Here is a 57,671-nt window from a genome sequence, read left to right as displayed (position 1 = left end):
GAAATGTTTCGGCCCATCGATCGAGCGCCTGCGCGCAGGCGATCGCGCGGGCGGGGTAATCGATCTGGTCGCCGGGTGCATTGAACAGTACCTGAATGGCGTCACCGATCACCTTCGCCACCGTCCCTTCATAGGCGAAGACGACCTCCGTCAGTCCACCGACATATTCGTTGAGCAGATCTCTCAGCACATTCGAATCGGCCGTCTCGACGAGTGACGTAAACCCTGTAATATCGGTGAAAATCACTGCAATGTCGCGCCAGTGGACCTGCATTCCATCGTCGCCATCTACAGCAGCAAGGCGCTTAGCGAGCTCAGGCGAGAAATATCTCGACAGCGACGCATGAGCCCGCTCCGCGTCCGCCTGTCGCCGGCGTGCTTCGCGCAAGACCTCGATGTGACGGATGGTCTTCTGGATCGTGGATTCCAGGTCGGCGAAATCGATGGGCTTGGTCAGGAAGTCGAACGCGCCGCGATTCATTGCGGTACGTATGTTGCTCATATCGCCGTAGGCCGACACGACAATCGCCACCTTCTTGTCCTCTCGCTCCTGCAGTTTCGCCAACAGGGAAAGGCCGTCCATGCGCGGCATGTTGATGTCCAAGACCACGAGATCGACATGCGGATGCTGCTCGATCGATTGCAGCGCTTCAAGACCGTCACGCGCGAACACGAAGCTTAACTGCCGTTCGCGAATCTGCCGGCGAAACCTCCGGAGGACGAGCACCTCCAGATCCGGCTCGTCATCGACTACAAGAACGGTGGAGGTCATGCGGGCTGTTCCAGTCTCGCCTGGATCGCCTGGCGGACCTGGCCGAAGTCGATCGGCTTGGTCAACAGGGCGTGTGCCCCCCGTTCAAGTGCCGTCTTGCGCGTTTCGGCATCCCCGTACGCCGTGATCATGATCACCGGAACGTCGGGCCGCCGAGCGCGAAGCTCCGGCAGCATCTCCAGCCCGCTCATTCCGGGCATATTGATGTCGGAGAGGATGAGGATCAGCGTTTGCTCGCCGGTATCGGAAATGCGGTTCAGGGCCTGCGCTGCCGATCCGGCAAAGTCCATCACAAAGCGCCGGGCGCGAAGCTCGCGTCGAAATTGCTGGCGAAACAGAACCTCCAGATCGGGTTCGTCATCCACCACAAGAACCGATACAGTCATAGTCAGCCCCCGATACTGTGAGAAAGACCGATGTTGCGCGGCAGCAGGATGGTGAACTCGGTGAATTCGCCGGGCTCAGTCTCGACATCGATCCTGCCGCCATGTTGCTTCACGATGATGTCGTGGCTCATGGAAAGTCCGAGGCCCGTTCCCTCGCCCGGCGGCTTGGTCGTGAAGAACGGATTGAACATCTTCTCCTTCACCTCGGGCGGAATACCGACGCCATTGTCGCGGATGCGGATTTCGACGTATTCGCCGCGATCATGCGTGACGGCGCTGAGCGCGGGTTCAAATCCGGGATCACCGCGCTCACAGCGCTTCGCCACGGCATAGAAGCCATTGGAGATGACGTTCAGCAGCACCCGCGTGATCTCCTGCGGGAACACGTCGGCGATCCCGGTGTTCGGATCGAACTCGCGCCTGAGGGTGACGTTGAACTGCGGTCTCTCGGTGCGCGCGCCATGATAGGCAAGATTGAGGCTCTCTTCGACGAGCGCATTGACGTCGGCAGGCCGGTGCTTGCCGCCGCCACCACGCGAATGCAGGAGCATGTTCTTGACGATGGAGTCGGCGCGCTTGCCGTGCTGCACGATCTTCTGAAGGTTGTCCGTTAGCAGCTCACTCAGTTCATGGACTTCGCCGCGGATGTCGTCCGGGAGCATGGCCGGAGTGAGGAGCTCGTTCAACTCGCCGGTCAGTTCGACCGAGAGCGTGGCAAAATTATTGACGAAGTTGAGCGGGTTCTTGATCTCGTGCGCAATGCCAGCAGTGAGCTGACCGAGCGATATGAGCTTTTCGGTCTGCACCAGGCGGTCCTGGGCCGCGCGTAGATCGTCGAGGGATCTAGCGAGCTCCTTCGTGCGGGCCTCTACTTCTTCGAATAACCGTGCGTTCTCGATCGCGATCACGGCCTGATCGGCGAACGTCTTGAGAAGGTTGATCTGGCTACCAGTGAAGGTTCCGGGTTCGACGCGCGAAACGCCGATCGTACCGATCGCCACGCCTTTTCGGAGCATGGGCACGACCACAATACTTCGATATCCCCTCGCGCGTGCCATACTCCTGATCGCCGGATGCACACCCGGTTCGGTCTCGATATCGGAGCGAAATGCAATCGTCGACGTGAGTGCGACCCGGCTGTGGATCCCGGAGGACGTGAGCGGCGCGGGAAATGAGATTCGGATCTCCTCATCACCGGCCACGCTTCCTGCCGTGCATGCCGCCAGATGAAGCATGTCGCCGACGACACGTGTCACGAGCGCCGTTTGGCCGGCAAGCAATCGCCTCGCGCTTTCGGAGATGACGTCGAATACCGGCTGCACGTCAGTTGGCGAACTGGCGATGACATTGAGGATTCCTGCCGTGACGGACTGCCGCTCCAACGCGATCGCGAGTTCGCCCTGCAGGCCGGCATTCTCGGCCACTCCGCTCTGCAGTCGTTGTTCGAGCTCATCGACCCTGTTCCTCAGGTCGGCATCCATTGTGCTGATCATCACTGCCGGATTCAGCGCCCACACCCCGATTGCGACTAGGCCAACCCGAGGCCGCCGTCGATGGCAACCACCTGGCCGGTCATCCATTCCGAGGCTGAGCCGGCAAGCCGGACAATCCATTCTGCGACATCGTCCGGAACGCCGCGCCGCGCGAGCGGGATGCGCGCACGCTCCTGTTCCTTGACCGCGGCGGCCTGTTCCTGGGTCAGTCCCATCATGCCGGTGAGGGCGCCGGATTCCGTTGGCCCAGCGGCGACAGCGTTCACCCGTATGCCGAATGGCGCAAGCTCCAGCGCCCAACAACGGGTCAGGTGCTCCAGCGCGGCCTTGCTCGCAGCATAATGAGACAGTCCGGCCGCGGGTCGGTGACCAAAGGTGCTCGACACGTTGATGATGGTGCCGCACCTCGTCTTCAGGTGCGGAAGGGCAGCGGAGGCAAGCAGGCTAGGACCGAGCACATTAACCGAGAAGATATCCATGATCCGATCGGCCGTGGTATCGGCCAATGGAAGGATTGCGCCCGCGCCGGCGTTGTTGACCAAGGCGTCTATTCTGCCCCAGAGATCCATCGCCTTGGCAATTGTGCGCCTGGCATCATCGATCGAGGCCGCATCCGCAACGATACCCGCGATGTTCGGATGCTCGGCGATCGTTTCGTCCAGAGGACCCGCCCGGCGGCCGGTCACGAGCACCTTGTCGCCCTGGTTGGCAAGGCGGATTGCCGCCGCTCGCCCGATCCCTGAAGTGCCGCCGGTCAGGACAATGACCTTTTCTTCGCTATGCATGTTGATCGCGTTCCTTTGCGGTTACTGGGCGGTCCAACCGCCATCAACCGAGATCGCGGTTCCGGTGATCTGGTCGGCGGCGGACGAACATAGGAAAGCGACAGTGCCGCCAAGCTGCGCCGGAGAAACAAATTCGAGGGACGGCTGCTTCTCCGCCAGGAGTGTCCTGGCCGCTTCCGTCCGGCTGACCCCTCTTTGCACAGCGATGTCGTCGATCTGCTTGTCGACGAGGGGCGTTCGCACCCAGCCCGGACAGACTGCATTGCATGTGACCCCGCTCCCGGCAGTCTCCAGGCCGACTACTTTGGTCAAGCCGACCAGTCCGTGCTTGGCCGCGACGTAGGCTGCCTTATGCGTCGAAGCGACGAGGCCGTGCGCGGAGGCAATGTTGACGATCCGCCCCCAGCACTGCTTCTTCATCTGCGGGACCGCCGCCGCAATGCCGTGGAACGCGGCCGACAGATTGATCGCCAGGATCGCGTTCCACCTGTTGGCTGGGAACTCTTCGACCGGCGCAGTGAATTGGATGCCGGCATTGTTGACGAGGATGTCGAGCCGGCCGAATTTCTCGACCGTCGCTGCGATCAATCCGCGCACGGCCTCCTCCTTCGACATATCGGCGCCATCGTAAACGGCGCGCACACCATGCTCGCGTTCGATGCCGCCTCGGATCGCCTCGATTTCGCTGGCATCGCCAAAGCCATTCAAAACGATGTCTGCCCGGAGCTTAGCCAACTCCCTAGCGATACCGAGCCCAATACCGCTGGTCGATCCGGTGACGACGGCTACCCTGCCCTTCAACATGGGACTTCCTCGATGGTTTGGGATTAGATTTGCCGCGAGATCAGTCACGGCGGTGGATATCGTGCGTGACAATGCCGAGCTCGGGAGCAGGCGGGTCGAGCCGCCGCGGATCGGCCAATGTACGGCGGATATCCTCCAGACCGCTCTGCCAATGCGCCCGCATCGCATTCATCCGAATTCGTAATCCTTTGAATGGCGCTCGTAGATCTTGGACTGGTAGATCAGATGGATGATGTTGCAGGAGCGATGGCGAGCCATGTCCGCGATGGCGCGGATTTCCGGATCCTGCTTCGCGCCATCCGGTAACATTTCGAGCATTCGCTGCAGCGCCTGACGCATCTTCTGCATCCGTAGCGCCTGGTCCGTGATGGCGCGTGTGCGGCTGGAATACTGAATGTCCTTCTGGCGGCTCGACACCTCCATCAAGTCATTCGGCACACGGCCCCGTGCCGACCAAAGATCGACCTGGAAGGTCAGCGTGTCGCGCGGCTCGCTCGACAGCACTCGGGATAGAGGCGTGTTCGAAACGACGCCGCCGTCCCAATAGTGCTCGCCGTCGACCTCGACCGCAGGGAAGCCCGGCGGCAGGGCACCGGATGCCATGAAATGCTGCGGTCCGAGCCGGCGTTCAGCCGTGTCGAAATAGGTCAGGTTGCCCGTACGGACGTTGACCGCGCCAACGCTGACGCGCACCTCCCCGGCGTTCAGCCGATCAAAGTCGACAAGCCGCTCCAACGTCTGCTGCAATGGTGAGGTATCGTAGAAACTCGTCGCCGCGTTGCCCGAGAAGGGCGACAGGAACGGTGGCGGGAAGCGTGGCTTGAAAAAGCCGGGTTGCCCCTGCAAGAGGGCCCTGAGCGCCGCCAGGGCATTGTGCGCTGAGCGGAGATCGAAGGCGAACGGCATCGCATTGGCAAGCCCTTCGCCGACCGGCCATTCCACCGCCGCCGCGCAGATGCTCTCCCAGAGCTTGCGTAGCCGTTCGATCCGCTCGGCCTCGGGCGAGCCGGCAATAATGGCGGCGTTCAGCGCGCCGATCGAAATGCCAGCCAACCAGTTCGGCCGTATGCCGGCTTCGTGCAGGCCTTCGTAAACGCCGGCTTGATATGCACCAAGCGCGCCGCCACCCTGCAGCACCAAGGCCACGACATCATATGGCAATGGCTTGGCCGCTTGCGGCGCCGGATCGATATCCCCGCGCATGACGTTCAGCATTTTCTGGAGCTCCGGATATAGGGCTGATCTCGGTCAGCCGGCATTTGCTTCGATCAAGACGTCCGAGACCGAGCCGCGGCCCTGGTCGGTGGCAAGATAGTCATGGACCACGCCGCCTAGCCCGAGCGTCAGGTCCACGACGAGGTGCTTGGCCGACAGCACCTGCAGCACCGGCAACTCGGCGACGGGTGCCAGGGCATGCGAGTACAGATCCAGGGCAGCGGGGCCGGTCCAAGCACCCTTCACGGTGATGTCCTTTAGGTGGAAACGCACCAGCTCGCAGATGCGCGGCGAACCATCGACATGCGGAATGATCTTGAGCAGGAAATTGGGGGCTGCGAGCTTGCGGGCTTCCGCCGCCGTATCGAGCGACCGGTGCTTGTAGCCCATGGTGCCGGTCGCAATGCGGATTGAGCCATAGTTCAAAGTGCCAACCAGCGTATCGATTTCGACCTCGAGCTTCGGTTGCGCCAATTTCTTGGGAAACCCCCATAGCTCGCGCCCGCCCGCAATCGGCGGATGGTCGTTCAGGAACATCTGATGGGTGAAGCCGCCCAGCTGGCCCCTGTAGGATACGGGAATGACCTGGCCGCTCTCGGTGTAGTCGCCGAAGCCGGTGGAATCCGGCATGCGAATGAACTCGTAGTTCACTACTGGTTCGGTGATCTCCAGCGGCTCCGGCACCACGCGGCGCAGCGCGTCGGGATCGGTGCGGTACTGGATGATGAAATATTCGCGGTCGACGAAGCGGTAAGGACCGGGAGGAAAGGCCGGACTGCTCAGCGGCATCGCGAACGACGATGCGCGCACGGTCTCGTGTTTCACGGTGGTGAGCTCCAAGCTTGTCAGTGGCGGGCGCGGTCGCCGCTTGTCAGCGCCCGCCCCTGATTCGGATTTGAGCCAACAATCGGTCAGTAGTCCCAGAAGGCCGGCACCCAACGAAACGCGTCTCCTGCGACCGCAACATGACCGACCGACGGGAACGGCATGTGCGTGGCCACCAGCAGTTCGCGGTTCGCCGCCAGTTCGCGCAAAAGTTCGATCCGGACGCGAGCGGCTTCCTCGGGATCGTGCTCGAAGCCGTTGTGCCAATCCGGGTGCTCGAACCCGACGGTGAAGACGAGGTCGCCAGCGAATGTCAGCCGGTCGCCGCCGCATGCCACGCGAACCACGCTGTGTCCGGGAGTGTGGCCACCGGTGCGGCGGACTACGACGCCCGGCGCAACTTCGTGCTCATCTTCGAACGTCCGCAGCTGGTTGTGGTACTCGTTCGCGAACCGCTTGGCGGTGGCCCGAAGCGCGTCCGGGAATCCCGGCGGCATGGAGACGCGGGAGAAATCGGGCGCCTCCCAGAATTTGACCTCCGCGGCCGCCACGTGGATCCGCAGGTCCGGACGCAGCCGGTCCTTCACGCCCTCGACCAGCAAGCCGCCGACATGGTCCATGTGCATGTGGGTCAGCACCACGTCGGTCACGGATGCCAGGTCGATGCCGGCGGCTTCCAGTCGCTTGACCAACTGTCCGGCCCGCGGCAGGTGCAGATCCGGGTCCAGTCCGAGACCCGCGTCGATCAAGATGGTCTGCGCGCCGCTGCGTACCACGACCACGTTCAGTGCCCAGTCGAACGCGTCCGGCGGCAGGAACATGTCGTCCAGCCAGGCGGCGCGGACGGCCGGGTCGGCGTTGTGCGCCAGCATCTTGGACGGCAGCGGCAGCACGCCGTCGCTGATCACCATAACATCGATGTCGCCGATTTTCAGCGCGTAGCGCGATGGTACCAATTCGTCGGGCTTCGATCTAACGGAGCGTGCGGCAGTGTCTAAGTTCATGGTTGCCTCCTGTTGAGTATTGCGAATCATCCGATCCATCTTCGAGAACTTCAGCGCTCGATCCTGAGCAGCTCGTGCTTTCGCGCAGAAAGCGCGGTCAATGCTCGTGAGGTGTTTAGAGATCAGTGACACGCTCCGGATCAGCGGAAGCAAGAGCAGCGGCACGCTCGGCCCGCGGCGGATAGATCCAGACGGTATTAATCTCCTTCTTGGTCTTCTTGGCTTCGTCGCCAACCATCTCGACCTTGCGCTCCCAGCCGCGCGTGAAGAGCGCACCGGCCTCTCCTAAGTCGAGACAAGTGACGTAAGCCTTCTGGCGGTACGGTTTGGTAGGGACGCCGAGCAGCTCGGCGGCCGCATTGTTGCCGGCGAAGGCGCCCATCCGCGTGGCGTGTTGGCAGGACATCAGCGCGTAGTTGCCAACCTCGTCACATGCCGCCCTCGCCGCATCGCCGGTCGCAAAGACCCCAGGCACCGACAGCACGCGCAAGTCGGGATCGACGAGCAGGCGCCCAAAGTTGTCGCGCTCAGCGGGAATCTGCGCGGTTAGCGGAGCGGCACGCATGCCGGCCGCCCAGATCACGGTCCCGCTATCAATATGCTCGCCGCTGGAAAGCGTGACGCCGGACTTGTCGAGCGAGGTAACGCCAACGCCGAGCCGGGTCTCGACCCCCAACTTGCGGAGCGCGGCTTCGATGATAGGACGAGGACCTTCGCCCATGTCGGGGGCGATCGCACTGTTTCGTTCGACGATGATGACACGCGGCTTGGCATCCTTGCCGAGGATCTCACGAAGCCGTGCGGGCATTTCTGTCGCGACTTCGATGCCAGTGAATCCGCCGCCGGCCACGACAACCGTGTCGCGCATCCGTGATACCGGCCACCCCACCAAATGATGCAAATGCCGGTCGAGGGCGATCGCGTCGTCGAGCTGGTCGACGCTGAAACCGTGTTCAGCGAGCCCGGGGATACTGGGACGGAACAGCCGGCTACCAGCTGCGACAATCAATCGGTCATAGGTGAGTCTCTGCTTCGCACCCTTGGCCGCAACGATGTCTACCACTTGAGACTTGGTATCGATCGACTCGGCGCTGCCTTTCACATAGGCAACGTCAACGGCCTTCAGCACATCCAGGAGCGAAGCTGTCAGGGTCTCCGGTTTCGGCTCATAGAGCCGCGGTCGAATCACCAGCGTCGGCTCCGGTGAAACCAACGCAATTTCGAACGCCTCGGGCGAAACGCCCTGGATGTCGCGCAGCCGGGCCGCAGAGAGAGCGGCATACATGCCGGCGAATCCGGCGCCAATGATGACTAGTCGCATTTGATTACTCCTTGGGTTTGACTCTCTTCGATGAAAGCACCGGGTTAGGCGCTCACGAATTTCAGCAAGTCTGCGTTGATGATATCGGGATGCGTCGTACACAGACCGTGCGGTAGCAGGTCGTAGATTTTCAAAGTGCTTCGTTTCAGAAGCTTCGCCGACAAGGTTGCAGAATCGCCAACGGGCACGATCTGATCGTCGCCGCCATGCAGGACGAGCGTGGGGACGTCGATGTTCTTCAGATCCTCGGTGAAGTCGGTTTCCGAGAAGGCTTTGACGCCATCGTATTGTGCCTTGGCGTTACCCATCATTGCTTGGCGCCACCAATTCCAGATCACCGCCGGGGACGCCTGTGCACCTGGGCGATTGTAGCCATAGAACGGGCCACTCGCGAATTCGAGATAGAACTGTGCCCTGTTCGCTGCGAGCTGCTTGCGCAATCCGTCAAGCACCTCAATGGGCACGCCCGCCGGATTGGCTTCCGTCTTCAACATCAAGGGAGGCACGGCCCCGATCAGGACCAGTTTGGCCACCCGGTTCCTGCCGTGGCGTGCGACGTAGCGCGCTGCTTCGCCGCCGCCCGTGGAATGACCAACGTGAATGGCATTGCGAAGATCGAGATGGTCAACGACAGTCGCAACGTCGGCTGCGTAGTGGTCCATGTCATGGCCATCGCTCACTTGACTCGAGCGGCCATGACCTCGCCGGTCATGCGCAATGACTCGATAGCCCTTGCCGACGAAGAACAGCATCTGCGCGTCCCAATCGTCGGAACTGAGCGGCCAACCGTGATGAAAGACGATCGGCTGGGCGGACTTCGACCCCCAATCCTTGTAGAATATCTGCACGCCGTCCCTGGTCGTCACAGAAGTCGCGGGATCGCTTCCTTGTGTGGCCGACATCGAATGGTCCCTTTCCTTGCCAATCGCCGAAGACGGGCGAACGGTCAGCGATGTCGCGCAAATGAGCGTGCTCGCCAGCAAGTTTCGACGCGACGTGGCGAGGCCGCTGAAGGTCTTTTTGGAAATCATCTGTTGGTCTCCGTGTCGTCAGATTTCTTGCGGCTATCTAGGGGAGCTCGCGGACCACTGCCCAAGAGCGATTGCGCCGATTGCAGCGCGATTGCTGCTAACGCATGCTGCGCCGCCAATTGGTCGGCGTTTCGCCGGTGAACCGTTTGAATGTCGCGGCGAACGCGGTCTGAGAGCCGTAGCCGAGGACCTCCGCGACCGCGACGACCGATGCGTCCGTGTCGCGCAGCATCTCCATGGCCTGCTCGAGCCGTCGCTGGCGGAGCCAGGCATGAGGCGAAAGGCCTGTGCTCTCCTTGAAGGCACGGCAAAAGTGGTAGCGCGAGAGGCCGGCCTCGGAAGCGAGTGCTCCGAGGGAAACGTCCGCATCGTTATCGGAGCGCAAGCGCTCGATGGCGCGGCGCAGGACATTTGGCGACAGGCCGCCCAGAGCTGGCCGGACCGTGATCGACGAGCCAGCATGTGCTGCCAAGAGGCGCGTTGCCAGAAGGTCCATCAATTGCTGCCTGAACAATGCTTCCAGCGTCGCGTGTCCTTCCAGAACATCCACTGCACTCATCAGCAACCGGGATGTAACGGGATCGGAGTACACTGTCCGCTCCAGAAGATCGCCGGGCGCGGCCACGTAGGCTTCGTCGGCAACACGCGAGAGTGTTGCCTGCGGAAGATAGAGCTGAAGGACATGCATCGGCCGGTGAATATCCCACCGAGAGGTCGAACCAGCCGGAATGAGCGTCACGACGCCGGGACGAGCCGTTCCGATCGCAACTGATCGTCCGGTGCGCCGCTCGAGCCGTTGTACGCCGGTCGGGTAGGTCATGATGACGTGATCGACCATCGGCTTGACGATGTCGTGTACGGGCTCGTGCTTCCAGTATGCAATCGTGCCGCTGGACGGCTCCAAAGCAACGCGAAAGGGCTTAGTCCTGAGCACGCGTGCCATCTCTTCATTGGCGGGGCGCCGCTCACCGACCGGCAGGTCACTCCTATGCGCCTGCGTCGCGCCGGGCACATTGTCCAGGGGGGCGCGCAAGATGGGCTTGCTCATGAACTTCCACTCGCATTGGGGAAGAGCGTTCGTTCCGCGCGTCTGCGGATGCATCGCTTCCCGTGTGCTGCGATCATGGCGGTGAGCGCTGTACGAGGGCATCGTGCAGCGGGTCTGGTCGCGCTGGTTCAGCGGATAGGTCGACCTATACCTCGGTATAGTTCGGGAGAGATTGTCCGCATCGCGGGCGCAATTCCTTGCAAACGCAGGCGCTCATGCGAACGTTGGCGCACTTACCGAATGAGCGCGACAACGCTGGAATCGGGACCGGCAGTCGCCGGCACCGGAAGCGTGAAGCGAAAATGCGCGCCGCCATTTGGACGATTCGCGCCCAAAATGCTGCCTCCGTGCGCCCTAACGATCGACTGGCAGATCGCGAGGCCGATGCCAATTCCTGCATCCTTGGTGCTGAAGAAGCTGTCGAAGATGCGCCCGAGGTCTCCGGTGGCGATACCCGGCCCATTGTCGAAGACGGAGAAGCCGACCGAGCCTTCTTCGGTGACCGACGTCTGGACGTCGATTCGACGTGTCGGTTGACCGGAGTGCACGATGGCCTGGACGCTGTTGACGAGCAGATTGATAATCACCTGCTGCAGCTGAATCCGGTCACCAATCACTTGGGGAAGCCCAGATGCAAACGTAGTCGACAAGGCAATTGATTTTGACTCAATGTCGTGGCGAATGAATAACAGCGCTTCTTTCGCGACGTCATTGATATCCATGAGCCGCTTCTCTGGTTCATGCTTCGCCGCCATGCCTCGTATGCGATGAATGATTTCGCTCGCGCGCCGCGCATTCGCCACGATTCGGGACGTGAGCTGGGTGACCTTTTCGATGTTTTGATCTGCGCGCGCCAGCCACCTCAAGCTTGCCTCACCATTGGTCACGATGGCCGTAAGCGGCTGATTGATCTCATGCGCGATCGAAGTTCCGAGCTCCCCAAGAGTTGCGATGCGGCCAGCATGCGCGAAATCAGCTTGCAGCTTCCGAAGTTGCCGTTCGGCGTTCAAGCGCTCACTGATGTCCTGGATGGTGATGAAGGTGTTGTCGAGTTGCTCGGGGGGCACAGGATATGTGACCGTGAACAGGACATCGATGAGCGAACCGTCGAATGCACGGATCCTGGTCTCCTCTATGAGATTGCGTCGACCTTCAAAGTGAGCCACCATGACCCGCTCGGCGAGCCCCGGGACGGCGGCAAACAGGTATCGAACCGGTTTGATTAGGTCGGCGGGATTGCGTGCCCGAAACAGTGAGACTGCATCGTGGTTGACGTCCGTCACACGAACGACGTCCTTGGCGTACTCGATAAGATCAGGGTGTGTCGCCAGATAGGAAGCAATATCGCGAACACCCTTCGCCTTCAGATCGTCGAAGACCTCGCCCGCGCGTCGGGAATCGACCTGCCAGAGAGCCGTCGGTAGATACTGAATGAGCTTGCGATATCGATCCTCGCTCGCGTGCAACTCCCAGGACGTGCGGTCATCATCGATCGCGCCGTTGATCGTAACAAGCACGGTGCCCGACGGCTTCGGGTCCGCAGAATGCCAGGCCCTGATGATGGGGTTGCGTATCGCGCCGCTCAGGACCATTCTGCGGGTCTCGAGGCGCGAGCGGTCTGTGGCAACGTCTCCGATTAGTCCGGCCAGGATTGAGCGGCTTTCAGCCGGCCAGAACGTACCGATCGGTTGACCGATCATCTGCTCGTGCCCTGCATGTGCCCCGAACATGCGAACCGCGCGATCATTGACAGCCAGAATTCGAGTGGCGGTAAGCAGTCCGTTGACCCAGTCCGGATGCTGATCAAGGTCGATAGCGGCTCCGCCACGCCTGTGCTTCGCGATTGCATCGAGCAGGGGCCGGGCCGGCGAGGCATCAAGCTCCCAAGCAGCGGCCAGAGATCCCTGCAACTCGGCATCCATGCGCAGGTACGCTGCTTCGGTTAGTGGTCCTGCATTTCGGCCACACTCAACGATGTCAAGGACCGCGCCGGTTGCGTCTCGTCGCACCACCTGCCGCACGGCCGCCGCAACCTCGACCCCGGTCAGGCTACGCCGAAAGACGATACCTTCCCATCGACCTTCGCGGAGCAGTATGTCGATGTGATCGACACCCGAGTGGCCGCGCGAGCCGATCTCTGCCACGTGTCGACCGACCATCGCCATGGAAGGCCAGCCGTACAGGACTTCCGATGCGGCATTCCAGTACTGGATGACACCGTGCAGGTTGCTGACGATGATGCTTTCGGACACAAGGTCGGCCAGTTCCGTGCCGGGAGCAGAGGCAACGAGATTCGGCTGGCCGCCTTGCGATATCTGTCGGGCGAGATTAGTCATCTGATGGTGGATCCCGTCGCTCGTTGCGTCGCGAGCGGCCTGCGCAGTTCATTGCGTTCTGCAGGAGATGAAAGAGCACCTCATCATTGACCGGCTTCGTCAGGCAGGCATAGGCACCGCCCCTCAGTGCGCGAGCCTCTGTCGCCGGGCTCGTGTCCGCGGTGATGAAAATGACCGGCATTGACGAGCCCAGCTCGCGCAATCGCTCCTGTAGTTCGAGCCCGCTCCGGCCGGGCATGCTCACATCCGTGATCAGGCAATCGAAGCGGCCTGGCACAAATTCAGCCATGAACGCCTCCGCCCGATCAAACGAGCGACACGCAACGTCCAGGACCAGGAGGAGATCGCAAAGAGCCTCTCGTACAGCTTGGTCGTCATCTACGATGGCAACTAGGGGCGTTTTGGACAAACAGATGACTTTCGCTGGCATGGCCCGCCGATCATCTGCCCATTGCTGATCGGGTTGTACCTATTCCTTGGTGTAGGATGGGCTACCTCCCGCGAAGTTCCGCAGGAAGTGCTTCCCAAATCCGGATCAAGTCTCCGACGGACGTTGCTTGCAGCTTTCTCGTCGCGTTGCCGCGATGCAACTTCACAGTGATCTCGCTGATGCCGAGATCAAAGGCGATCTGCTTGTTGAGGCGGCCCCTTGCTACCTCGCCCAGGACTTCACGTTCGCGCGGTGTCAGCGTTGCGAAGCGGGCGGCGTGTTGCGTTATGCGCTTGGCCGCGGCTCTTTGCGAGACATCCTTCTCGATCGCCGCCGCGACGGCGTCGAGGAGTGTCTGGTCTCTGACTGGCTTCGTCAGGAAATCGACGGCTCCCGCCTTCATTGCCTGGACGGTCATGGCTATATCGCCATGACCCGTGAGGAAAATGATCGGCCTCGTGTTGCCGTTCAATGCCAGACGCTGTTGCAGATCCAGCCCGCTTGCTCCGGGCATGCGAACATCGAGAATCAGGCAGCCGGGCCGCTCCGGAAGATCGGCACGCAACAATTCCTGCGTCGAGCCAAAGCAGCACGCGTCGATGCCGACCGATAGCAAAAGCTCCCGAAGCGCCGACCGGATCTCCTCGTCGTCGTCCACGATCAAGACAAGTGGGCGGTCTGCAGTGTTAGTATTGAGAGTCATAGGTAAGCGCGCTACGTGCGATGAAGGCTGCGAGCCCGTGGATACGGTTGCCCTAAGCATTTGCGTGGCCTCCTGATCGCTTCTGCCCCGCGGTCTTTCGCTGCTTTTTCGCAGATGCCCGTAAGGTCCATGTCATGACACGGCCGTCACGGTCACTTGGCTTCTACGGCGTGTTTCTAGGGCTCGCAGGGCCCCCGCGTCTTTCCCAAAGCCGTCATGTCTTGCCTCATTCCGTGCCAAACGAGGACCATGCGACTGCGAGTCGCGGAATCACGTGTGCTTGCGAATCGTTGCGACCTGCGCTCCGGATTTCACCCCAGTTCCTGGCGGCAGTTGATTGGGTCGACCGCATTGAAATTGCTTCCGAATCCGTTGCGACTTTCGCGACGATTTGCCCTCACGAAAAGTTGCGCGTCGCCGGGTGGCCGTGGACAGCCGCTTCCCTATTTCCGATAATGCACCGCAAAATTCGCAGGGCGATCAGCGCCTGCGGTCTAACCTTCCGGATCAACTCAAATGGCACAGGCCGGCGTCTACGGATCGAGGCTCGGACGACCCCTGCAGGCGAAGAACGCACCTTCGCTGATTGCACGTACGCTGCGCAGTTCCGAGCTAGCGGTGACCGAAACCCGAAACGACGACCCGGTGCCGAGCCTTTCCGGTTCGCTGCCCTCCGAGGACGCCTACCTCGTCAGCCTCAAATTTCGTGATTATCCGGACTGCGAGTGCTGGGAGCGGGGCCGATGCGTCATCAAGACGAATGTCCACGGCGGCGCGACCTATCTCTACGATCTGAAGCGCGATCCGCGCTACGTCATCGACAAGCCGTTTCACTCCCTCTTTTTCTATCTTCCGCGCTCGGCCCTTGACGACATTGCGAGGCAGGCCGGCGCACCGCGCATTGGCGAGCTTGCCTATGAGCCGGGTATAGGCCACGACGACGCAGTCGTCCGTAACCTCGGTGCGTCGCTCGTGGAAGCTTTGCGTCGAGCGGACGAGACCAACCAGCTTTTCGTCGACCACATGTTGCACGCACTTACTGCGCACGTCGCTCAAACCTACGGTGGCCTTCGGCGTAGCGCCAAGACGATACGCGGCGGCCTCGCTCCGTGGCAGTTAGACCGCGCTTGCGATATGCTCAATGCCGATCTCGCCGGAAAGACTCCTTTACGGAAGATCGCAGCCGAGTTTGATCTTTCGGTCGATCATTTCTCGCGGGCGTTCCGAATCTCCACTGGTCTGCCGCCGCATCGATGGCTACTTCGCCGGCGGGTGAAGACGGCCGAGCAGTTGATGACCATCCGCGATCTGCCGCTGTCCGAGGTTGCGAAATCGGCTGGGTTTGCCAATCAGAGCCACTTTACGAGGGTATTTTCAGCAATGGTCGGCGTCAGTCCGGGAGCGTGGCGCCGAGGAGTGCGAGGCGCGTCGGATAGTGAGGGGTAATCAGGGTTACGCATAAAGACGGTCTGCGACCTACACAACCGCAACGTATGCATGGCTAGGCCGACCCTCATGACGATAATCACGGCGAGCAGCACCAATTCCTAGCCGTCCTCGCACGACAACTAAAAGGCATTTTCGACGCCCAACTCATGGAGCGAGCTTCAATAGCGCGCGCGTCTCCGGCACGGTCGCTGGACGCCGCCCGTATCGACCGCAGAGTTCGACCACACGCTTGACAAGCGCAGCGTTCGACGGTGCAAGCTTCTCACGATCCAGTCGCACATTGTCCTCAAGTCCTGTGCGGCAGTGTCCACCGAGTTCAAGAGACCACGCATTGAGCGTGATCTGGTCCTTTCCAATGCCGGCGCCGGTCCAGGTCGCATCAGGCGCCAACCGGTTAAGGGTCTCAATATAGAACTCAAACGCTGCTCGATCGACGGGCATTGCGTTCTTCACGCCCATTACGAATTGGACGTGCAGCGGTCCTTTGATCTTGCCGATCTTTTGCATAGCGATGGCCTGGAAAATCATCGATAGGTCGAACGCCTCGATCTCCGGCTTTATCTCATGAGCCAGCATCTCGGAGGCCAACCAGTCGACGAGTTCGGGAGCATTCTCGTAAACGCGCGTGGAAAAATTGCACGACCCGGTCGACAGCGACGCCATGTCCGGCCGCAGTGACAGCATTCCGCCTCGCTCCCGGCCTGTGCCTGAGCGCCCTCCAGTCGAGAGCTGCACAATCATGCCGGGACAGTATTTCCGGAGGCCTTCCAGCAAACGCCCAAAACGTTCGGGATCCGATGTCGGCTTACCCGCATCGTCGCTCGAGTTGCTCCGGGCCTATTCCTCATCCTTCATCAATCGAATCGAACAACATGCGATAATTCTTCTCGGAGTCGCGTGCGAAATCGACCTCTGTCGCGGAATATCGAAAGCCCGTATTCGGTGCCGGGCATCGTGCCGTAGGCGCGTGGTGCCCCTCGTCTGCTTCCTTCCGACCATCTCCGGCCAATTTCTCAACTTGACCTACCAGATCGCGCCAGACCTCTCCTTGTCGCGCGGATACCATTTCTAGACGGGTCGCGGGTCGATGACGCCTGGACAATCAACCTATCCCATGTGCCAGGCACACCACCGCGGTCGCCGGCGCGGTGCTGTTTCGTATCGATCCGGCGCCGTTCCAGTACAAAGTCAACCAGCTCGAGGCATCGCTTGCGCAAACACGCCAGCAGGTCAAGCAGCTGAAGGCCAGTTACGAGCGGGCGACGGCGAATGTCGACGGGCTACGGCATCGACCCCGAAGGCAGACATCGCTTCTGCACTTGAAACTAGGCCGCCGGCGATATTCGTTTCCCGAACAATACGTGGGCTTATGGTGCGCGCTCCGAGGGCATTCGTCTTTGCTGCAGCTTCAAGGAGTTGCGGATGTGGACAACGAGGCTGGGGATATCCGTGCCGCAGGGATGCCTTGCCGTCTCTTGTCAGCGACCACTCTTAAGAGACGGCGGCACTCCCGGCATAATGGGCGCGGGGTTACGTTTCAGCGGGACATGATGACCGGCAAAGCCCATGGCCCGACCTATCGCGGATGAAGCCCAATTTCCGGCAAGGGACCGCTTCGGAAGTCCTCAAGCTTCGCGATCACCGCACCCAAGGTTTGAGTTAAGAAATCAATTCCCCGCCGCGGGTAAATGCTGCCGCCGTCCGCAGCGCGGCGCCGTGGAGAGCCTGCTCCCCACTACTTTCGATTATGCAGGCGTCCACGGATTTTTTCTCTACCGGTGATTGCGCAAGGCGACGCCAGCCAAGTATTCAGTCACGCGGTGGCGACAATCCACTCCGAAGAGCTGCAGCAGGCTCGGCGGGGATAGGGCGTCCCCGGCAGATGAGTTCTAGAAGCTGGTTTTGCGAACCGAGCTGACAAGCCAGGATTGCCGGCGGCGGCTTGCTCGCCCGCTCTTCGTTGAGGAGCTGCGAATGAAGCTTCCGGACCTGGATGTTTTCGTTCGTGCAGGGAAATGCACAAGCGATCCCCGCTAAGGACGTTCTTCAACCGGAGCGGCGAGTTCGCCGCCTAGCAACATGCGCTCCGCAGCCCGACCGGCCATGAACTCGATGCACTGAGTATATCGGCCCATGCCTTGGCGTCGAAAACCCGCCCGTCATCTCCGTTATTGGACTGGCCCTGTCGATCGCAACGCGCGTTTCAAGACGGTGCTTGTGTTCTTGCGTCGGCTGCCAACATCATAGCGGCTGCTGAAGCTTGCCGACTTGCAGATGGGATTGGGCTGAAATCTCGGTGCACCGCAAGTTCACCGCCTGCGGCAAGGTCGGCTGGGTTGATACCCGGATCGAGTGAGGCGAAGTGATCAATTCGCCAAGGACGTCTCTGGTAGGCCCTGCCGATTTCTCCTACTGGTACCTTCCGATGCGCGGAGGTTTACTTTGCTTCGCAATCTCTGACGATGCGGCCATCACGGGTCGATACCACGATCGGCGGGTGGTGTAGTCGTCGCCTCAATCGCCACAATCTGCTTCAGGATGGATTATGCTGCACTTCCCTTGCACTCTCGTAATGGTTGCTGTTGGATAAGTGGGCGTCACATTGGCGTGTCGCGAAAACATTTCATTGTCTATTTGAGGAGGAAAGTATGCTTCGGATCACTGCTCTTATTTTCTTCGCCCTTACCTGGTCCGCGAATGCCCAAACAAACCGCACCGAGTTGAAACGCGCCGACCTAAGCGGCACGAATATGGAGATTGTAGTCAGCGTCGTCGACGTACAGCCCGGAAATAATCTCATTCGCCACACGCATCATGGCGAGGAAGCCGTTTACGTTCTAGAGGGCGCAACGTTGGCGCTACCCGATGGAAAAGAGGTGCCATTTCCTACGGGAGCAGCAACAATCAACATTCGCGACGTGCCCCACGGTGGTTTCAAGGTGGCAGGCGACAAAACCCTGAAGATGTTGACGGTCCATATCGTCGATAAGGGTAAACCAATGATGGAGCCTGCAAAGTAAGAGGTCCCCTCAAACCGACATCAAGAAAAAGCGGTCGCAAACGCGCACCCGCTTTTTCTGCTTGAGAAAGCTACGCCGGGGCATTCTCGAATCCAGATGGTCGCCTCCGCGCCCATCCGCCCCTCGGCGACGCGCTCAACGCCGCATCGCTATCTCGAAGTAGCTCCAGCTCGGGGGGCACGTCGCCTTCCGCCACGGAAAGGACAGCGCATGGTCATTAAGCGTCGGCACTTCAAGCAAGAGCACTCTCTGGAGGAACGCCTTACCGAAGAGGCCAAGAGTCTTCGTGAAGAAGCAAGCGTACTCCCCGCAGGTATGGAAAAAGAGCAGCTACTTAAGAGAACCCGGCAAGCTGAGACCGGCGCGCATATGAGCGAGTGACTTCAATCTTCCGGGTTCTGGCCCCCCATATGAACCAATCAGCGAAGCCAAGCGCCGGACGAAAGATAGCGGCCGGGGCGTCTGTTTTGCTCGCCCTGCTACTGATGGGTTTTTTCTTTGTCGCGTTCTAAGGTAGGCCCGCAGCGAATGTCCTAACTAGGACGGCACCCAATCGCATGACCCCAGGCCGGCGAGAATCTGTTCGGCTAACCGAATAAACACGACTTCAGCTGAATGTTTATTTCGGTTCGCTAATAACGCTGGCACTCCGCGGATCACCCAGGTCAGCAAAGACCTTTTCGCGTAGTCTTTGCAAAAACGGCCCCAACGCGGTGAGGCGCGGCGCGGAGGGGCCGAGTTGCCACGATCACCTGCACGCCAAAACCAGCATCACTGGGCCGTTTATCCTAAGGATCGATAATAGGAACGATCGGCTTGGCAACGAGTCGGCTCAGGTCCCCCAGCCGATCCAGCCCCCCCCCCGGCTGCTGGAGGAAAACCCGCATTGTTCGGGTTGGCGGCCCTCGGGTTGGGGGCGTTTCAATTCGCTGGACGCATGAAACCCTTCAATTTCACAGGTGGTGTTGCAATGGAATTTATTGGACGCCCGATGAGAGGCCGATTCCTCGTTCGGCAAGGCGGCAACGGCTGGATGGTCTACGATAGCGAATGCAAAGGACCGGCCCAGATAGAAAAGGACGGCGCGTTCGCCGAGAAGCTGACAAAAGACCAGGCTGAGATTTTAGCGAAGCTATTCACGAGTCGCGAAAAGCGGCCCCTGACGTTAGAATGGCCTCAACGCCCGCGGAGAGCGCTAAGGCCGCGGTAATAGTCCCAGTCCATCGTTTAGATTTGACGTCGTGGACTGCTGCTCGTTCCCTGAACAGAACGGCCCCGGCGAGACGCTGAGGCCGAGTCGACGGCCCTAGCGAGGTGCAGCCGGGGCCACCGGTTTAAACTGATTGAGAATGTACCCCGGATCTTCGGGGGCAAGGAAGCGTTGGCAGGAACTAGCTTTGGGTGGCCGACGTTACTGCCGCGACGGTCAATTTTGTAAACCGCCCCGACAATAGCCTGATCTTCTTCGGACCAGCCAACGGCCGCGACCTTTTATTTTGGGATAGAAGCAATGCCGGACAATTTAACCAACCGCGTCCAGCCAGATCGCTCGAAGATCAACATGCACGAGCCATACGAGGTGAAGTATTGGACCCATGCACTTGGTGTGTCGAAGAATGACCTTCAGAAGGTCGTCGAAAAGGTCGGCAACTCCGCTGCTGCGGTCCGCAAGGAATTGGGTCTGCCCGACAAAGCTCAAGAATGACCAAACCGACCTGTCCGATTTGCTTGGGGTTGGGCTGGGTCTGCGAGAACCATCCGCACTTGCCTTGGACGGCGGAGGCACATGGCTGTCAGTGCGGCGCCGGCATGCCTTGCGAGTGCAATCGGGCGGATGGGATGGATGAGCCTGATGCGAGCAAGGTCATTGAGCAATCCGAATAAGATATTGCCGTCTGGCAATTCGTAGGGCTGCGCTGCATGGACGCTACCGACGAGCTAGGAAGGCGCCTAGCAAGAATGCAACGGCAAGGGACTGAAATGGAGCTGCCCGGGTCGCTTCACTCAAATGATGCAGCCACCGATCATGTTGTGGCAAATGTTGCAACGCGTCGTCTTCAGCCATCCGCCGGATCGCTTCTGAAGCTCGGTCTATTCGCTGCTCGGGCGTGGCAGTAGGTGCAACTGAGCTTTCGTCAGCCATGTAAGTCTCCTCGCGCCGGTCGCCTACCAAACGGACTTGTTGCATGAGCGCTAACGTCCGGCGAATATCGACTGTTCCTAGGTTGTGCCGTTCGGGCCGATAGCTGATCGGCGGCCTCTCGGGCATCTTCGTCAAGGCCGTTGGGGGCGCGGCTTGTCCGTCGTACAATCGGGCGTCGCTTGGATCGCGGGTCCATAGTGCAAGAGTGGCCAGGTCGGATAGAGCGCAGGCTGTCGGCCATATTGGCCGCCGATGTCGCCGGCTATTCACGGCTCATGCACGATGACGAAGAGGCCACGCACGCCAAGCTGAGCGAACTTCTCGCAAGAGAAGTGAGCCTGCTATTGCCAGTCACGGCGGCCGTATCGTGAAGAACACCGGAGACGGGTTCTTGGCAGAGTTTCCGAGCGCGGTCGAAGCAGCGCCATGGGGCATGCGGCGAAAAGCTGCCCTCAGGGAGGCCGTGTCACTGATGCGCTGTCCCTGCGGCGCAACGTCGATAGTCACCACCGGCCGAGAGTTGCACACACCGCGGGCACATCTAAAAACGACGCAATTCGACGATGAAGACGAAGGATGAAGACGAAGGAAGAACACTTAACTCAAAGGCAAACCTCGGGTGGAAGCCTGCCGGATAAGTCGGAGCGCCGAAGCAATGCAGTCACCTGCCCATTAGCGCTACGTAACAGTCGTATACGTAGAGTCGGCGGGGATTTGTGCTTCGTAATGCTTGGCTTTTTCTATCAGTGCGTCGCGGACTGGACCTTCCGGCAGAAGCGCGGCTTGATGGCGCGCCTGTCTCGCGCATTCTGCGATTTTACTTGCCAGTTCTTCCGTCTCGCGATCCATCGTCGCCGCTCCTCCGAACTAGAAGCCATGCTAGCGCGGTGGGCCAGCGCTTTCTTGGCACGCCGCCGAATGCTCGGAAATCCACTTCGTTGCGTCGTGCTCCGTAACAAAACCTTTGATGACTTCGGTTTCGCCATCGGCCCACAGAATATCGATTCTCCAGCCGGTGCCGGGGTTTTTGCAAGCCATGAAGGCTGGGCGCTGCTCTATCATTGCTTGACTATGCGCCGACTGGTGGCTGCTACAAGCCAGTGATCCTGCCACACTTCGCTTTTTTGGCCCCAATCTATTGAGCCTTAACTCCCGCGCCCGCGCCGTTCTTCCGAGATCGGGAGTCAAGAAGATCGGGCAACGGTGGTAGTTGCTGGCGCTATGCAAGAAATTCACTGACTTGAAAAATTTGAAGGCTCATTTCGCACGGCTTGATGAGGTGACGCTGAACGGATGCTCGACCGTCTCGCGACGAAGGCGCATAGCAAGCGGGTTCGCATCGAGCCGCTGCTGCAAAGCGTCGAGCAGATCCTCGCGTATAGCGCGACAATCTGGCTGGGAAGCGCGCGACAATCAGGATGGCGAGTCGGTGTCGCGGCGAGGTGATGATTGCCGCGATGATTGTCGCGCGCAAGAGTTTTGTTGGCGCTGATTGTCGCGGAGCGTCAATCAGCGATTGTTTTTGGTGTCGCGTGCGACGGTGGCCGTCCTGGGCCGCGTTTTCGCTCGAGCGCGGTGCGCCTGCGATAGCTCTCGACGTTCATTTCGATGATGGTGGCGTGGTGAACGAGGCGATCGATGGCGGCGAGCGTCATGGCGGGGTCCGGGAAGACCCTGTTCCATTCGCCGAAGGGCTGATTGGCGGTGATCAACATCGAGCGCCGCTCGTAGCGTGCGCTGATGAGCTCGAACAGCACGCTGGTCTCGGCCTGATCCTTGGTGACGTAGGCGAGGTCATCGAGGATCAGGAGGTCGAAGCGATCGAGGCGGTTGATGGCGGCCTCGAGGTTGAGCTCGCGCCGCGCCACCTGGAGCTTCTGCACGAGATCGGTGGTGCGGGTGAACAGGACCCGCCAACCGTTCTCGATCAGGGCCAAGCCGATCGCTGCCGCCAAGTGGCTCTTGCCACCGCCAGGCGGCCCAAACAGCAACAAATTGGCGCCCTTGCCGACCCAACCATCGCCAGCGGCAAGCGCGGTCACCTGCGCTTTGGAGATCATCGGCACGGCCTCGAAGTCGAAGCTATCGAAGGTCTTTCCGGCCGGCAGCCGCGCCTCGACGAGATGGCGCTCGATGCGACGGCGGCCGCGTTCGGCGATCTCGTGCTCGGCGATGATGGCGAGGAAGCGGGCCGCCGGCCAACCTTCCTTGTCGGACTGTTCGGCGAACTGTGGCCACAGCACCTTGATGGCGGGCAGGCGCAGCTCGTTGAGCAACAGATTGAGGCGCGCGGTGTCGACTGTGTTGGCCGTGTTCATGCGGCGTCTCCGATCTGGCTGGCGCCGATGAGGCACTCATAGCTGGCGAGCGGGGCAAGCTGCACCATGACTTGCGGCACGCAGGCAGGATCGGGCGCGAAGTGGGCGCGCAGCTGTCCGAGGTCGGGCAGTCGGCCGGCGTCCAGGTTGGCGGCGAGCTGACCGGCGAGTTCGGCCTCGCAGCCGCGCTCGTGCGCCAGCGCAAGCAGATCGACCATGAGCCGGCAGGCTTTCCTGTCCGACAGCCGTTCGCGCAGGCGATCGAAGGTTCGGCGATAGGCCTCGCGCGGGAACAGTCGATCACGGTAGACGAGATTGAGCAGCGCCATCGGCTTGCGCCGTAAGGAATGGATCACATGCCGATAATCGACGACCTGGTCGTGCTTGCCGTTGGGATGCGGCCGTCCACGCGACAGGGTGACGAGATGGGTGCCGCCGACGAACACGTCGAGACGATCGTCGTAAAGGCGCACCCGCAGCTGGTGGCCGATCAGGCGTGACGGCACGGTGTAGAACACCTTGCGCAAGGTGAAGCCGCCACTTGACGTCACGCGGACAATCACCTCCTCGTAGTCCGAGGTGCGGCGATCTGGCAACGCCTGCAGGGTGGTGCGCTCGTGGTCGATCCGCTTGGCGTTGCGGGCATTGCGGCGGCTGACGATCTCGTCGATGAAGCCGCGGTAGGCGGCGAGATCATCGAAGTCGGCAGTGCCGCGCAACAGCAGCGCATCGGCGATCGTCCGCTTGAGATGGCCGTGCGAGCTCTCGATCGCCCCGTTCTCGTGGGCGATGCCGCGATTGTTGCGGGAGGGCCGCATGCCGTAATGGGCACAAAGATCCTCGTACCGGTGCGTCAGATCATCCCTCGCGTTCCGATCGAGATTGCAGAAGGCGGCCGACAGACTGTCGGTCCGATGCTCCCGCGGTGCGCCGCCGAGCGACCACAGGGCATTCTGCAGCCCTTCGGCCAAGGCGACGAAGCTCTCGCCACCGAGCACGACATGGGCGTGCTCGAACCCGCAATAGGCCAACCGGAAGTGATAGAGGCGATGATCGAGCGGCATGCCAGCGATGCTCACCCCCAGCTCACCCATGTCGGTGAAGTCGGAGAGGCCGAGTTGGCCGGGCTCGTGGGTCTGGCGGAAGATCACCTCCTGCTCCTCGCCGTGGATCGCCCGCCAGGCGCGGATCCGGCGCTCCAGCGGGCGGCGGATTCTGGTCCCGAGTTCAGGGTGGCGTCGCAAGATCTCCTCGAAGATCGCGATCGGCCGCACGCCGGGGGCGGCCTTCAGCATCGGCACCACCTCGGCCTCAAACACGCTGGCCAAGGGATCCGGCCGGCGACTGCCGCGGGCTCCCTTCTTCCGCGATGGCAGGCGGGGATCCTTCTCAATCCGATAGGCGGTTGACGTGCTGAACGACGCCTTGGCGGCGGCCACGGGCGGGGTATCGGTCTGACGGTACTTCATGTAGAGCCTCATCTGGTGATCGGTAATGTGTCGGCCTGGCAAGCGAGTGATTCCTCTTGGCGGAAGAACCACTTGCATAACCAGCCGGCCGCGATCACCAGACGGCGCGGTCCCTTGTGGATCGCGCCGTCGCCGAGCTCGTAACTCCGGTCGGGCTACGCCCTCCCTGCGTCACGAGCTCGGCGACGCTCTCTCATCCTGATTGACGCTCTGCTTCCATCCTGATTGCCGCGCGGCACCTCGCGCTCCCATCGCGTGATCCGTCGCGCTGATCCGGGCGTGGAGGCGCAGCGCCTCGTCGGACTCTTCGTTTGTGTAGCGATACGCCAATCGAAGTGCACGTGGCGTGGCGCGGAGCGGCGGTGAGGCGATAGCCAAATCGCAATCCTGAGACAGAAGCGCTGACCTAAATTCACCCTCGATTGAAATAAAATTTGATGGGATAAGTCCAAAAGCTGACTTGATCTTTAAGCTTCCTTGAAATCGCAACGCTCCGCCAATTCGAATGGGTAAGAAGCGATGACCGATCAACAGCTGGCTCTTCATGCCGTCAGCGAAGCCCTGTGCATATTGGACGAGTATCTTCTGCCCCGCCCCCACGACAGTGAACGCATACTCGACAAGTTAGTTGAGGTTCTTGAGCGGCCCGACTTGGTCGTTGCTGTAAGTCGACTGCGGCAACGAAGTAGTCTCTAAGTGTTCCGATGAAGAGGCAATTTTCATTTATTCCTTTGGCCGCTCGCATCGCTACTTTTCTATTGATTGGAATGCCGACCGCGCAGGCAAAACAGCAATGCAGTGCGGTGATGCCCCCAAATCCGCGCGAGTATTGGTCTTGGCGCCTCATCGACGGACGAAAATGCTGGTACGAAGGCAAGCCCATGCTTTCAAAATCATTATTGGAGTGGCCCGTGCGGATTTCGACGCAGGCACGTCCCACCGAGGAGCTTGCAAGTGCACTCATAGAGAAGCCCAGCGATCCGATCGGTTCAGAAGAATGGACGCCATCTCGCCAGAATACCTTCGATGCCCTGTGGCGCACCAGGGTTGAACAGCGGTAGGGCTTTGACCTTCAAATTAAGAGAGGCTGACTTTCTCTTCATCGCTGAGGCTGTAGGACTCGGTGACTGGTATAGTCGACGTCGGCCATGCATCGATCGATCGAACCAATACTGTAGCTTCGTCGATCTCAAGTCTTTCGCTTCGATTGCCGTGAGAGCGCCATATTTTCCAATGAATGCACACGGAACGGCGCCCCGCAGAAAAGTAGCTAATCTCCAAACCGCCGATGAAACTGACCGCAGATCGTCCTTTACGCCAGTCCCGAGAAAGCCGCCCGCAGGATCATGGAGCACGCTCACGCATTCGAGCCGATCCAGGGCGGCCGGATCTAGATCGAGAAGATCAACTATCCAATGCTCTACCGGGATAAGGCGACACCGGCTGAGTATTGAGCTGACCTGAAGTATGCCGAGGAAACATGAAGTGGCTTGAGTACCGCGAGAACGGCACCTTCGTCAGAATGACGCAGGCTGGCAAAGGCCCGTTCGGCTGATCGGCAGAGAGCACGCCAGTCGTGCGACAACGTGGGCGCGCCGCGCGTTCTGACGGCAAGCTACCCCTTCAGGGGTATTAAACTTTTTAAGTCTTTGTGCAGACTTAGCTTAGCCAGGATTTTGCAGATCCTTCCTGGGGCTAGAACCGACGCCGTCCGCATGCATTTTAAGCGGGCGGCGTTCGTACAATCTGAGCCGGCGTAAGCAGCAAGAAGCCCCGACGGGGGCTAGCGGCGTCAGGGCTTCTTTCCGGATGTGATCCTCCCCGGACCGCATCCTCAGCGCGCGACTGGCTGAGCGCACCGTCAGTCTACCGGGAAATCTCAGCATTTTAGACCGCTCTGCCGGATTACCTCGACTTGACACGTGTCGAAGTTCGGTAATGTCTCACCTTGAATTTTATCCCGCTTTGTCGCGTTTTCAGACGCGCGCTCCATCTGCTCGGCCGTAAGGAGGCGCACGCGAGGCTAGAGCGTTGATTCTTTGCCGCAGATGATCAACCAGCCGCTCCGCACCGACAGTCATGCAGCCATCATGCCCCCAAGGCACTTGGACGACCTCGAGCTGAGAACACAGGTGCCGCCAGTTCCGTCCCTCGTGTTCGGCCGCGTAAAAGGCAACGGCGACCTCGAGCGATGCCGGAAGATATCGCGCCATCGCCATCGAATAAGCATCCCACAGAGCCGGCGAAATCTTGCCCTTGGCGGTCCATACCGGTTCGCTCGTCGAATGCTTGGCGTCTCGCTATGCGGAAGCGATACTGGCGCTGGATCATGCGCGCGCTTTGCCGCCTGGGCCGGCTCGCGTTGAAGCGATGAAACATGCCGGCGCCCTTCGCGTCGCGGCAGACCGGATCACTGGCCCGAAGCTGCCCCGTCGCGGGCGTCTACCAAGTTAATCGGGCGACAAGGAGTGAGGCGCATTGCTCATCAAGCGCTTTGACAGGATGTCGCAGCGCCGGAACGTTTGAGCGATTCGTCAAATCGGTTCGGGATGGGAAAGTTTCGGCATCACGCTACTAAGCGTCGCGATAATCGCGGCGATGTATTTCTACGCCCTCAGTCTCGGATAGCCTATCCGCTCTCATATTCCAGTTCGCGCGCACCTACCTTTCTTGACTTGCAAGGCCGTGCGGCGTGCTTGCCGCTAATGCGACAGTTCCTGGACAGCAATTAGATCAGCTTCCCCGGGCCCGGATCGCGGACCCGTACCGCGTTCCTAATCCCGGCTTTGGCCGTGAACCCGAGCGCTTGAGATACACGGACTCAGATGTCTGACAGTCTGACATATCGCAGTCCAACTAACGCGTGACCAGCGGCCCTGACTGGGCCGAGCGCACTAAGCGTTCAGCCGCGCGCGTGCCGGGTCTCCACATTTTTCTCAGGGCCTCGTGGTGCGGGAAGTAGAGGCGCGCTATATCGCTTCGCCTGAGGAGATAAGGTTCCCGCGGCGCGGGCGAGTACCTGCGCTAGGCTTGCTCGCGCGAGCGCTTCCTAGAACTCGCTTTCAAGACCCGATTTGCGGCCGACCGGTTATTCGACGATGCTCCCACACGCTTTTCGCGAATGCAGCGCACTTTGATGACGAGCACACCGCATTTCGAGGGCAATCAGATTGGTACTCGGTAATAGTCATTTACCGATCGACCGGCCGCCGGATCATTCCAATTCCATGCCGTCTCATCACGATATTTGGGCGCGCCCTGCAGTTGGCTTTCTGTCACGCCAGTGACGTACCCGCCAAGATTGGTGTCGTACTTCAACGATTGCCAAGGCAGTGGATAGTGATCATCGCCGATGCCAAGAAGGCCGCCGAAGCTCAGGACCGCGTAGGAGACCTTTCCGCTCTTTTTGTCGATCATCACCCGCTCGATACTGCCGATCTTCTGACTGTCTGCACCGTAAACTGTCGTGCCTTCAACCTTGTCGCTGCCGATCAAGTTGCCGGATTCCTTCGCTTCGAGTCCCATAACATCCTCCGTTTAAGATCTTAACGGCAAATGTCTTCGGGAGAGCAAGGTTCCTACGATACGCCCGGTGCCAGCTTTAAGGTTGGGAAAAGGATGCAACCTTCGCCGTGGAAAGGCATTGCACGGCAATGATGCCCTTGTCACGGAGCTTGAAATGGCAAATGCAATCACAGTGCGGACGGCGATCGATATCGCTTGGAGCGTTTTCTGCGCCACTCACTCCGGGATTGATACATCAGATAGGCGTCGTTGTCTGCTTGAGCGTCACCTCTATGGGAGTTGGGATCGCCGCGAAGGCGATGCCGACGCGTGCGCAAGAGCTCCTCGAGCGCATCACTATAGAGGGCACGCGCGCGGTGATCGGCACCGCAAGGCCGGAGCATTGCCAAACTCGGTTCGGATGCAATCATCTTACTGCTCCGAGCGGTGCTTCCTAGCTAAAGGACCATCGATGCACATCGCCCAACTTGCCCTCGCTGAAAGCGTGCCTCCTAAGCTTTATGGAGGCGCCCGGCTCAACGTCCGGATTGCCGAGACCTAAAGCTTCTCTTTCACGACGAAGTAGCGGCCATCGGGCGTCACGGGATGCTTTATGCCGGCCACTTCTCAAATGAAGGGTTTGCCCCCGGTCACCGCGACGGTCGTGCCCGAAGTGTAGCTGGATAGCGGGTCGGCGAGCATCACGTAGGCTGTGGCGAGTTCAGCCGGCTGGCCAGCCCGCTTCAGCGGCACTTGCTTGCCAAAGTTCTTTACGGCCTCCTCTGGCATCGTCGAGGGAATAAGCGGGGTCCAAATTGGACCCGGCGCAACGGCATTCACCCGGATGCCGTTCTCCGCCAGCATCTGGGCCAGGCCGCCCGTAAAGTTCTGGATCGCTCCCTTCGTCGTCGCGTAGGCGAGCAGTATCGGATTCGGCATGTCGGAATTTACCGATGCCGTGTTAATGATGGCGCCTCCAGGCTTCATATGCGGGACCGCGGCCTTGGCGAGGTAAAACATCGCATGGATGTTCACCTCGAAAGTCATGCGCCATTCTTCGTCGCTGATGTCGCCGATGTCGGCGAAGGTCGCCTGATGCGCGGCATTATTGACGAGAATGTCGACGCCGCCAAGTTCCTGCACGGCGCGGTCGACCACGGTGCGGCAATGGTCGGCCGAGCGAAGGTCGCCCTCGACGAGGACAGCCCTGCGCCCTTCCTTCTCAATCATCGCCGCGACTTCTTTCGCATCGTCGCTTTCGTCAAGGTAGGCGATCAGGACGTCGGCGCCCTCGCGGGCGAAGGCTATGGCGACCGCGCGCCCGATGCCGCTGTCGCCGCCAGTAATAATGGCGCACTTGCCTTGAAGCCGTCCCGAGCCCTTATAGCTTGTCTCGCCATGATCCGGGCGCGGGTCCATCTTCCCCGTCGAGCCTGGCATGGGTTGTCGCTGGCTGGGAAACGGCGGTTTGGGATATTCGGGCATGATTCTGTCCTTTACTTCGTCCGGACGGCCTTAGCACCAACGGATTTCAGCGCGTCCACGACGCGCTTCGGATCGTCGCCATGGAAGTCGACGGATACTTCGATCGGGCCCTCAAGCTTCTCGCCCGGCTTCGGCTTTACCTTCACGTCGGCGAGCGCGGGTCGATCGCCGGATGTATTGTCGGCGCCCCTCGGCTGCACCACGTCGGTTCTCTGGACTCCGCACTCCTGCACAACGTGCTCGACCGCGAGCTCTGCCGCGCGGCGAGTATCGAATTCGGCGACGAGGATGCCTTCCATGCGTGTCTCTTTCGGGCAGGCGATGGCAAACAACCAACTGCGTCCCCCGGTGTTCCTATGGGGGCCGGCGGCCTTCGATGAACTCGTTAGAGCGCTCGCTTCAAATATTCTGCTGTCCGGCTCCCGGAGGCAGCAACTTGATCCGGTCGTCCGGACGCCACGATGCGGCCTCCTTCGTTTCCAGCGCCGGGGCCGACTTCTACGATCCAGTCGCTCTCCGCTGCAACAGACATATCATGCTCGACCAGAACGACGGTGTTGCCAGCCTCGACGAGCCCTTGCAGCTGATTGCCGAGCTTTGTGACATCGGACGGATGCAGTCCCGTCGTCGGCTCATCGAGAACGTATAATGTACCGCCACGATGGGCGCGCTGGAGCTCGGTGGCGAGTTTGACGCGTTGCGCCTCTCCTCCTGAAAGTTCGGTGGCCGACTGGCCAAGTCTAATGTAACCGAGCCCGACCTCGCGCAGAGCGCCCAAAGAGCGCGAAAGAACGTCATCGTCTTTAAAGAACTCGAAAGCCGCGTCGACGGTCATCGCCAGCACATCGGCGATCGACTTGTCCCGTATCTTGATCTCGAGCGTTTTCAGGTTATAGCGAGCGCCCCGGCACGTCGGACACGGAGTATAGACGCTCGGAAGGAACAGCAGCTCTACGCATACATAGCCTTCGCCCTCGCAGGTTTCGCAACGGCCCTTGGCCACAAAATCTGCCCGCGTCGTAGCGCCTGGCACGCGCCTGCTTCGTCCCGGCGAACAGTTTACGCACGTGATCGAGCAAGCCGGTGTAAGTCGCCAAATTGGACCGCGGGGTCCGGCCGATCGGCTTCTGATCGACCACAACGAGACGTTTAACGCGATCCAACCCTTCCGTAATTTCCCCACTCAGCGTACGCACGGTCTCCTGCAGCTCAGCTTCGTCCAGATCGGATTTGCGTTGCTGACCTAGGTTCTCCGCGATCGCCTCGACGAGAAACTGGCTGATGAGAGTGGATTTGCCCGAGCCGGACACGCCGGTTACACATGTAAGGACGCCGAGAGGGAGGTCGGCATCGAGACGGCTCAGGTTATTCCGCGTCACGTTCCGCAGCTTCAGCCAGCTGCTCGGCCGGCGGATCTTGCGTGGTGCCCTCGCGGCATCTTCGAACAGATACCTTCGTGTTTGGGACGCCTCGACTTTGGCCAAACCGGCAAGGCGCCCGCTGTAGAGTATCCGACCGCCCTGGTCCCCGGCAGCGGGCCCAACGTCGACGATCCAGTCGGCCTCGTGCACCACATCGAGCTCGTGTTCAACGACAAAGAGCGAATTTCCCGATGCCTTCAGGCGCCCGAGTGCCCGCAAGAGCGCCTGAGTGTCTGCCGGGTGCAGGCCAGCGGAGGGCTCGTCCAGTACGTAGACGACCCCGAACAGGTTCGATCGGACCTGCGTCGCGAGCCGCAGACGCTGCAGTTCGCCCGGCGATAACGTCGGCGTGCTGCGCTCTAAGGTGAGATAACCGAGGCCTAGCTCAAGCAGAACTTCGAGACGCCCGACGAGATCCTCGACGATTCTCTGAACGACAAGCGCCTTTTCGGGATGATCGTCGGTACCGTCTTTCTTGCTTCCATCAATATACGGTTTGATAAGCTCGTCGAGCTTGGCCAACGGCAGGCGAGACATCTCGGCAATGTCCATTCCTGCGAATTTGACCGAAAGTGCTTCTGCTTTTAGCCGCTTCCCACCGCAGACCGGGCAATCATCGCTCGACAGAAACTGCGCTACACGCCGCTTCATCATGACGCTCTGCGTGGTGGCATATGTCTGAAGCACGTACCGGCGGGCGCCGGTGAAGGTGCCCATATAGCTGGGCTCCTCCTTGCGCTTCAGGGCTTTTCGCGTCTCGGCTGGCGTGTATCCCGCATACACCGGTACGGTTGGCTGCTCGTCCGTGAAGAGAATCCAGTCACGATCTTTCTTCGAAAGCTCGCGCCACGGCCTATCGACGTCATACCCCAAGGTGACGAGAATGTCCCGGAGATTCTGGCCCTGCCAAGCCGAAGGCCAGGCCGCAATGGCGCGCTCACGGATCGTCAAAGTGTCGTCGGGTACCAGACTTCGTTCGACGACCTGATGAATTCGCCCGATGCCGTGACAGTTCGGACAGGCGCCTTCCGGCGTGTTGGGCGAGAAGGACTCCGCGTAAAGCAAGGCCTGCCCGCGCAGATATGTGCCCGCCCGCGAATACAGTATGCGCAAGAGGTTGGAGAGCGTCGTGACGCTTCCCACCGACGACCTGGTTGTCGGCGATCCGCGCTGCTGCTGAAGAGCGACGGCTGGCGGCAATCCTTCGACTGCGTCGACGTCGGGCACCTGCATCTGATGGAATAGCCGACGTGCGTAAGGTGATACGGATTCGAGATAACGACGTTGAGCCTCCGCGTATAACGTCCCAAACGCTAAGGAGGACTTGCCGGATCCGGACACGCCTGTGAAGACCACGAGCTCATTGCGCGGGATGTCCAGCGAAACGTTCCGGAGGTTATGCTCCCGCGCTCCGCGGACGCGGACGAAACCGTCGGCAATCGCGGAAGTCAGTTCTTCACTTCTATCGGCTTTCTCGAACATCGAGAGGTAAAAGCCCGGCTGCATCTCGTGGTTCCCGAGGGCACCCGGTCGAGTCGCCCGGGGCGCGTTAACGAAGGAACCATGAAGGAACACCCTTGTCGCGTCTGATACGGCAAAGTCCTTGAGACGACCGAAGAATGGCCAAGAGAGATGTGCTACGGCTGGGGCCACCTGGCGCCAATACGATTCACATCTGCGTCGACCCAAGTATCCGTCAGGCTGGCTCGATCGCCCTCATAAGGTCCCGCGCGATCTTTTGCTTCATCTGTTCCATGGTGCACTGGTTCGCCTTCTTGTCGGACCTCCATCTAAGGATGGTCGTGCCGTGCCGAAAGCGGCCACCGGTGAAGTGATCGTAGGACACTTCGACAACGTATTTCGGCTTCACCGCCTGCCATTCGGACGACCGTCTCGTCGACCATCGGCTTGGTCCGCCTGGCGCGTTGCCAGTGAAGCTTTTGGTTGCCGCAATCATCTCGAGTCTTTCGGTCAGCGCCGGCTTGTCCTTTGCCTTGATGGCTGACGAAAAGCCGACGTGGTGGTGCAGGAGGCCGTCTGCATCGTAAAGCCCCAGCAGCAATGAGGCGACAGCTTTGCGGCCGGCCTGCAGCTTCTCGCCGTAGCGAAAGCCTCCAATGACGCAATCAGCGCTGCGATATCGCTTGATCTTCTGCATGCCCTCGCGCTTCCCGGTCTGGTACGGAAGATCGAGCCGCTTCGCGACCACGCCGTCACTTCCGCCGCCGGCCGACTGCAGCCACCGCTCGGCATCCCCGAACTTCGTGCTGGCCGGCGATAGCCGAAATAGCGGCGCGCTCGAAAAACTGCGGCCAGCAAGCTTTTCCAACTGAGGTCGCCGTCGGGACAACGGTTGGTCGGCCAACTTTTTGTCGCCCAGCTCCAGCAGATCGAAAGCGAGAAATAGGGCCGGCGTGTCCCGGGACAGCTTCTGAACACGGCTAGCGGCCGGATGGATGCGCTGCAGGAGGTCATTGAACGAAAATTGCCCGCCAATCTCGACGACGAGCTCGCCGTCAAGCACAAGCCTCTGCTCGCGCAAATCGCGGGCTGCGGCGACGATCTCCGGGAAGTATCGGGCGAGATCCTGGCCGGACTTCGAGCGCATGGACACCGCGTCCCGGTCCCGCGCCAGCAGGCAACGAAATCCGTCCCATTTGGGTTCATATTGCCACTCCTTTCCGACTGGAATGGCATCGACAGAACGTGCCTCCATCGCCTCCATACGGACACCACGCGGCGGCGCTTCGACCTCCTGCTCGATGATTGGTCGCGGGAATACTATCGTGCGCGCCACTTTGGCGGTCAGGAGCCGCGCCAGGACGTCACCCGTAACTTTCAAATGCGCTTCGACGAGCGCGCGGGGAAGCCATTGGTTAAGCGAGATGTCGACATACCGGTTCGACCTGACATCTCCAGAAACCGCAGCGGGCGGTCTCCCGTGTTGTCGATGTAGTGCCCATCGCGAACGCGGCGTGTGGGCAGCCAGTCGGTTAGTAGGAAAGTGTTTTCTTCCGAGAACGCACCATCGTCGAAGACGAGCAGAAACTCGCACCCTTCACGTCGCTGTTGAGTCCTTGGATCGAGTGCGGGATTCCCGCCGGAAAATAGAAACATCGTCCGCGAATGTTCGAGCCGGCCTCGTCGACCGCGGTGATCCGCGCCTTGCCTCGAAGCATGTACGACCATTCGGCTTGTTTGTGCCAATGCAGTTCGCAGACGCCCCCTGCCTCCAGTCTCATGTTGACTCCTGACACGTCCTTTGCGATCGGCAGTTCTCGGATCGTCGTCTCGCGGGTCCACCCGCTCTTTTCGATCTGACGTGACTGTCAGCGAACGACCATTTCAGATTGGGCATCGAGCCGTGATCGGTTTCCGGCGGGCGGATGGTGAAGGGCTCCTGAACTTCCCGCGCAGGCTTGCGAGAGCCCGGGATGTGGGCCCCTTTGCCGTCTCGTTTAGGCTCCGGCGGATCTTTAGCCATGACCATTCTTGATCGATCGTTGTCGGTCCTTCCAGAACGGCCTCGGGTCCCCTTCGTTGCTAGAGCACCGCGTACGGCCACAGCGTTCGCAGTAGGAACGGTTCCGCCGCCGGTCCATTGCCCAGATTGAAGGAGCAGGGAATGGCGGATCAGGTGCGGCGCGGAGCGATGAAGCGCAATCCAGCACAGACGTTTCGGAAGGCGTGAGACCGCCCGCACGGTGCGGCAAAGCCTGGAAAGAAGGGCAGCCGCCGGGCCAGGTGCTCGCATTTCTGCGTGATGTGGTGCGAGAGGCTCCGCTGCCCTCGGTGCTCGTCGCCTTCATGCTGGGCTGCCTGATCGCGCGTCGTTAGCCGGGAATATCGCGATCAATCGCAAGATCATCGAACAGGGGCGAAGAACCTCCGGCAAGCATCGCCGCCAGAAGTTCCGCCGCGAGGAAGCTGAAGGTAATGCCGTTGCCGCCATAGCCAAAGGCGGCGAAGATATTCTTGGAGCCGGGCACACTGCCGATCAACGGCAAGCCGTCATGGGTGGTATCGAAGGCGCCCGACCAGCCGAACGCCACATCTTCCGACGCATGCGGCCAAAGCGCCTTCAGATAATCATTGAGCGCCCTCACCTTGGCAGGCGTGGCGTCATCACGAGCGTCAGGCTCGATGAGCGTACGGTCATCTTCGCCACCAAGGATGATGCGGCCATCAGCGGTGGTCCGCGCATAGTGATAGTTCCGGCTCGCTTCCCAGATGAGCGCCTGTTCGGGCCACAGATGGCCTGGCTGCCGCCGGCTCGCGATGGCCCAGCTGGAAGCTGGTTGCTGCGCCGTGGGCCGCACAATATCCGGCATCACATAGCCGGTCGCGAGCACAACCTGGCGCGCCTCGATCGAAAGTCCGTTCTCAAGGCCGACGATGACTCTCTGGGCCGTGCTGTCGTAGGCAACCGCGTTGGCCTTGAGAAGGCAGGCGCCGCGTTGCAGGGAGATATCAAGCAGGCCATGTGTGAGCAGCACAGGATCGGCATCAGCCGCGTCCCTTGACAAAAGAGCGCCCGCCCGCGCGATGCCGAAGCGCTTCAGCAGCGCGGCGTGATCGAGATAGAGGGACGGCAGATCGGCGCGGCTCCTCAGCGCATATTCATCCTGAACAAGGTTCGGACTGTCATCGACGACGAGATAGAGCGAGAGACGCCGTCGCATCTGGCAGGCAATTCCATGCTGCCTAACCAGGGACGGCAGGCCTTGCGCGGCATGGTGGCTGGCCCGATAGCAGCGAACCGCCTTCTCGAAACCATAGAGCTGCGCGAGTTCGAACAGCGGCCGGTCGATTTCCCAGAGCAGCATGGCGGTGCTGGCCACCGTGCTGCCGAGACTGGGAAGCTCGCGATCGATGACGACCACCTGGCGGCCTTGCCTTGTCAGGCGCTCGGCCATCAGCGCACCGGTGATGCCGGCGCCGATGATCAACACCTCGCACCGAAAGCTGTCAACGATCGGCTCAATTGGCAGCGGCCGTAGGACGGCCCACGGTGTGCGCGGGCTACGCAGATCGCCCTGCTCGATGTCCTCGTCCTTGAAGATGGAACGCTCCCTGAGCCTTGACCGGATCTCGCTAGACCTTTACCGGGCGCAAAGCCGACACGGCCGGAGCATTGATCGGCCGTCCGTTGGGCGCAAAGATCGAACCGTGGCACGGACAATCCCAGCAGCTCTCGAAGCTGTTCCAGTGCAGATGACAGCCAATATGCGTGCAACTGGCCGAATGAAGATGCAGTTCGCCAGCCTTGTCCTTGTAGGCTGCGATCTTTTCGAGTCCCCGCCGCAGAATGGCGCCCTCACCCGGCTGAAGCTCTTCGAGCGAAGCGATTTCACCCGGCGCCACATATTCCGCGAGGTTTTGCAGGATCGTCATGTTCTCGCGCAGGAAATTCCGCGCCGCTGCGAGCGGCTTGCGATCCGGCGCATAGACGGACTTCCACGGATGATCTTCGCCCAGAATGAGGGCTGTGTTCAGCATCGCGCCCATCACACCATGGGTCAGGCCCTGGCCTGAATCGCCCATTGCAAGGTAAATGCGCTCGCTGCCGGGCTCGCGGCCGATGAAGCCGGCATAGTCGATCGTGTCGAGAACCTGACCCGACCAGCGATGGGTTATGCGGTCCAAAGCCGGGATCAATTCACGCGCCCAGTTCTCCAGCCGAGCAAAGCGCTGGTCGGCATCGTTGGCATCACCGCTTTTATGGTCTTCGCCGCCGACCAGCACGAAATCAACCTCCTCGGGGCCCGTTTGCAACCGCACATAATGGTAGGGATCTTCGGTGTCCCAATAGAGCGCGTCGGGCAGTTCGCCCCGCGCGATGGCAAAGGCGAGCACGTAAGTGCGGTAAGGAGCAACCTTGGTATGCAGTTGAAAGCGGTCGGCGATTGATGCGTTGGTCGCGATGACAGCATGCGCGGCCGTGATCTGCCCCTGTGAGGTTCGCAGCGTGACGCCGCCGTCATGTTCGGCGACTTCCTCGACCGGGCTGTTGGCAAAGAAACGGACGCTGCCGCTTGCGCAAGCGGCAGCAAGTCCGGCGAGATATTTGAGGGGATGGAATTTTGCCTGGCGCGGATAGCGCAAGACGTGCCGGCTCTCGCAGCCCTTGAGCGGCACGCCGACCAGCCGGTGCACCGGTGCGCCGACCTCGCGCACCGCTTCCAGCTCCTCATCGAATATGTCGGCCGGCATGCCATTGCCTTGAAAAAGATAGCCGTCAAGACGGAGAAAGTCGCAGGCAATTTTCTCGCTTGTCTGGATTTCCTCGATGCGATCCACGGCGGCGGCCTGACTTTCGTAGAACAGCTTGGCGGCCTCGGCGCGGCGCAGCTTCCTGAATTCGCTCATCAAATCATCGCAGAGCGGCGCAAGATGCGCCGAGGTGCGCGCCGTCATGCCGCTTGCGATACCCTTGCGGTCGATGACGATGACCGAGCGGCCGCGCTTCATCAATTCGTACGCCGTCGACAGTCCGGCGATGCCCGAACCAACCACGGCGACATCGCATTGCACATCGCCTTTGAGGGCACCCGCCTCCGGCAGGATTTCGGTCTCCATCCAGAGCGAGGTGCTGACCATGTTGAACTCCACCCAAAGAGGCAAAACGCGGCCTGTTTGCGCGAGTTCCTGCGGACGCACGAGACGCCCCACCCTCATAATCTTCCCGGCCGGCTGTGGCGTTCACGCCCAGGAACCAGCTCGGCGAGCATGCGTTCCCCCCACTTTAGGAGCGAGGAGCGGCGTCATGGGACTATTCACCAAAGACATCAAGACGATGGATGATCTGCTGCTGCATGGCTTGCAGGACATCTATTATGCCGAGGAGCAGATCACCAAGGCCCTGCCGAAGATGATCGACAAAGCCACCAACCGGGATCTGGCCACGGGCCTCAAGAACCATCTCGAGGAGACCAACAAGCAGATCGAGCGTCTCGAAAAGGTATTCGAGAAACTCGGCCAATCGCCAAGCGGCACGCAATGCCCAGCCATCGACGGGATCATCAAGGAAGCCGACGAGACGGCCGGCGAGATCGAGGACAAGACGGTGCTGGATGCGGCGCTCGTCGCCAACGCGCAGGCCGTCGAGCACTACGAGATATGCCGCTACGGCACCTTGATCGCCTGGGCGGAGGAGCTCGGCCACGACGATATCGTGCGCTTCCTTACCACGAACCTAAACGAAGAGAAGACCGCGAACGCCAAGCTCAATACGGTTGCGTTGCGCAAGGGCGTCAACAAGAAGGCCTCCACCTCCGCCTGATTCCCGGCAGGGCTCGGCGGATCGATTTCCGTCGGGCCCGCTGCTCCTTTCGAGGCCCGAGTCGTCCGCCATGACCAATCTGACAAAACTACCGAGTTGGGCCGACCATAACAACATCTTCGCCGTGGTCGAGACGCCGCGCGGCAGTTCGTGCAAGCTCGATTTCGATCCGAAGCTTGGCGTTTTTGCCTTGGCGAAGCCACTGATGGCCGGCCTGACCTATCCCTACGACTGGGGGTTCATTCCCTCGACCAAGGCCGAGGATGGCGATCCGCTGGATGTGCTGATCTTGCATGACGCGCAGACCTATCCGGGCGTCGTGCTGCGCTGCCGTCCCATCGGCATTCTCGAAGTCGAACAGAAGAAAAAGGGCGAGACGGAGCGCAACGATCGGGTGTTTGCGGTGCCTGATAGATCACCGCTCGAAACTAATCTCAAGGATATCCGCGATCTTCCCACCCATGCACGCGATGACCTCGAACAGTTCTTTCGAGCAACGAATGCGCTGGAGAACAAGGAGCTGAAGTTTCTCGGCTGGCATGGTCCCAGCCGTGCGGCCAAGACCATCAAACGGCTGGCCCGCTGAATCGGGCTCGAAATAGGAGGTGAACCCTTGGGACGAACCATCGTGTGGCTACCCTGATCCCTTGGTTGATGCAGCAACAATTTCCGGGAGTATTTGCGGTTCAAGCTGACGGGCTGTCGCCTCCGCCGACCATCCAATCCTCGATACCTTCTTCATCTTCCTCGGTGCTAAGCCGCCAACCGCGTCGGCCGGCTTGGTCGGATGGCTGGTGCTTGAGCCGAATTCTGGTGCGGCGCATCGATCGAGGTTCTCCAACCTATCAAGCGTGAAACATCTGACAGCGTTCCTATGAGGACACCGCATTCGGTATATCCTCTAACGGATGCCCGGAATGGTGCGTTGGAACTTGCCAGCGCCATCTAGATTGTCGATGCGGTGGATGGGAAAGCCGACAGCGCGGAAGTCATGCTTCTGGCAGTTCAACTAGCAGCGTCTTTTAGTGGAAAGTGAAGAACCCATGGCAAAAAAAGCCAAGAAGAAGCGTCGCTACTCGAAGAGCTCGGGCTCGGACGTCAAGAGCGAGATGCGACGGTACAAGAAGGGGACGGCCAAAAGTGGCCGTGGCGGAAAGGGCGGCAAGGTAAAAAGCAAGAAGCAGGCGATCGCGATCGGACTTTCCAAGGCCCGCAAAAAAGGCAAGAAAGTCCCCAAGAAAAAGAAGTAATGGAGCCGATGTACAGGTCGCTGCGTGGTGACGCGTATACCTCCGCCACGTTTACCGGCACTCGGCTTAAAACTTCAGGGTAGTGCGTAGGCCAACCACCACCTCGCCTTTGACGATAGCTTGGCCAAGAACGGGGCGGGAATCAGCGAAAAGCGCAAATGCGACGGCTACTGCGTCCAGTTCCGCCTCAACCGCAAGGAGGTCTACACCCGCAACAGGCTCGTTTGGTCACGGGATCGTTCCACCGCCCGAGCGGTCGAAGATGCCGCAAGACCGATTACTTGAGGCCGCTGCTATCTGGCGGGTCTCCTGTTGCGGCCGGTCGCCACTACGACGTCTTGATCGCCTGGATGGAAAGCTCAGCCACACGATATCGTTCGATCCCTCGCCGCCAAATTCGACGAGCAGACGGCGACTAAGCTCAACTAACGCCTCGCAAGGGCGTCAATTGCAAGACCGCAAACTGATGGAGATACACATGAGACGCACTATAATAGCAATCGCGTGCATTTTGCTGGCGACACCGGTCATGGCGCAATCCGTCAGCGAAAAGACCGGGGTCAATTCCGTGCTCGGGGTCAGCCCCTCGACGGTGGATTTTGTCAAGCAGGTCGCGATATCGGACATGTTTGAAATCGAGTCTAACAAGCTCGCACAGCAGAAGGGAAATGCAGCGGAGAAAACTTTCGCTTCCCAGATGGTAACGGACCACACCAAAACCAGCACCGAGCTGAAGGGACTTGTCACCAGTGGCAAGGTGAAAGCCGAATTGCCCAGCGCTCTCGATTCATCGCACCAAAGCAAGCTCGACAAGCTGAAGGGTGCCAACGGTAACGACTTCAGCTCGGAGTTCAATTCGATGCAGGTCAGCGCTCATAAGGATGCCGTCGACCTGTTCGAGCGCTATGCCAAGGGCGGCGATAACGCGGATCTGAAGAATTGGGCCGGCAAAACCCTGCCGGCGCTTAAGCATCATCTTGAGATGGCGCAGGATCTCGACAAGAAGCCCGCGCCTACGGTCGGCGAGGGCAAGAAATAGCGGAAGGACGGAGCCGTTGCGAGGCGGCTCCTTTCCCCTTTTGCTGCCGCTGGCGGTTGGCCGCCCGGTCTGGGATTCGGCAATGCACCCAGATTCCGTCGACCCGGCAGAAATCGCAGTCGACGTTTTCGAGTTCCAGGATAGCTTCAGCGGTCAATCGCGGTCATGACGCTTTGGTAGTAAGGCGCACATTCCTCGCCGCGCGCGCCCACGAGCTCCTTGGAATAGTCGTCCAGCGCTGTGGCGAGATGCGCGGTCGTGCGCGCCGTCATGGCGGTGTCGATCCAGCACGATCACGGAGCGCCCACGGCTTGCAAGCTCCACGCCACCGGCAGCCCAGCAATGCCAGAACCGACCACGACCACGTCCGCCCGGTCGGATCCCGACAGGCTAGCAACTTCGACCACCGGGACATTCATCCAGAGCGATTGCGTATATTCATCTCGCACGCAGAGTTCTTGGCCAATAACGGAGGCGCGCCTGAGCAACGGGCGCTTTGGCGGCCTAACAGGTATCCCCTCCTATCCGCTCGACCATCCCGGAGGCCTGCTCGCTCCCCGGCAACTACTGCAAGCTGGCATGCCACCGCGAGCGGAGCATCCTGGCGAGCTCGGCACTGCCATCACGCTTCAAAACACCTCAAGTTAAGGTTTAGCTATCATCAGCCAGAGTATAGCGGCCACCGCCATGAACACTGGAATGCCGAAGGCAAACCACAGCCAGCAGATTCGGTGAGACGAGAGATACAGCACCATCGACCACGATCCATCCTTCCCAGAAGGAGTAACCGACGTGCAGCACAAGCAGCGAGCCTGTTGACGGGCTGTGCAACGACAGCGGTGGTTGTGAAGATACAATCCGCGCCTCGTTGAGATCGTGCCAGGACACCTAATGTCGGCGATTCTACTCATCGAAAGGACCGAATGGCCGTGCGAGGAAAGCCAGCCACAATAGCGGACCTTAAAAGTCCTGTCGCTCCGATGACGGCAACCTTCATTCATGGTGCTCCGCGTTCGGAGCTAAGCCCTCTTCCGCGACCGTAAGCCTCGAACGAATTCCTCCATATAGGGAAGGACTTCAAACAGCAGGACCGCGAATAGAAACGCCGCCACATACGTCCATGGTAATGGCTCTCGCTTCAGGGCGAGTTCGTAACGTGCGGGCCCAGAACCCAGTCCCCAAAGGCTGAGGAATTGCGGCCAGTTTAAGATGATGACGATCACCATCGCCATGAGAGGCATCAGCTCGAGAAAACTATGGACCTGCTGTTCGATGGGCGTGATGCTCCGCTTATGGCTGGCGAATGTTGTATCCCAGAGGGCTGTCAGCTGGTGCGTAACAAAGCCGACGATCATAGCCGCAATAATAAGAGCGTTGATTTCAAAAAAAATCGCCGCCAGCAATGGTATCGCAAGTTCGATCAACATCAACAGATGAAGTAGGGTTTCCTTATAGCCGCTTGTCGTCTCAATCCGAGATGCGCGATGGCAAAGATAATCAGCAAACCCCGCCAATAACCAAAGGGGCAGCACAAAGTACAGCAATACAGTTTCGGCTGCTGCGGAATGAGACATCCGGTTAGCGCTTCTTCTCTGCTTACAGGCTATCTGGAGTGCGGAGGGGAGATGACTTGTCCTCGTTTCGCAACTCCTGCTCCGCCAACCGCCAGAATTCTTCCTTCCTGCCTTCGGGCTTGCCGCTCCGCTCCCATATCTCGTAGGCGCGCTTCTCGATTTCCTTTTCGGTCGGTTGGGTCACCACGTGCCTCCTTCAACTCTGTAGGGATCGTGGGCTGGGTTTCCGCTAATCACGGCCTATTCGCCGGTAGTCGTCAGCGACACGCTCGGCCGCCGCTATCACAGCAGTCATTTCCACTCGCTAGCGCCGATCCCTCCTTCCGGTGATAAACCCGCGAAGTCAGCGAGGTTCCTCCGTTGAAACCTTGCCCTATGAGCGGCAAAAAGTCGCCCTTGGCCGAACGAAATCGCGGTGGTGACCGCCGCCTATGCCAGTTCAGGAAGGAAATTTCAGCTGCCTCCTGAGATGCCGATCTTGGTCTCCCCCAAAAACGCGTTTCACAACCCAGCCAACGATCGGCCCTCATTTTACCGGATATCGAGCCACCTTCTTCCCATAACCTCAGCGTTCGCCTTTGCCATTGCGGTTGGTAAAGCGGGCGTTGCCGAGACCGGTGCCGATCGTCAGCACGCCCCAACGCTTCACGTCTTGCATGAAGGGGACCTCAGAAAGTCCCTGCACGACCCCATCGTTGTGCATGATGACGGCGGTGTCGTTCTCCCCGATCTGCGGGATCGCCTGGACGAGACTTGCGGGTACATTGAACTTGCTGCTCTCCCAGTTGCCGGGCAAGTTCTGCGCGCCCTTCTCGATCGAGCCGTCGCTCTTGATAACGCCTGGGCATGCGATGCCGATGAATGGCGCGAGCTTGAATCCCTCGTCTTCCGCCTTCGCGATCAGTTCTTTGAGCATCTTGACCAGGCGCCTCACAGCGTTCTCACGCGACGGCTCGTCGTCGGCATGACGCCATAGCTCGAACTGCCACACGCACGCCTTGGAGAGGTTCGGCGCCTTCTTGCGTCGCGTTTCCACGACGCCGCAGCGGATGTTCGTGCCTCCGATGTCCACGGCAAGGATGGAGTCGTGCGCTTCGAATATCCAGGATGGAGCGAGATATAGCGCGCCGATAAGGCCGGCGTCGTCCGGATGAGAATGGATCGGGAGCATCTCGACCCCTTATAGTTGTCCGCCTTCAGGAGGATTTCGGCCCGGGCGATGGCGAGTTCGCCGAGGCGGCTGTCCCGAAAACCGCCGCCCACTACGATGCGCTCGGTTTTTTCCCAGGCCTTGGCTTTTAGGAACCGCCGCGTTACGCGGGCGAGCTCCTGTGCAAAGTCCTCGATGGCGCTGTGGACGACAACGGAGGCTTCGGGATCGTCGCCGCCAAGGACGGCGTCGAGCTCCTTTTTGCTGATATCTTCGGAAAGCTCCTTCCCGAAGGGATCTTCGCCAAATTTGCGCAGCGGCTTTCGCCATTTTCGAGAGTTTCCCGGAAGGCGCCCGTGCTGGCACGGTCCCCCAGGAATTCGTCCTCATCTTTAAGTTCGAGGTTGAAACTGTCGATCTCGACCCACGGGAGGCGAGAGGCGCCGTGTGCGGCTATGCCGGTGGTCTTGATCGTTTCGTCGGCCATTCTAAACCTTGCACAAGCCGCGTGCAGCAACTGGACTGCTTTGCATTCAACCCGCGCCGATAACCGCAGTTCCTCTGGTCTCCTTGTGCACGATCTTGGGACGAACCGTGCTGCATTTCGCCCGGCCCTCAAATGCCCCAATAGGACCTCAAGTGCCCCAACAGGAGTCGCGTCAGCCCGTGTACTGCTGGGAAATCAATATCTGGGCGGGTGACGGTGCCGATATGAATGCCCGGAAGGTAGCTCGGCCATGACGAGATCAAACTTCCTCATTGCGAACTAATGAAGAAAAGATCGCCCCGAGGACGAAGCGGATGACGTACTCGGTCATTTCGCTTTCTTCCAGAGCTTCGAGAGCGGCCCGCCGGCCCCATAGACCGGATCCTTACGCGGCACCGAAACCTTCGGAATGGCTTTCAGCGCCCGCTGACGGTCTTCGACGCTCGTGCACTCGTCGTATGTACCGGTCGGCGGGTATGCCCCGATGACGAGGAACTCATCGCCCGCGGAAAGGCACTGATGGCCTGTGCCGGCGGGAAGAACCGCGATGTCCCCAGCCTTCAGGGTGAAGATCTTCCCTTTGTTGCCGCCGAACCGAACGCGGCCCTTGCCGCGCGCGATGCCGAGCACCTCATGGATCCTGGAGTGATAATGCACGTAATCGTAGATGCCATCCCGCCAGCTATCTCCCCATCCGTTCGCTTCAAATAGGTCCTCGATCACGGCTGCGGCGTCCAGGTCCTCGTCGAAAGCGACCGCGTTTCGATACAGTACGAGCGGCCATCGCGGGTGATTTGGAATGAGACCGTCGTCCTTAAAGCGAACCGCAACAGGCTTTCGCGCTCGCGCGAGATCCACAGCCTTCCGCTTGCCGGGGCGCTTCAGACCGGTTGCGCGCTCCATGTATCCCTTCAGGTCTTCAAGAGTCGGCATGATCATCCTCCTTTGAAATTCCGTTCGAGTAGCCGGTCCAAAGCCGGAGGACCCGTTCGAGAATCGCCCCGAGTGCGAAGCCGGCAACGACATCGCTCGCCCAATGCGCCAGGATCGCAATGCGAGTGAGCGACAGCCCGACCGCAATCGCGCGGATCGCCCGCCGGAGACCAGCCGGCAACCCGCTGGCCGCCGATGCCAGTGCGCCCATGTGCAGCGCGTGGCCTGAGGGAAACGCATCTTTTCGTTTGCCGGAAAGCGAGACGCCATGCATATGCCCAATCACCGTCCGACGATCCGGCCGAGTTTGGTCGAATACGAGTTTTAGATCATGGGGCAGCAGCGACGCAGCGACCGTCACTGGCAGAGCATGGTTTCCTGCGCGCCGCAGCGGCACCCCACAACCGCGCGAGGCAAGCCAGCCGACGGCTGTCAGGACCAGAAGAAGCTTCTCATCTGCGCCCCAGGTCAGGGCGCGGGCCACCTGCTCCGGGGCCGGCGCAGTGCTGCGGGCGATTGAATGTGTCACCGCGACATCCGCTCTGGTCGGTCTAACATTCACTGGAAAGCTTGACTGCGGCCAAGGCGCCTTGCTGACAAGCTAGCGATCTTGAACATGTCTCAACGATCGGAAAGGTAAGTACCTCCCCAACGCTCAACGTGCCGTCGAGGTCCTCCCCCGGCTTTCCAAACAAGGAAAGTCGGCGGTTCGGCGTCCGGGCAGGAATCCTCCGTCCGATAGGAACAAACGATCCTGGCTTCCGTTCGGGATGATCTCCCCTCTCATTGCAAGGCCTTTCGATGTACCACCATGTCAAGAAGCTGATGTTCACTGTCCGCGTCGACGAACCAGACCCTCGTTTTGGCAACATGCTTCTTGAACAGTTCGGTGGTGCCAACGGCGAACTCGCTGCCGCGATGCAATATTCGATACAGGGGCTCAACTGCGAGGATCCGGATCGCAAGGACCTGCTGATGGATATTGGCACCGAGGAACTGAGTCACCTCGAAGTCGTGGGGACACTCGCCCGGATGCATCTCAAGCCGGCGAAGTTCGATCGCCAGGCCGCCGAAGCCGATCCCCTGATTGCGATCGCTGGTGGCGGCGGCGTGAACCTGTTCAATTCCCAGGGCAATGCGTGGACGGCCGATTACCTGAAGATAACCGGCGAGCTCGACGTCGATCTGCGCAGCAACATCGCCGCCGAAGCGCGGGCCAAGATCGTCTATGAACGCCTAATCAATTTCTGCGACGACGCCGGTACCAAGGACGCGCTGCAGTTCCTGATGACGCGGGAAATCACACACATGAGAGCGTTCGCGCTGGCGCTCGAGAGCATGGCCAAGCCCGCTTTCAGCATCGGCCGCATCGCCCCAACACCGGGACTGGTCGACCAGTTCTTCAACGACTCCACCGGGGCCGGCGACCACGGCGAGATCGACGCCCGCGGTCCGTGGAACGAGGGCAATGGCTGGGTCTTCACGGAATCGCCAGCGATCCAGGCTGACCCCGGCGCGTCCGCCGCGATCGTCGCGGAAAGTTCGCCGCCAGATGACCAAGCCGGGCTTGGCGACTTGTTGATCGATGAGCTCCGCGACATCCTGCATGCCGAAAAGCAACTCATCAAGACGCTTCCGAAGATGGCCGAGGCAGCTCGCTTCGATCAGTTGCGAGAGCTGTTTGAGCAACATCTCGTCGAGACCGAAAACCAGGTGGAGCGCATCAATGAATGCTTCGAGTTGCTCGGCAAGACCGTCCGAGCGAAGCCTTGCAAGGGAATGATGGGGCTTATCGAGGAAGGCCAGGAAATCATGGCTGAGGGAGAGGAAAAGGAAGACGCGGCCGCGGACCTCGCCTTAATCGGAGCTGCACAGCGTGTGGAGCACTATGAAATCTCGGCTTACACCACGGCGAAGAATCTCGCCCAGCAGCTACGCCACAGTGCAGTCGTCGCGCTGTTGTCGAAGTCACTTGCGGAAGAGGAGAATTCTGATCAGTTGCTAAACCAAGTCGCTCGATCTCTGATGTCGGTAGCCAAAATGCCAGCCGCGATCGAACAGGCCGAATAACGCCGGCTGGCGGGGCCGCAAGTGCTCAGGGCCCGAAGGACCGCAAGACCAGCAGTTCCTGTCAGATACCGGAATGAGAGCGCTGCGCCAATACCTCGGTCATCTTTTGGGTATTCAGTATCCCAATATGATGGCACTTCGCCGGATTTTCGGCCAACATATGAATTGGATCCAGGATGAAAGAGGCCGCCAACTGAGGCGGCCTCTACGACATCCCCAGCCAAATCAACGCGAACTCTCAGGCCAGCAGCTAAAGCCACGTTGACGTAGGTCAAGCTAGGTGGACGGCTGGAGTCCGGGAGGGGAGCCACTCGCTCATGTGAGCGCCAGTCTCAGCCTGTCGGGCCTTCTTCAACAGCTCTTCTTTCTCGATACTTGGTGGAAGCCCGCTGGCTTCGTCGCGCAGGCTCTTGGCCTCTTCTGTCAACCGCACTTCTAGAGAATGCTCTTGTTTGAAACGACGCCGCTTTTGCATGCGTTGCTCCACTGCCATTAGCGATGCTCTGTTAATTTTGGACAGAAGGCGCGTTCCTCTCGGAAATTGTTCACCAATTATCGCTAGTTCGAGGCCTCCGAGTCGGGCTGCCCTGTGCCCTCGGCTTTGCTTCTAGCTTCGAACGCCTCTTGCTCCGACTGCGGGCGTCTCCGGAGTAGGCCTAGCCAGCCCTGCGCCACACGGAGACGATCATCGTCCGAGATCGCTTTGTCAGCTTGCCGCGCGCTGACTGGCGGCAGCGCCGGTTCATTCGCTGCTCGGTCCGGCAACATGTCGCGGCTCGAGCAAGCTCAGCACGGTGTCGATCTTCGCGAGCAGCTTCTCGATTTCGTCACGCTCTTCCGGAGCAGGATCGCCCAGCGCATTTAGCCGCTCGACAGTATCCAGATCGCTGATCGACAACGCCAGGCGTCGGCATCCCTGCGCCTCCGCGAGCCAAACTCGTCTTCCAACCGGCGGGTTGCAAAAAAGCGCTCAACCGCCCTTCAGCGCGTCCTTGACTTGCGTCGCAGGCCAGCTGTCGCCCACGGGCCTCGCGCGCACCTTTGCGCCACTACCGACCAGGACATGAGACGCAACTTCGTCGTCTGCATCGAGAACCATCAGGTCCGTCTCGGGCTCCCAGTTCAGCGTCAAGTCGAGATCGCCCGGAAAGATCTGCCATCTCGAGCCGTCATCGAGCTCGACGATGTGGCTTTGCAAGTGCGCGCGTATCTTCATGATTCAAACGGCATGCGGCTGCTGTGGGGGGCGTTCGACGGACGTGGAGCGTCGCAGCCGGCCATCCTCGCCATGGCCGCACTTGGCGCATCTCAGCCGAACGTCCTGATGGGAATAGGGGGCGTTCGGGCCCGCCGCCATAGGCCAAGCGCCGCAGTTGGGGCACTTCACCAAAAGGGTATCGGTTTCGATCATCGGCGGCTCCGTAGCTGCGCCCCATTCGAGGGTCAACGTACGGCGGTTGGCGTGGTTGCCTGGCTTCGTCCGCTGCCCGTCCGAAAAGGGCGCCGGCCCGGCAGAAAAGCGACTCGCCTTACATGACCGGACGGGCCGCTTCGTGATCATCGTAGTTTGATCAGTGTATGTGAATCAGCCAATAGCCGGCGCCGCCGATCACGATGACGGCGGGAACGGCCCACAACAGAAATACAGGCATCGTTCATCCTCCTTGTCCTTCCGACCGGCCCGAACCATGGCCGACGGATCATCACTGTTCGGTGCAGACCTTGGTGGTCTTCACGGCGGATTCGGCTTCCGTCTTGGTCTTATAGACGCCGTCGCCAACGACCGTCGTGGTGGTAGTTGTCGGCTTTGTGTCGACGACCGTGCATTTCTTGGTCGCGGCATCGCGCACGATGTAGAATTCGGCGGCGCTCGCAGCCTGCGCACCGAGCACAAAAGCGGCAAGGGCGCCGCAGACGATCAGCTTATTCATCTCACTCTCCTCCATTTCTGGCCCCACTCACGAACGGCAGCGTCAAGGCAAAGTTCCGATTGTTCCCGGGGTTGCCCTTTTTCAGCCGGCTCGCCTCTCGCGCTGCCGCAAAAATCACGGGCTTGGAAAATCACCTGGGCGGAACCGGCCAACGGGCGCGCCCTCTTGAGTTTGCTATTCGACCGTGTCCCAATGTGCCCCTGTCTTGCGGACTCCTCGCTATGCGGTTCGATTGAACATGGTCGTTAGATGCCTGACGCTGACGGTCCTTGTTGCGGGGCTTCTCGCCGGCACCCACGCTTTCGCGCAGGAAGACAAGAAGACCGACGAAGACAAGCCTGCCGATCCGGACACCGGCGAGAGCACCATCGAGGAGAAGACGCTTGGACTTCTGCCGAACCCGTTTCAAAAATACGGGATCAAATTCGCCGCGACCTACATCGGCGAGACGCTCGGAAATTTCTCCGGCGGGCTGAAGCAGGGAGCGATCTATGAAGGCCGGCTGAACCTTGCCGTCGATGTCGACCTGCAGAAGCTCGCCGGCATCGACAAGCTTACCTTCCACGCCAATATGTTCCAGATTCACGGTGCGGGACTGTCGCGCAACTATCTCGACAATCTCTTCGTCGTCAGCGGCATCGAGGCATTGCCGTCGACGCGACTTTACGAAGCCTACTTCGAGAAGCAGTGGGGTAACAAAAAGGTCTCCCTGAAGTTCGGGCAGCTCGCCGCCGATAGCGAGTTCTTCAACACGAAATATACAGATGTCTTCACCAACGCATCGATGGGGTGGCCGGCAATCACATCTCTCGACCTGCCCAGCGGCGGTCCGTCGCCGCCGTTGGCGGCAATGGGCACCCGGCTGCTGGTCAACATCACGGATCAGCTATCCATTCTTGGCGGCGTCTTCGACGGCAACCAGGCGGGTCCGGGCCCAGGCGATCCACAACAACGCAACCGATATGGCGTCAACTTCCGGATTAACGATCCGCCCCTTCTGCTGGGCCAAATCCAGTACTCCTGGAACAACACGAAGGGCGATCCCAATCTGACGGGCCAGATCAAGTTCGGCGGGTGGCGTCACCTCGGGCCATTCTCCGATCTTCAACTCGCCAGCAACGGCGTTTCGCTTGCGGCGCCGGCCAGCAGCGGCACTCCCCTGATGTTGACAGGCGATGTCGGCGGATGGGCAGTCTTCGAGCAGCAGATTTATCGCGTGCCCAAAAGCGATGATCGGGGAATCGGCGTTTTCGCTCGCATCTCCGGCGCTCCCGCGGACCGCAATCTGATTGATCTCTACGCTGACGCCGGACTCGAGTTCATCGGCCTCAGCGACAAACGACCAGACGACAAATTCGGCATCGCTGCTGGCTACGCCCACGTCTCGAGGCGGGCTCAGGCACTGGACGTCGACTATCGCGTACTCTTTGGTCCGACATGGCCGGTGCGCAGCTTCGAAGGACTGTTGACGGCGGTGTATCAATATCAGTTACGGGACGGCTGGACCCTGCAGCCAAATTTCCAATACATCATTCATCCCGGGGGCGGAGCAACGGACCCGGCGGGGCCGATCCCGGGCCGAGCGCTCAAGAACGCAACAGTCTTCGGCCTACGCACGACTTTGAAATTCTAGGAGGCAGATTCCGCCGTTAATCGACGAAAACAGCTAGACGATCATACGGCTCCAAAGGGCGTAACGCACGAGAGCGTGGATGCGATCGACGCGGTTCGCATCGTTGGCAATATTGGCGCCCACATGGAAAAGGACGCGAATCTAATCGTCGACATCGAGCCCGGCGAGGCTCAGATGTTGATTGACTTGATCGAGATGCTTTTTGATGAAAAGCATAAGCGAGAAATGCGGCTGGCGGAAATCAAAGCGCTCAGCGCTAACAAGGCGAATGAACTGGCCGCGGCAAAGGCGGCGGCTCCAAATGCGGCTAATCCGGAGGCCACCTAAGTCGCGTAAAGCTCCAATCCGATTTACTTCACGCCGGAATCGCGCTTGTTTCGCTTATAAAGCTCCTGGTCAACGGCGCTAGCTTGGAACAACGCGGGTGCAGCACCCATGCTCAGGCTGAAGCCGGGTGCGTGAGGGATGAGCGGAAACGCATGTGCGAGAGCGTCTGTGCAACCCGCTTGGGTGAACTCGCAGCTTATTGTCGCTGGCGGCGGATGTCCCCCAGTGACCAGACATGATGATTGCGACTTCTTGAAGTAGTGCGTTCGCTGCCCGTTCATTGTGGCGGCGCCGGTACCGCATGGCTTGTAGAACGTTCCAACCTGCGTCTGAAGCTGTCGCTCCGCGTAGTAGTCAACTTCATAGTCTCGGCTCGCGCCTGCCTTTGCTTGTGTCCCGACTACGATTCCGGCCATTGCGATACCGAGGAAAAAGAATCTCATGAACGATCTCCCAATACACGAGCCACTTGACGCATTCGGTTGTGTTCAACAACTCATTCTATCGCGTCGGGAGCGTTCTGTCGCTGTATTTCACGGGTCGGCCTCGCGCGGGATAAGTCAGTGATCCATTTGGATCACGACGGACGGGCCTTCGATGCCCATGATGTCTGGACTGCTGGATTCGTCCACTCTGAACAATTTTTGCTCTTTGGGCTTGGCTTGGCCACTTCGTTCAATCATCGCCATCGGCAATTTCTGGAGCACCTTCGGGGCGGTGAATGGGTCCCCGCTGTCGATCTGCCAGATCAGGCAAAGTTGAAGCTGACCTTACTTCGCCATCAGTGGATTGAGATTCGAGAAGCTCACGGAAAGGTCAGCTATCGCATTACTGCTGGCGGGCTTGCGGAGATGAGCAAGCCTACCAGGGTTCGCTAAACAAGCCCCCGCAATGCCGCGGGGGGCAGTGCGCGCGCTGATCGCGGCGCCGCCACGCACCGGCAAAACGGTGCTGATGCAGAACATCGCGCACTCCATCACCGCCAATCAACGCTGATTGGGAAACAGCGGCGTGAGGTTGTCGAAATTGACCTTGTGCTTCGACTTGTCCGGAGGCGAGCGGTTGCGCGACGGCCTGGTGGTCGCGATCGCCGGTCCGCCGAATGTCGGCAAATCAACCCTGATCAATCAGCTCGCCAAGCGCGAGGTCGCGATCGTCTCGCCGCATGCCGGCACGACCCGCGATGTGATCGAGGTGCAGCTCCGCCGATGACCCAACCGCCGAATGAGGACCTGTTCCTGTGCTCCCCAAACAGGCCGCCCGCATTTCAAAAAGCGGGGCCACTAGGAACGCGCCTCCGAATTTCGCTTTGAAATGTTAGGAAATGAATGGGCGCGCTCAATGCCTCGGTATTACTTCGATTTAAAGGATGGCAACGGAACAACCCCTGACGAGGAAGGCCTCGATCTTCGGGATCTGGACGCGGCACAGGACGAGGCTGCGCGATCTTTAGGCGGCATGGCCCGTGATGCCGTAGCGACCCTCAGCGGTAGCGGCGCTGAGCAAATGGAGATCGAGGTCCGGGACGACGCCGGCCCCGTTATGACGGTCCGCTTTTCCTTCGCGATCAGCCGCAACAAAGTGAGCTAACCTCAAACTGCAAAAACGGCCCCAGCGCCCGGGAAGAGCACTGAGGCCGAGGGGTCGTCCCACTCCTCATCAAAGCGAGACTAGAACCGCGCCTGTGGCCCTCTGTTCCAAAAAAAAGGCCCCAGCGAGGGGACTGGCTGGGGCCTAGACTGATTGCCGAACCGCTGTCCGCCAGGATGCAGCGGTCGTCATTTTAGGGCTGTAAAAATAGGAAATGAAAATCACCTGCCCCATGCCATCGAGGATCTTGGCAAAGTAGGGTTCCCGAAATAACCGAAGTGAATCTTGCGCCCGGCGGAGCGCACTTTCTGCATCAATTTGTTACAGCGAGATATCCTACCTTTCTCGCAGGGCGAACACGCATCTGATGGTTCAGTCAAGCGCGGGAACTTAGTTCCCTTTCCCGCGTTGCTTGAGCATCATCGGCCAAGGCCTTTTCTGTGGGCGCTGGTGACTGAGAGACACTCTCGTGCTCCCGCCTGCGAAGGGGAGGGAGTGTCTGATGCCGCATGTCAAGCTAATCGCGCGTTTGCTGTCCGTCGTTGAGCTGTCCGAGCAAGACAAGGTTCGGCTCCAGCAGATGCCTCACATCATCAAAACATTTAGAGACGGCGACCGCGTCGCACAGCAAGGCGACGTGCCCGTGCATTGTGCCGTCGTGATGACTGGAATGCTGTCGCGTCGAAGGGTTGTTTCCGAACGCAATCAAATATCGTCCATCTACGTACCGGGGGACGTACCTGATCTCCATACGCTGCATCTGCCCGTTTTGGATCACGATCTCTGCAGCGAGGGGACCTCGACTGTGGCCTTCATATCCCATTCGCATCTCCGGCGGATGTTGAAGGAATCTCCGGGGCTGACAAACGCATTTTGGCGAGAGACCCTTATCCATGCAGCGATCTACCGAGAATGGGTCGAAAACCTGGGCTCAAGGGCGGCGCTGCCAAGAGTCGCGCATCTGTTCTGCGAGCTTGCCACCCGTTTTGAGATGGTGGGTTTGCTCGACAACGACACTTTCCGTCTTCCTTTAACGCAGCAAGACCTTGCGGATGCCTGTGGCCTCTCAACCGTCCATGTCAATCGCACAGTTCAGGAACTGAGAAAGATGGGATTGCTCGATTGGCGCGGACAAATCGCCTACGTGCTTCGGCGCGAGGAGCTCGAAACGGTGGCCGAGTTCAGCGCCGATTATCTCCATGCGCTAAAAGTCCCAAGTCCGCGCGCGATCATATTGGCAGCCGAGTGAACCGGCCTAGGCAGCGCCGGCCCGAACCATATCCAGGCAGGGGAAGATCAAGAACCGGACGCACCCGGCAATGTCGCAGGAGTCGTGAGTGACCAAAGACGCATTTGATCAATGGTGGGAGTGGGCCACGAAGCCACGTAATTCAAACTTGGAGATCAACGTTAGCATCTGGCGCCCTGTCTCGATGCTCTCCCCCGAAGATCGGCTCGACCGCCACAAAGTTAATGAAGCTGTGGCGAGGCACAAAGAAGAGCCCGACGCCGATTGGGCGCCAGCTTATGTTCACTATTGAGCAAAATCGCTCCAGCGCCATTGATGAGTTATCACCGGCCAAGGCTCTGCCCGTAGGCGTCGGTGGCTGAGAGACCGAGAGCTCTCCCGCCTGCAAAGCCAAGGAGCACAGCCATGCCAATCCAACCTGTTCATCGGGTTCACGATGAAGCCGCCCAAATATCTAAGCAGACCGCATTCGTCCGCGAACTCATTGCAAAGGCGGCTGAACTATTAAAAACTACCTCCGCCTGACACCTTCCTCGGCCGCAAAACGCACGATCCTTTCCCGCAAGAGGAGAGCCAGCACGGGAACCCGCAATCCTAACCTGCGTTTTCCCGGCAGTGTTTTGGCGGAGAGCCCGATGGCGTCGCCAATACCGCCTACAGACAAAAAGTATCTGTGCCCGATTTGTCGCGAGCTAGCGTTGATCCTTTCGGCAGCAACGCTTGCCTTCGCGTCCCGGACGATATCCGATCTCAGCTGCCCTAATGGGCACAGCATCAGAATCACACCCGGGGGCAAGGTCGTGACTTCCTCAACATCTCGGCGTGAACGAAAGGGTGCTGGGAAAGTCTAGGGAGGGAAACAGGCGTGAAGGCATCAGGCCGAGTACCGCCTGTCCAGAAGAGCAGGCGGATTCGTTCGCCACTCGCGCCACTCCTGAACGCGATGGCGATGGTGAGAACCGAGAGAACGATCATGAAGGCTGGAACTCCATCACATCCTGGCTTTGATGAAGTCGGCGAGATGGTTAGCGGCTCGCGCCAATGAAGCGGATGCTTCCTTCAGTTCATCCTGAGCCTTCTTCAACCGCTCTTCCTGCTGGGTGAAATCTTTGTCCCCGCGCCCGTCGCCGGCGAAGATGCGTCGAAACTGATTGATGATCTGGTTCATCGCTTTGCCCGTATCTCTGAGGTCAGGGCTTCCAACGCGGTACGCGTGCTGTGAATGGCTTCGGCGAGGCGATCGGCAGCCAACACGCGCTTGTCATAGCTTTCGGTCAGCTGGTTTTCGAGCAGCTGGATTCGGATATCCTTTCCACTTCGCATTGCCCTACCGCTTAAGTCGCGCGACAATTTTCGCCGCCAGCTTTGGCGATGAACAGCTAGCCAAAGATGGCTCCCATCCATTGATCCAGTGGGGAGGGAAGCGCAGCAATCGTCCACGACTGTGGAAAGGCGCATGCCTTGCACCAAAGGACTGAATAGATGCATACAGCAGCAAACCAGAAGCCTGCTGGCACGATGAACAGTAGTGGGAACCACCATCCGCGACCGGTTAAAATAGCGACTTGAGACGAGAGGTAGGACTTCGCGAGATCGGCCTTGACCTGCTCTCGGGTTCTCTCGGGTCGTCTCATTGTTAATCGCGTTGTCCACGGTACTGAAGATGCGGTCAAGCGGCCCCTTCAAGAACCATCCAATGACGGTCTCCCACATCGGTCAGGCCTTCCCAACCGATCGAAGCCGAGCCGCGATAGTGATGGCTGAGATCCCATCAACACGTAAGCGAGGTACTGCGGGTTGTCCTCCAGCGCCTCCATCACTTGGGCCTTCAGATCAGGATCGCCAAGCGCCGCGGCAATTGGATCAAGCCACTGAAATACGGTCCCGATGCCGGTCAGGAACAAGCCCCATAGCACCGTGACCGAACGCCCCGTGAGCGCCCAGACCTTGCCCCAGAACGTGTTGGCTTCAGCGTAGAAGCTCTTGAGCGCCGGGATCGCATGGAGCACCGGGCTAGGAACATGAAATAGACTTGGAAGCACCAGATCGCCATCGCATCGTCGACACCGATATCCCACGCGGTGTTCACGCGCAGATAGCGATTCACCGCGACATCGGGGATCCGGCCGCCCTGCTCTGCCTCTCGGATCTGCTTGCCCCAACAGGAGCCCAGAACCGCAGCCTCGAAGGAACAGAAATATTCCTGCTCGATCAGCGCATCGCCGGCCTCGTCGCCGTAGATACTCCCTACGCTGGATCTCAACGGCTTCACGCGAGATCGCGCCCGTGTTGTCGACAGTCAGAACCTGCGCGAACCAGTCAGAGCTCTCGCGCGCCACGTCCAGCATCGACTTGGCGTGGTTGGATCGGGGCGAGATACGCATACGCTGCTGGGTTCGCAAGCGCCCGTTCGGAGAATGTCACACCGGCTGGAGGAGACCCGACGTCGAGTTATAGCTATCCGAGCCGACGACCTGCCAGGTCGCCCCGTTCTTGAACCGAATGAAAAGATCGCTTTGCGCCCCTGCGGGCCGCTCGAATGCCGACGCGGCCGCCCAGTGCAGGCAAACGTCATCCTTGCCGGCTCGACGATGCCAAATCCCGATCGCGCGCCGACGCCCGGCTTCAAAGCGCACTCCAGAGCGGCGTGGTAATCCCGCGGCTCCCACCTATTCGGTAGGAGGATTCCGCATCGGAAAACTTGCGGATCTACAAGAACGTATCATATTATGATACAAACCTCTTGCGAGGCGTATCACCGTATGATACACTCTGATCATGATCAAGAGCTTCAAGGACGAGCTGACCGAAGCAGCCTTCAACGGCAAAGCCAAGAAAGGCTTTCCGGCCGATCTGCTCAAGCTAGCTCGCCGTAAGCTCCAGTATCTGAACGCAGCTGTGAACCTACGCGACCTTTTGGCCCCTCCCGGCAATCACCTTGAAGCCCTGAAAGGCGACCGCAAGGGGCAATATTCCATCCGCGTGAACGATAAGTTCCGCATTTGCTTCACATGGACCGCTGAAGGTCCAAAGGAGGTCGAGTTCGTTGACTACCACTAGCCAGACCAAGGAGGGTCATATGGCAAAGAAACTGCCCCCAATGCACCCCGGTGAGGTGCTACGCGAGGAATTTCTCATCCCGCTCGACATTTCGGCCGGTGCGCTCGCCAAGGTTTGCGGCGTTCCCCGTACCAGGATTGAGCGTATTGCGAACGAGGAGACCTCGATTACCGCGGACACTGCTCTTCGCCTGTCCAAGGCGCTGAAAACCTCTGCTCAGCTTTGGCTGAACCTGCAGAATGCCTATGACGTGCAGATGGCCGAACAAGAACTTGGCAGCGACCTGGAAAAGATCAAACCGATCGACGCGAAAGCTGCCTGAAACGAGAGACGCCCGGACGGGAGCCGCCGGGCGCATCTATTCACTCAAGCTGATTTGCGGGCGAATATTGGCTACGACTGCAAAAGTCAATCCACTGGGGATCTCGCTCCACAAGGCCGGCTGTCTACCGGAAGTACGTCATGCCGCCAACGACGATCGACAGGACAAAAACCAAAGTGGCAGCTCCAATAATCCACGGCATGTCACGGCGTTCTCTGGGGGTCATGTTACTTCCTCATGTGTACGTCCTCGAGCGCCTTAGGCGGCTGTAGCCCTGGCGATGTCAGCCACTCGTTGATATGGGCTGCCGTTTCGGCCTGACGCGCTCGGCGGAGATATAGCTCGCGCTGAGTGCCCGGCGGGAGCTGCGCAGCAGCGACCCTGAAGCGAGCGGCCTCCTCGGCCAATCTCTCTTCGAATGTCTTGGTATGTTTCGTTCGATTGCGACGCTTGATGACCACAGCGCACTCCTTTCCGTTGCACAAGGCGGGAGCGCGTTGACGGCGATCTCATCACCGATAGATACCCAAAGCCGTGCGGTGATGAGGAATAAATACTAGGGGCAGCGGCGGGCTTCTATATCCCACGTTACTCGCGTAAATAATTGTTTTCATTCAAAAATACTCAAACGGTTCAAAATACTCATTCGTCTCCTAATGACACTTTCGCTATGCATTTGTCACGCTGCCTGATCTCGCCATCTCCGCAGAAGATAATCATGCCAAAGCATCGTCGGTAAGCGGCAAGCTGAGGCCGTCAGGCTGCGTGGTTCCATGGCATAAGCGCGTCGATTTGGCTGCTCGGCCAGCCGT

Annotated in this window: 49 protein-coding genes and 8 pseudogenes (1 of these 57 running past the window's edge); 21 read left to right on the top strand and 36 right to left on the bottom strand. The window is 59.9% G+C overall.

The window, feature by feature from the left end; translation table 11 throughout:
* The 14 genes and pseudogenes from Q2M23_RS30145 to Q2M23_RS30075 all read right to left on the bottom strand — a co-directional run.
* A protein-coding gene (locus tag Q2M23_RS30145; protein ID WP_076826849.1) for an adenylate/guanylate cyclase domain-containing protein crosses the window boundary here: on the bottom strand, positions 1 to 772 show its 5' portion. It extends 479 nt beyond the left edge of the window; only the first 772 of its 1,251 coding nucleotides appear in the window; the start codon lies at positions 770 to 772; its stop codon lies off the left edge, out of view.
* The gene (locus tag Q2M23_RS30140; RefSeq protein WP_076826847.1) at positions 769 to 1,158 is read right to left on the bottom strand and encodes a response regulator; all 390 of its coding nucleotides are present in this window, start codon (positions 1,156 to 1,158) and stop codon (positions 769 to 771) included. Before Q2M23_RS30140 ends, Q2M23_RS30145 begins: the two co-directional genes overlap by 4 nt.
* 2 nt (positions 1,159 to 1,160) lie before the next feature.
* Positions 1,161 to 2,576 (bottom strand): annotated as a pseudogene (locus tag Q2M23_RS30135) (ATP-binding protein); the annotation flags it as partial.
* Positions 2,577 to 2,686: 110 nt separating this feature from the next.
* Complete coding sequence (locus Q2M23_RS30130; protein WP_076826845.1) at positions 2,687 to 3,436, bottom strand: SDR family NAD(P)-dependent oxidoreductase; 750 nt, start codon at positions 3,434 to 3,436, stop codon at positions 2,687 to 2,689.
* 21 nt (positions 3,437 to 3,457) lie between these two features.
* Positions 3,458 to 4,240 (bottom strand): 3-hydroxybutyrate dehydrogenase, encoded by a 783-nt coding sequence (locus Q2M23_RS30125; protein ID WP_168855294.1) that lies wholly within the window; start codon positions 4,238 to 4,240, stop codon positions 3,458 to 3,460.
* A gap of 40 nt (positions 4,241 to 4,280) precedes the next feature.
* Positions 4,281 to 5,455: pseudogene (locus Q2M23_RS30115) on the bottom strand (DUF3734 domain-containing protein).
* 33 nt (positions 5,456 to 5,488) lie between these two features.
* A complete protein-coding gene (locus Q2M23_RS30110; protein ID WP_316397992.1) occupies positions 5,489 to 6,280 on the bottom strand; it encodes an acetoacetate decarboxylase in 792 nt (263 codons plus the stop codon).
* 86 nt (positions 6,281 to 6,366) lie between these two features.
* Entirely contained in the window at positions 6,367 to 7,323 is a 957-nt protein-coding gene (locus tag Q2M23_RS30105; protein WP_316398002.1) for an MBL fold metallo-hydrolase, read from the bottom strand.
* A gap of 76 nt (positions 7,324 to 7,399) precedes the next feature.
* Positions 7,400 to 8,605 carry an NAD(P)/FAD-dependent oxidoreductase gene (locus tag Q2M23_RS30100; protein ID WP_229188906.1) on the bottom strand — a complete coding sequence of 402 codons (1,206 nt, stop codon included), beginning with the start codon at positions 8,603 to 8,605 and terminating at the stop codon, positions 7,400 to 7,402.
* A 44-nt stretch (positions 8,606 to 8,649) separates the two neighbouring features.
* A complete protein-coding gene (locus Q2M23_RS30095) occupies positions 8,650 to 9,507 on the bottom strand; it encodes an alpha/beta fold hydrolase (RefSeq protein ID WP_229188914.1) in 858 nt (285 codons plus the stop codon).
* Between the two features lie 226 nt (positions 9,508 to 9,733).
* The gene (locus Q2M23_RS30090) at positions 9,734 to 10,684 is read right to left on the bottom strand and encodes an AraC family transcriptional regulator (protein WP_316397991.1); all 951 of its coding nucleotides are present in this window, start codon (positions 10,682 to 10,684) and stop codon (positions 9,734 to 9,736) included.
* 233 nt (positions 10,685 to 10,917) lie between these two features.
* A complete protein-coding gene (locus tag Q2M23_RS30085) occupies positions 10,918 to 13,020 on the bottom strand; it encodes an ATP-binding protein (RefSeq protein ID WP_168855290.1) in 2,103 nt (700 codons plus the stop codon).
* A complete protein-coding gene (locus Q2M23_RS30080; protein ID WP_141340811.1) occupies positions 13,013 to 13,450 on the bottom strand; it encodes a response regulator transcription factor in 438 nt (145 codons plus the stop codon). The genes Q2M23_RS30085 and Q2M23_RS30080 overlap by 8 nt, the downstream gene beginning before the upstream one ends.
* A 61-nt stretch (positions 13,451 to 13,511) precedes the next feature.
* Positions 13,512 to 14,153, bottom strand: a complete 642-nt coding sequence (locus Q2M23_RS30075; protein WP_316397990.1) for a response regulator transcription factor — start codon at positions 14,151 to 14,153, stop codon at positions 13,512 to 13,514.
* A 516-nt stretch (positions 14,154 to 14,669) separates the two neighbouring features.
* Here Q2M23_RS30075 and Q2M23_RS30070 point away from each other — a divergent pair.
* A complete protein-coding gene (locus tag Q2M23_RS30070; RefSeq protein ID WP_316397989.1) occupies positions 14,670 to 15,599 on the top strand; it encodes an AraC family transcriptional regulator in 930 nt (309 codons plus the stop codon).
* Between the two features lie 147 nt (positions 15,600 to 15,746).
* Here the strand turns inward: Q2M23_RS30070 and Q2M23_RS30065 are convergent.
* Positions 15,747 to 16,409 (bottom strand): annotated as a pseudogene (locus Q2M23_RS30065) (3-keto-5-aminohexanoate cleavage protein); the annotation flags it as partial.
* Between the two features lie 1,841 nt (positions 16,410 to 18,250).
* On the opposite strand from Q2M23_RS30065, the gene Q2M23_RS30060 reads away from it, so the two are divergent.
* The 5 genes and pseudogenes from Q2M23_RS30060 to Q2M23_RS30040 all read left to right on the top strand — a co-directional run bounded on the left by Q2M23_RS30060 (position 18,251) and on the right by Q2M23_RS30040 (position 21,869).
* The gene (locus Q2M23_RS30060) at positions 18,251 to 18,622 is read left to right on the top strand and encodes a cupin domain-containing protein (RefSeq protein WP_016844188.1); all 372 of its coding nucleotides are present in this window, start codon (positions 18,251 to 18,253) and stop codon (positions 18,620 to 18,622) included.
* 210 nt (positions 18,623 to 18,832) lie between these two features.
* Positions 18,833 to 19,003 carry a hypothetical protein gene (locus tag Q2M23_RS30055; RefSeq protein ID WP_168855288.1) on the top strand — a complete coding sequence of 57 codons (171 nt, stop codon included), beginning with the start codon at positions 18,833 to 18,835 and terminating at the stop codon, positions 19,001 to 19,003.
* Between the two features lie 1,129 nt (positions 19,004 to 20,132).
* Entirely contained in the window at positions 20,133 to 20,327 is a 195-nt protein-coding gene (locus Q2M23_RS30050) for a DUF3606 domain-containing protein (protein ID WP_016844186.1), read from the top strand.
* A gap of 632 nt (positions 20,328 to 20,959) precedes the next feature.
* Positions 20,960 to 21,225 (top strand): annotated as a pseudogene (locus Q2M23_RS30045) (adenylate/guanylate cyclase domain-containing protein); the annotation flags it as partial.
* 116 nt (positions 21,226 to 21,341) lie between these two features.
* Entirely contained in the window at positions 21,342 to 21,869 is a 528-nt protein-coding gene (locus Q2M23_RS30040) for a hypothetical protein (protein WP_316397988.1), read from the top strand.
* Between the two features lie 401 nt (positions 21,870 to 22,270).
* On the opposite strand, the gene istB is transcribed toward Q2M23_RS30040, so the two are convergent.
* Together istB and istA are read right to left on the bottom strand one after the other, a co-directional pair.
* Positions 22,271 to 23,083: an IS21-like element ISBj11 family helper ATPase IstB gene (istB, locus tag Q2M23_RS30035; RefSeq protein ID WP_210189662.1), complete on the bottom strand. Its 813-nt coding sequence runs from the start codon at positions 23,081 to 23,083 to the stop codon at positions 22,271 to 22,273.
* The gene (gene istA / locus Q2M23_RS30030; RefSeq protein ID WP_316397987.1) at positions 23,080 to 24,630 is read right to left on the bottom strand and encodes an IS21 family transposase; all 1,551 of its coding nucleotides are present in this window, start codon (positions 24,628 to 24,630) and stop codon (positions 23,080 to 23,082) included. Before istA ends, istB begins: the two co-directional genes overlap by 4 nt.
* A 626-nt stretch (positions 24,631 to 25,256) precedes the next feature.
* On the opposite strand from istA, the gene Q2M23_RS30025 reads away from it, so the two are divergent.
* A complete protein-coding gene (locus Q2M23_RS30025) occupies positions 25,257 to 25,613 on the top strand; it encodes a hypothetical protein (RefSeq protein WP_125459264.1) in 357 nt (118 codons plus the stop codon).
* A 2,104-nt stretch (positions 25,614 to 27,717) separates the two neighbouring features.
* Here Q2M23_RS30025 and Q2M23_RS30020 read toward each other — a convergent pair.
* The 8 genes and pseudogenes from Q2M23_RS30020 to Q2M23_RS29985 all read right to left on the bottom strand — a co-directional run bounded on the left by Q2M23_RS30020 (position 27,718) and on the right by Q2M23_RS29985 (position 37,562).
* Positions 27,718 to 28,077, bottom strand: a complete 360-nt coding sequence (locus Q2M23_RS30020; protein WP_225649539.1) for a PRC-barrel domain-containing protein — start codon at positions 28,075 to 28,077, stop codon at positions 27,718 to 27,720.
* A 606-nt stretch (positions 28,078 to 28,683) separates the two neighbouring features.
* A complete protein-coding gene (locus Q2M23_RS30015; protein ID WP_253589145.1) occupies positions 28,684 to 29,541 on the bottom strand; it encodes a glucose 1-dehydrogenase in 858 nt (285 codons plus the stop codon).
* 11 nt (positions 29,542 to 29,552) lie between these two features.
* Complete coding sequence (locus Q2M23_RS30010) at positions 29,553 to 29,840, bottom strand: hypothetical protein (protein WP_253589144.1); 288 nt, start codon at positions 29,838 to 29,840, stop codon at positions 29,553 to 29,555.
* An 86-nt stretch (positions 29,841 to 29,926) separates the two neighbouring features.
* Positions 29,927 to 32,444 (bottom strand): annotated as a pseudogene (locus tag Q2M23_RS30005) (ATP-binding cassette domain-containing protein).
* A 214-nt stretch (positions 32,445 to 32,658) separates the two neighbouring features.
* Complete coding sequence (locus Q2M23_RS30000) at positions 32,659 to 33,678, bottom strand: ATP-dependent DNA ligase (protein ID WP_316398001.1); 1,020 nt, start codon at positions 33,676 to 33,678, stop codon at positions 32,659 to 32,661.
* Between the two features lie 277 nt (positions 33,679 to 33,955).
* A complete protein-coding gene (locus Q2M23_RS29995; RefSeq protein ID WP_316397986.1) occupies positions 33,956 to 34,219 on the bottom strand; it encodes a cupin domain-containing protein in 264 nt (87 codons plus the stop codon).
* Between the two features lie 576 nt (positions 34,220 to 34,795).
* Positions 34,796 to 35,914 (bottom strand): FAD-dependent oxidoreductase, encoded by a 1,119-nt coding sequence (locus Q2M23_RS29990; protein ID WP_316397985.1) that lies wholly within the window; start codon positions 35,912 to 35,914, stop codon positions 34,796 to 34,798.
* 142 nt (positions 35,915 to 36,056) lie between these two features.
* The gene (locus Q2M23_RS29985) at positions 36,057 to 37,562 is read right to left on the bottom strand and encodes an FAD-dependent oxidoreductase (RefSeq protein WP_316398000.1); all 1,506 of its coding nucleotides are present in this window, start codon (positions 37,560 to 37,562) and stop codon (positions 36,057 to 36,059) included.
* Between the two features lie 166 nt (positions 37,563 to 37,728).
* Here Q2M23_RS29985 and Q2M23_RS29980 point away from each other — a divergent pair, with 166 nt between their 5' ends.
* The 4 genes and pseudogenes from Q2M23_RS29980 to Q2M23_RS29965 all read left to right on the top strand — a co-directional run bounded on the left by Q2M23_RS29980 (position 37,729) and on the right by Q2M23_RS29965 (position 40,533).
* A complete protein-coding gene (locus Q2M23_RS29980) occupies positions 37,729 to 38,244 on the top strand; it encodes a ferritin-like domain-containing protein (RefSeq protein ID WP_225648791.1) in 516 nt (171 codons plus the stop codon).
* Positions 38,245 to 38,368: 124 nt separating this feature from the next.
* Positions 38,369 to 38,830 (top strand): inorganic diphosphatase, encoded by a 462-nt coding sequence (locus Q2M23_RS29975; RefSeq protein ID WP_316397984.1) that lies wholly within the window; start codon positions 38,369 to 38,371, stop codon positions 38,828 to 38,830.
* A 457-nt stretch (positions 38,831 to 39,287) separates the two neighbouring features.
* Positions 39,288 to 39,485 (top strand): annotated as a pseudogene (locus Q2M23_RS29970) (DUF6496 domain-containing protein); the annotation flags it as partial.
* 487 nt (positions 39,486 to 39,972) lie between these two features.
* Positions 39,973 to 40,533 carry a DUF4142 domain-containing protein gene (locus Q2M23_RS29965; RefSeq protein ID WP_028343205.1) on the top strand — a complete coding sequence of 187 codons (561 nt, stop codon included), beginning with the start codon at positions 39,973 to 39,975 and terminating at the stop codon, positions 40,531 to 40,533.
* 146 nt (positions 40,534 to 40,679) lie between these two features.
* On the opposite strand, the gene Q2M23_RS29960 is transcribed toward Q2M23_RS29965, so the two are convergent.
* The 6 genes and pseudogenes from Q2M23_RS29960 to Q2M23_RS29935 all read right to left on the bottom strand — a co-directional run bounded on the left by Q2M23_RS29960 (position 40,680) and on the right by Q2M23_RS29935 (position 45,206).
* Complete coding sequence (locus Q2M23_RS29960) at positions 40,680 to 40,805, bottom strand: hypothetical protein (protein WP_256521279.1); 126 nt, start codon at positions 40,803 to 40,805, stop codon at positions 40,680 to 40,682.
* Positions 40,806 to 41,552: 747 nt separating this feature from the next.
* Complete coding sequence (locus Q2M23_RS29955) at positions 41,553 to 42,107, bottom strand: hypothetical protein (RefSeq protein ID WP_028344071.1); 555 nt, start codon at positions 42,105 to 42,107, stop codon at positions 41,553 to 41,555.
* Between the two features lie 22 nt (positions 42,108 to 42,129).
* A complete protein-coding gene (locus Q2M23_RS29950) occupies positions 42,130 to 42,291 on the bottom strand; it encodes a DUF2934 domain-containing protein (protein WP_316397983.1) in 162 nt (53 codons plus the stop codon).
* A 381-nt stretch (positions 42,292 to 42,672) separates the two neighbouring features.
* Positions 42,673 to 43,744, bottom strand: a pseudogene (locus Q2M23_RS29945) (ROK family protein).
* A gap of 327 nt (positions 43,745 to 44,071) precedes the next feature.
* A complete protein-coding gene (locus Q2M23_RS29940; protein ID WP_316397982.1) occupies positions 44,072 to 44,677 on the bottom strand; it encodes a cupin domain-containing protein in 606 nt (201 codons plus the stop codon).
* Positions 44,664 to 45,206, bottom strand: a complete 543-nt coding sequence (locus Q2M23_RS29935) for a phosphatase PAP2 family protein (protein ID WP_316397981.1) — start codon at positions 45,204 to 45,206, stop codon at positions 44,664 to 44,666. The genes Q2M23_RS29940 and Q2M23_RS29935 overlap by 14 nt, the downstream gene beginning before the upstream one ends.
* Positions 45,207 to 45,478: 272 nt before the next feature.
* On the opposite strand from Q2M23_RS29935, the gene Q2M23_RS29930 reads away from it, so the two are divergent.
* Positions 45,479 to 46,747, top strand: a complete 1,269-nt coding sequence (locus Q2M23_RS29930) for a DUF892 family protein (protein WP_316397980.1) — start codon at positions 45,479 to 45,481, stop codon at positions 46,745 to 46,747.
* A gap of 742 nt (positions 46,748 to 47,489) precedes the next feature.
* Here Q2M23_RS29930 and Q2M23_RS29925 read toward each other — a convergent pair.
* The 3 genes from Q2M23_RS29925 to Q2M23_RS29915 form a co-directional block, all read right to left on the bottom strand.
* Positions 47,490 to 47,645 carry a hypothetical protein gene (locus tag Q2M23_RS29925; RefSeq protein ID WP_316397979.1) on the bottom strand — a complete coding sequence of 52 codons (156 nt, stop codon included), beginning with the start codon at positions 47,643 to 47,645 and terminating at the stop codon, positions 47,490 to 47,492.
* Positions 47,646 to 47,717: 72 nt separating this feature from the next.
* On the bottom strand, positions 47,718 to 47,945 hold the full coding sequence (locus Q2M23_RS29920; RefSeq protein WP_233475235.1) for a hypothetical protein: 228 nt from the start codon (positions 47,943 to 47,945) through the stop codon (positions 47,718 to 47,720).
* A 505-nt stretch (positions 47,946 to 48,450) separates the two neighbouring features.
* Positions 48,451 to 48,678: a hypothetical protein gene (locus Q2M23_RS29915; protein ID WP_076829459.1), complete on the bottom strand. Its 228-nt coding sequence runs from the start codon at positions 48,676 to 48,678 to the stop codon at positions 48,451 to 48,453.
* Positions 48,679 to 48,916: 238 nt separating this feature from the next.
* On the opposite strand from Q2M23_RS29915, the gene Q2M23_RS29910 reads away from it, so the two are divergent.
* The 7 genes and pseudogenes from Q2M23_RS29910 to Q2M23_RS29880 all read left to right on the top strand — a co-directional run bounded on the left by Q2M23_RS29910 (position 48,917) and on the right by Q2M23_RS29880 (position 53,769).
* A complete protein-coding gene (locus Q2M23_RS29910; protein ID WP_076829462.1) occupies positions 48,917 to 50,311 on the top strand; it encodes a carbohydrate porin in 1,395 nt (464 codons plus the stop codon).
* A gap of 75 nt (positions 50,312 to 50,386) precedes the next feature.
* A complete protein-coding gene (locus Q2M23_RS29905; protein ID WP_316397978.1) occupies positions 50,387 to 50,638 on the top strand; it encodes a hypothetical protein in 252 nt (83 codons plus the stop codon).
* Positions 50,639 to 51,201: 563 nt separating this feature from the next.
* A complete protein-coding gene (locus tag Q2M23_RS29900; RefSeq protein ID WP_316397977.1) occupies positions 51,202 to 51,516 on the top strand; it encodes a hypothetical protein in 315 nt (104 codons plus the stop codon).
* 175 nt (positions 51,517 to 51,691) lie between these two features.
* A pseudogene (locus Q2M23_RS29895) lies at positions 51,692 to 51,841 on the top strand (GTPase); the annotation flags it as partial.
* A 138-nt stretch (positions 51,842 to 51,979) separates the two neighbouring features.
* Positions 51,980 to 52,228, top strand: coding sequence for a DUF6894 family protein (locus Q2M23_RS29890; protein WP_028344455.1), 249 nt, complete (start codon positions 51,980 to 51,982; stop codon positions 52,226 to 52,228).
* 502 nt (positions 52,229 to 52,730) lie between these two features.
* Entirely contained in the window at positions 52,731 to 53,477 is a 747-nt protein-coding gene (locus Q2M23_RS29885; RefSeq protein WP_253638718.1) for a Crp/Fnr family transcriptional regulator, read from the top strand.
* Between the two features lie 88 nt (positions 53,478 to 53,565).
* Positions 53,566 to 53,769: a hypothetical protein gene (locus Q2M23_RS29880; RefSeq protein ID WP_253589130.1), complete on the top strand. Its 204-nt coding sequence runs from the start codon at positions 53,566 to 53,568 to the stop codon at positions 53,767 to 53,769.
* Positions 53,770 to 54,468: 699 nt separating this feature from the next.
* On the opposite strand, the gene Q2M23_RS29875 is transcribed toward Q2M23_RS29880, so the two are convergent.
* Together Q2M23_RS29875 and Q2M23_RS29870 are read right to left on the bottom strand one after the other, a co-directional pair.
* The gene (locus tag Q2M23_RS29875) at positions 54,469 to 54,645 is read right to left on the bottom strand and encodes a hypothetical protein (protein WP_158074210.1); all 177 of its coding nucleotides are present in this window, start codon (positions 54,643 to 54,645) and stop codon (positions 54,469 to 54,471) included.
* A gap of 514 nt (positions 54,646 to 55,159) precedes the next feature.
* Positions 55,160 to 55,486, bottom strand: a complete 327-nt coding sequence (locus Q2M23_RS29870; protein WP_225648774.1) for a hypothetical protein — start codon at positions 55,484 to 55,486, stop codon at positions 55,160 to 55,162.
* 769 nt (positions 55,487 to 56,255) lie between these two features.
* Between Q2M23_RS29870 and Q2M23_RS29865 the strand changes: the two genes are divergently transcribed.
* Together Q2M23_RS29865 and Q2M23_RS29860 are read left to right on the top strand one after the other, a co-directional pair.
* On the top strand, positions 56,256 to 56,537 hold the full coding sequence (locus Q2M23_RS29865) for a type II toxin-antitoxin system RelE/ParE family toxin (protein WP_092088745.1): 282 nt from the start codon (positions 56,256 to 56,258) through the stop codon (positions 56,535 to 56,537).
* Between the two features lie 19 nt (positions 56,538 to 56,556).
* Positions 56,557 to 56,859 (top strand): HigA family addiction module antitoxin, encoded by a 303-nt coding sequence (locus tag Q2M23_RS29860; RefSeq protein WP_092088747.1) that lies wholly within the window; start codon positions 56,557 to 56,559, stop codon positions 56,857 to 56,859.
* Positions 56,860 to 57,671 lie beyond the last annotated feature (812 nt).

Source organism: Bradyrhizobium sp. 33ap4, assembly GCF_032654765.1.
In the GTDB taxonomy this organism is placed as follows: Bacteria; Pseudomonadota; Alphaproteobacteria; order Rhizobiales; family Xanthobacteraceae; genus Bradyrhizobium; species Bradyrhizobium australafricanum.
This window is presented reverse-complemented; position numbering and strand designations above follow the sequence as displayed.

Excerpts from the sequence above, each read along its gene's own strand:
- istA (WP_316397987.1), bottom strand. The coding sequence starts at position 24,630 with ATGCAAGTGGTTCTTCCGCCAAGAGGAATCACTCGCTTGCCAGGCCGA.
- Q2M23_RS29865 (WP_092088745.1), top strand. The coding sequence starts at position 56,256 with ATGATCAAGAGCTTCAAGGACGAGCTGACCGAAGCAGCCTTCAACGGC.
- Q2M23_RS30050 (WP_016844186.1), top strand. The coding sequence starts at position 20,133 with ATGCCGGACAATTTAACCAACCGCGTCCAGCCAGATCGCTCGAAGATC.
- Q2M23_RS29860 (WP_092088747.1), top strand. The coding sequence starts at position 56,557 with ATGGCAAAGAAACTGCCCCCAATGCACCCCGGTGAGGTGCTACGCGAG.
- Q2M23_RS30075 (WP_316397990.1), bottom strand. The coding sequence starts at position 14,153 with ATGACTCTCAATACTAACACTGCAGACCGCCCACTTGTCTTGATCGTG.
- istB (WP_210189662.1), bottom strand. The coding sequence starts at position 23,083 with ATGAACACGGCCAACACAGTCGACACCGCGCGCCTCAATCTGTTGCTC.
- Q2M23_RS30130 (WP_076826845.1), bottom strand. The coding sequence starts at position 3,436 with ATGCATAGCGAAGAAAAGGTCATTGTCCTGACCGGCGGCACTTCAGGG.
- Q2M23_RS29885 (WP_253638718.1), top strand. The coding sequence starts at position 52,731 with ATGCCGCATGTCAAGCTAATCGCGCGTTTGCTGTCCGTCGTTGAGCTG.
- Q2M23_RS30010 (WP_253589144.1), bottom strand. The coding sequence starts at position 29,840 with ATGGAAGGCATCCTCGTCGCCGAATTCGATACTCGCCGCGCGGCAGAG.
- Q2M23_RS29915 (WP_076829459.1), bottom strand. The coding sequence starts at position 48,678 with ATGAATAAGCTGATCGTCTGCGGCGCCCTTGCCGCTTTTGTGCTCGGT.
- Q2M23_RS30040 (WP_316397988.1), top strand. The coding sequence starts at position 21,342 with ATGAAGACGAAGGAAGAACACTTAACTCAAAGGCAAACCTCGGGTGGA.
- Q2M23_RS29985 (WP_316398000.1), bottom strand. The coding sequence starts at position 37,562 with ATGGTCAGCACCTCGCTCTGGATGGAGACCGAAATCCTGCCGGAGGCG.
- Q2M23_RS30060 (WP_016844188.1), top strand. The coding sequence starts at position 18,251 with ATGCTTCGGATCACTGCTCTTATTTTCTTCGCCCTTACCTGGTCCGCG.
- Q2M23_RS30085 (WP_168855290.1), bottom strand. The coding sequence starts at position 13,020 with ATGACTAATCTCGCCCGACAGATATCGCAAGGCGGCCAGCCGAATCTC.
- Q2M23_RS29965 (WP_028343205.1), top strand. The coding sequence starts at position 39,973 with ATGAGACGCACTATAATAGCAATCGCGTGCATTTTGCTGGCGACACCG.
- Q2M23_RS30100 (WP_229188906.1), bottom strand. The coding sequence starts at position 8,605 with ATGCGACTAGTCATCATTGGCGCCGGATTCGCCGGCATGTATGCCGCT.
- Q2M23_RS29910 (WP_076829462.1), top strand. The coding sequence starts at position 48,917 with ATGGTCGTTAGATGCCTGACGCTGACGGTCCTTGTTGCGGGGCTTCTC.
- Q2M23_RS29940 (WP_316397982.1), bottom strand. The coding sequence starts at position 44,677 with ATGCCGACTCTTGAAGACCTGAAGGGATACATGGAGCGCGCAACCGGT.
- Q2M23_RS30015 (WP_253589145.1), bottom strand. The coding sequence starts at position 29,541 with ATGCCCGAATATCCCAAACCGCCGTTTCCCAGCCAGCGACAACCCATG.
- Q2M23_RS29955 (WP_028344071.1), bottom strand. The coding sequence starts at position 42,107 with ATGTCTCATTCCGCAGCAGCCGAAACTGTATTGCTGTACTTTGTGCTG.
- Q2M23_RS29875 (WP_158074210.1), bottom strand. The coding sequence starts at position 54,645 with ATGAACCAGATCATCAATCAGTTTCGACGCATCTTCGCCGGCGACGGG.
- Q2M23_RS30055 (WP_168855288.1), top strand. The coding sequence starts at position 18,833 with ATGGTCATTAAGCGTCGGCACTTCAAGCAAGAGCACTCTCTGGAGGAA.
- Q2M23_RS30140 (WP_076826847.1), bottom strand. The coding sequence starts at position 1,158 with ATGACTGTATCGGTTCTTGTGGTGGATGACGAACCCGATCTGGAGGTT.
- Q2M23_RS30095 (WP_229188914.1), bottom strand. The coding sequence starts at position 9,507 with ATGTCGGCCACACAAGGAAGCGATCCCGCGACTTCTGTGACGACCAGG.
- Q2M23_RS30070 (WP_316397989.1), top strand. The coding sequence starts at position 14,670 with ATGGCACAGGCCGGCGTCTACGGATCGAGGCTCGGACGACCCCTGCAG.
- Q2M23_RS30105 (WP_316398002.1), bottom strand. The coding sequence starts at position 7,323 with ATGGATCGGATGATTCGCAATACTCAACAGGAGGCAACCATGAACTTA.
- Q2M23_RS29890 (WP_028344455.1), top strand. The coding sequence starts at position 51,980 with ATGCCTCGGTATTACTTCGATTTAAAGGATGGCAACGGAACAACCCCT.
- Q2M23_RS30080 (WP_141340811.1), bottom strand. The coding sequence starts at position 13,450 with ATGCCAGCGAAAGTCATCTGTTTGTCCAAAACGCCCCTAGTTGCCATC.
- Q2M23_RS29980 (WP_225648791.1), top strand. The coding sequence starts at position 37,729 with ATGGGACTATTCACCAAAGACATCAAGACGATGGATGATCTGCTGCTG.
- Q2M23_RS30090 (WP_316397991.1), bottom strand. The coding sequence starts at position 10,684 with ATGAGCAAGCCCATCTTGCGCGCCCCCCTGGACAATGTGCCCGGCGCG.
- Q2M23_RS30025 (WP_125459264.1), top strand. The coding sequence starts at position 25,257 with ATGAAGAGGCAATTTTCATTTATTCCTTTGGCCGCTCGCATCGCTACT.
- Q2M23_RS30020 (WP_225649539.1), bottom strand. The coding sequence starts at position 28,077 with ATGGGACTCGAAGCGAAGGAATCCGGCAACTTGATCGGCAGCGACAAG.
- Q2M23_RS30000 (WP_316398001.1), bottom strand. The coding sequence starts at position 33,678 with ATGGAGGCACGTTCTGTCGATGCCATTCCAGTCGGAAAGGAGTGGCAA.
- Q2M23_RS29960 (WP_256521279.1), bottom strand. The coding sequence starts at position 40,805 with ATGACGGCGCGCACGACCGCGCATCTCGCCACAGCGCTGGACGACTAT.
- Q2M23_RS30125 (WP_168855294.1), bottom strand. The coding sequence starts at position 4,240 with ATGTTGAAGGGCAGGGTAGCCGTCGTCACCGGATCGACCAGCGGTATT.
- Q2M23_RS29930 (WP_316397980.1), top strand. The coding sequence starts at position 45,479 with ATGTACCACCATGTCAAGAAGCTGATGTTCACTGTCCGCGTCGACGAA.